Annotated in this window: 43 protein-coding genes and 1 riboswitch (2 of these 44 cut by a window edge); of the genes, 29 read left to right on the top strand and 14 right to left on the bottom strand. The window is 65.9% G+C overall.

Annotated features, from left to right (window positions below):
• The 13 genes from CD928_RS19690 to murJ form a co-directional block, all read left to right on the top strand.
• On the top strand, nucleotides 1–1,153 hold the 3' portion of the coding sequence (locus CD928_RS19690) for an O-antigen ligase (RefSeq protein ID WP_176473646.1). 95 nt of this gene lie to the left of the window's left edge; 1,153 of the gene's 1,248 nt are visible here — the last part of the coding sequence; its start codon lies off the left edge, out of view; its stop codon occupies nucleotides 1,151–1,153.
• Between the two features lie 69 nt (nucleotides 1,154–1,222).
• A complete protein-coding gene (locus CD928_RS19685; RefSeq protein WP_255247264.1) occupies nucleotides 1,223–1,960 on the top strand; it encodes a polysaccharide biosynthesis/export family protein in 738 nt (245 codons plus the stop codon).
• Between the two features lie 19 nt (nucleotides 1,961–1,979).
• Nucleotides 1,980–4,151: a polysaccharide biosynthesis tyrosine autokinase gene (locus tag CD928_RS19680; protein ID WP_095388800.1), complete on the top strand. Its 2,172-nt coding sequence runs from the start codon at nucleotides 1,980–1,982 to the stop codon at nucleotides 4,149–4,151.
• Between the two features lie 66 nt (nucleotides 4,152–4,217).
• Complete coding sequence (locus CD928_RS19675) at nucleotides 4,218–5,453, top strand: hypothetical protein (RefSeq protein WP_141237207.1); 1,236 nt, start codon at nucleotides 4,218–4,220, stop codon at nucleotides 5,451–5,453.
• Between the two features lie 10 nt (nucleotides 5,454–5,463).
• Nucleotides 5,464–6,480, top strand: coding sequence for a GDP-mannose 4,6-dehydratase (locus CD928_RS19670; RefSeq protein ID WP_095388798.1), 1,017 nt, complete (start codon nucleotides 5,464–5,466; stop codon nucleotides 6,478–6,480).
• Nucleotides 6,477–7,784: a Vi polysaccharide biosynthesis UDP-N-acetylglucosamine C-6 dehydrogenase TviB gene (gene tviB, locus CD928_RS19665; RefSeq protein ID WP_095388797.1), complete on the top strand. Its 1,308-nt coding sequence runs from the start codon at nucleotides 6,477–6,479 to the stop codon at nucleotides 7,782–7,784. Before CD928_RS19670 ends, tviB begins: the two co-directional genes overlap by 4 nt.
• Nucleotides 7,785–7,858: 74 nt before the next feature.
• Complete coding sequence (locus CD928_RS19660) at nucleotides 7,859–8,893, top strand: SDR family NAD(P)-dependent oxidoreductase (RefSeq protein ID WP_095388796.1); 1,035 nt, start codon at nucleotides 7,859–7,861, stop codon at nucleotides 8,891–8,893.
• A 48-nt stretch (nucleotides 8,894–8,941) separates the two neighbouring features.
• Nucleotides 8,942–9,817 carry an SDR family oxidoreductase gene (locus CD928_RS19655; protein ID WP_217983791.1) on the top strand — a complete coding sequence of 292 codons (876 nt, stop codon included), beginning with the start codon at nucleotides 8,942–8,944 and terminating at the stop codon, nucleotides 9,815–9,817.
• A gap of 1 nt (nucleotide 9,818) precedes the next feature.
• Nucleotides 9,819–10,946, top strand: coding sequence for a non-hydrolyzing UDP-N-acetylglucosamine 2-epimerase (gene wecB / locus CD928_RS19650; protein WP_095388795.1), 1,128 nt, complete (start codon nucleotides 9,819–9,821; stop codon nucleotides 10,944–10,946).
• 15 nt (nucleotides 10,947–10,961) lie between these two features.
• Entirely contained in the window at nucleotides 10,962–12,191 is a 1,230-nt protein-coding gene (locus CD928_RS19645; RefSeq protein ID WP_095388794.1) for a glycosyltransferase, read from the top strand.
• The gene (locus CD928_RS23990; RefSeq protein ID WP_095388793.1) at nucleotides 12,173–12,715 is read left to right on the top strand and encodes an acyltransferase; all 543 of its coding nucleotides are present in this window, start codon (nucleotides 12,173–12,175) and stop codon (nucleotides 12,713–12,715) included. The genes CD928_RS19645 and CD928_RS23990 overlap by 19 nt, the downstream gene beginning before the upstream one ends.
• Before the next feature lie 2 nt (nucleotides 12,716–12,717).
• Nucleotides 12,718–14,082, top strand: coding sequence for a hypothetical protein (locus tag CD928_RS19635; protein WP_095388792.1), 1,365 nt, complete (start codon nucleotides 12,718–12,720; stop codon nucleotides 14,080–14,082).
• Nucleotides 14,079–15,623 (top strand): murein biosynthesis integral membrane protein MurJ, encoded by a 1,545-nt coding sequence (murJ, locus tag CD928_RS19630; RefSeq protein WP_141237206.1) that lies wholly within the window; start codon nucleotides 14,079–14,081, stop codon nucleotides 15,621–15,623. Before CD928_RS19635 ends, murJ begins: the two co-directional genes overlap by 4 nt.
• Nucleotides 15,624–15,639: 16 nt before the next feature.
• Here murJ and CD928_RS19625 read toward each other — a convergent pair whose 3' ends face one another.
• From CD928_RS19625 to CD928_RS19615, 3 genes are all read right to left on the bottom strand, one after another.
• The gene (locus tag CD928_RS19625) at nucleotides 15,640–16,788 is read right to left on the bottom strand and encodes a glycosyltransferase family 4 protein (RefSeq protein WP_095388790.1); all 1,149 of its coding nucleotides are present in this window, start codon (nucleotides 16,786–16,788) and stop codon (nucleotides 15,640–15,642) included.
• A 16-nt stretch (nucleotides 16,789–16,804) separates the two neighbouring features.
• Nucleotides 16,805–18,007, bottom strand: coding sequence for a sugar transferase (locus tag CD928_RS19620; RefSeq protein ID WP_217983790.1), 1,203 nt, complete (start codon nucleotides 18,005–18,007; stop codon nucleotides 16,805–16,807).
• 134 nt (nucleotides 18,008–18,141) lie between these two features.
• Nucleotides 18,142–20,082 (bottom strand): nucleoside-diphosphate sugar epimerase/dehydratase, encoded by a 1,941-nt coding sequence (locus CD928_RS19615; protein ID WP_255247263.1) that lies wholly within the window; start codon nucleotides 20,080–20,082, stop codon nucleotides 18,142–18,144.
• A gap of 439 nt (nucleotides 20,083–20,521) precedes the next feature.
• On the opposite strand from CD928_RS19615, the gene CD928_RS19610 reads away from it, so the two are divergent.
• Nucleotides 20,522–21,802, top strand: a complete 1,281-nt coding sequence (locus tag CD928_RS19610) for a glycosyltransferase (RefSeq protein ID WP_095388788.1) — start codon at nucleotides 20,522–20,524, stop codon at nucleotides 21,800–21,802.
• A gap of 11 nt (nucleotides 21,803–21,813) precedes the next feature.
• On the opposite strand, the gene CD928_RS19605 is transcribed toward CD928_RS19610, so the two are convergent.
• The 6 genes from CD928_RS19605 to CD928_RS19580 all read right to left on the bottom strand — a co-directional run bounded on the left by CD928_RS19605 (nucleotide 21,814) and on the right by CD928_RS19580 (nucleotide 28,112).
• Nucleotides 21,814–22,614: a TylF/MycF/NovP-related O-methyltransferase gene (locus tag CD928_RS19605; protein WP_095388787.1), complete on the bottom strand. Its 801-nt coding sequence runs from the start codon at nucleotides 22,612–22,614 to the stop codon at nucleotides 21,814–21,816.
• Between the two features lie 48 nt (nucleotides 22,615–22,662).
• On the bottom strand, nucleotides 22,663–23,439 hold the full coding sequence (locus tag CD928_RS19600) for a 2OG-Fe(II) oxygenase (RefSeq protein ID WP_095388786.1): 777 nt from the start codon (nucleotides 23,437–23,439) through the stop codon (nucleotides 22,663–22,665).
• 141 nt (nucleotides 23,440–23,580) lie between these two features.
• Nucleotides 23,581–24,354 carry an ABC transporter ATP-binding protein gene (locus tag CD928_RS19595; protein WP_176473645.1) on the bottom strand — a complete coding sequence of 258 codons (774 nt, stop codon included), beginning with the start codon at nucleotides 24,352–24,354 and terminating at the stop codon, nucleotides 23,581–23,583.
• Nucleotides 24,347–25,330: an iron ABC transporter permease gene (locus CD928_RS19590; protein WP_095388784.1), complete on the bottom strand. Its 984-nt coding sequence runs from the start codon at nucleotides 25,328–25,330 to the stop codon at nucleotides 24,347–24,349. The genes CD928_RS19595 and CD928_RS19590 overlap by 8 nt, the downstream gene beginning before the upstream one ends.
• A complete protein-coding gene (locus tag CD928_RS19585; protein WP_095388783.1) occupies nucleotides 25,327–26,133 on the bottom strand; it encodes an ABC transporter substrate-binding protein in 807 nt (268 codons plus the stop codon). The genes CD928_RS19590 and CD928_RS19585 overlap by 4 nt, the downstream gene beginning before the upstream one ends.
• The gene (locus tag CD928_RS19580; protein WP_095388782.1) at nucleotides 26,133–28,112 is read right to left on the bottom strand and encodes a TonB-dependent siderophore receptor; all 1,980 of its coding nucleotides are present in this window, start codon (nucleotides 28,110–28,112) and stop codon (nucleotides 26,133–26,135) included. Before CD928_RS19580 ends, CD928_RS19585 begins: the two co-directional genes overlap by 1 nt.
• Nucleotides 28,113–28,188: 76 nt before the next feature.
• A riboswitch (cobalamin riboswitch) is annotated at nucleotides 28,189–28,379 on the bottom strand.
• A gap of 92 nt (nucleotides 28,380–28,471) precedes the next feature.
• Here CD928_RS19580 and CD928_RS19575 point away from each other — a divergent pair.
• The 5 genes from CD928_RS19575 (at nucleotide 28,472) to CD928_RS19555 (ending at nucleotide 37,732) form a co-directional block, all read left to right on the top strand.
• Entirely contained in the window at nucleotides 28,472–29,935 is a 1,464-nt protein-coding gene (locus CD928_RS19575) for a YdiU family protein (protein ID WP_095388781.1), read from the top strand.
• 177 nt (nucleotides 29,936–30,112) lie between these two features.
• Nucleotides 30,113–32,473 carry an autotransporter assembly complex family protein gene (locus CD928_RS19570; RefSeq protein ID WP_255247262.1) on the top strand — a complete coding sequence of 787 codons (2,361 nt, stop codon included), beginning with the start codon at nucleotides 30,113–30,115 and terminating at the stop codon, nucleotides 32,471–32,473.
• Entirely contained in the window at nucleotides 32,473–36,699 is a 4,227-nt protein-coding gene (locus CD928_RS19565; RefSeq protein ID WP_095388779.1) for a translocation/assembly module TamB domain-containing protein, read from the top strand. The genes CD928_RS19570 and CD928_RS19565 overlap by 1 nt, the downstream gene beginning before the upstream one ends.
• Nucleotides 36,699–36,920, top strand: a complete 222-nt coding sequence (locus CD928_RS19560; protein WP_095388778.1) for a hypothetical protein — start codon at nucleotides 36,699–36,701, stop codon at nucleotides 36,918–36,920. Before CD928_RS19565 ends, CD928_RS19560 begins: the two co-directional genes overlap by 1 nt.
• A gap of 242 nt (nucleotides 36,921–37,162) precedes the next feature.
• Entirely contained in the window at nucleotides 37,163–37,732 is a 570-nt protein-coding gene (locus CD928_RS19555; protein ID WP_095388777.1) for a TMEM165/GDT1 family protein, read from the top strand.
• A 1-nt stretch (nucleotide 37,733) separates the two neighbouring features.
• Here CD928_RS19555 and CD928_RS19550 read toward each other — a convergent pair whose 3' ends face one another.
• Nucleotides 37,734–38,549, bottom strand: a complete 816-nt coding sequence (locus CD928_RS19550) for a ferredoxin--NADP reductase (RefSeq protein ID WP_095388776.1) — start codon at nucleotides 38,547–38,549, stop codon at nucleotides 37,734–37,736.
• Nucleotides 38,546–39,067: a hypothetical protein gene (locus tag CD928_RS19545; protein WP_255247261.1), complete on the bottom strand. Its 522-nt coding sequence runs from the start codon at nucleotides 39,065–39,067 to the stop codon at nucleotides 38,546–38,548. Before CD928_RS19545 ends, CD928_RS19550 begins: the two co-directional genes overlap by 4 nt.
• 63 nt (nucleotides 39,068–39,130) lie before the next feature.
• Between CD928_RS19545 and CD928_RS19540 the strand changes: the two genes are divergently transcribed.
• The 8 genes from CD928_RS19540 (at nucleotide 39,131) to CD928_RS19505 (ending at nucleotide 49,893) form a co-directional block, all read left to right on the top strand.
• Nucleotides 39,131–40,135: a pyridoxamine 5'-phosphate oxidase family protein gene (locus tag CD928_RS19540; RefSeq protein ID WP_095388775.1), complete on the top strand. Its 1,005-nt coding sequence runs from the start codon at nucleotides 39,131–39,133 to the stop codon at nucleotides 40,133–40,135.
• 110 nt (nucleotides 40,136–40,245) lie between these two features.
• On the top strand, nucleotides 40,246–42,645 hold the full coding sequence (locus CD928_RS19535; protein WP_095388774.1) for a membrane-bound PQQ-dependent dehydrogenase, glucose/quinate/shikimate family: 2,400 nt from the start codon (nucleotides 40,246–40,248) through the stop codon (nucleotides 42,643–42,645).
• Nucleotides 42,646–42,723: 78 nt separating this feature from the next.
• Nucleotides 42,724–43,215, top strand: a complete 492-nt coding sequence (locus tag CD928_RS19530; RefSeq protein WP_176473644.1) for a MarR family winged helix-turn-helix transcriptional regulator — start codon at nucleotides 42,724–42,726, stop codon at nucleotides 43,213–43,215.
• A 190-nt stretch (nucleotides 43,216–43,405) separates the two neighbouring features.
• Nucleotides 43,406–44,680: a hypothetical protein gene (locus tag CD928_RS19525; protein WP_095388772.1), complete on the top strand. Its 1,275-nt coding sequence runs from the start codon at nucleotides 43,406–43,408 to the stop codon at nucleotides 44,678–44,680.
• Between the two features lie 107 nt (nucleotides 44,681–44,787).
• On the top strand, nucleotides 44,788–46,512 hold the full coding sequence (locus tag CD928_RS19520; protein ID WP_095388771.1) for a sulfatase-like hydrolase/transferase: 1,725 nt from the start codon (nucleotides 44,788–44,790) through the stop codon (nucleotides 46,510–46,512).
• Nucleotides 46,513–46,536: 24 nt separating this feature from the next.
• Nucleotides 46,537–48,777 carry a TonB-dependent receptor gene (locus CD928_RS19515; protein WP_095388770.1) on the top strand — a complete coding sequence of 747 codons (2,241 nt, stop codon included), beginning with the start codon at nucleotides 46,537–46,539 and terminating at the stop codon, nucleotides 48,775–48,777.
• 24 nt (nucleotides 48,778–48,801) lie between these two features.
• The gene (locus tag CD928_RS19510; protein WP_095388769.1) at nucleotides 48,802–49,374 is read left to right on the top strand and encodes an NADPH-dependent FMN reductase; all 573 of its coding nucleotides are present in this window, start codon (nucleotides 48,802–48,804) and stop codon (nucleotides 49,372–49,374) included.
• A 9-nt stretch (nucleotides 49,375–49,383) separates the two neighbouring features.
• Nucleotides 49,384–49,893 (top strand): MarR family winged helix-turn-helix transcriptional regulator, encoded by a 510-nt coding sequence (locus CD928_RS19505; RefSeq protein WP_095388768.1) that lies wholly within the window; start codon nucleotides 49,384–49,386, stop codon nucleotides 49,891–49,893.
• Here CD928_RS19505 and CD928_RS19500 read toward each other — a convergent pair.
• Entirely contained in the window at nucleotides 49,886–50,356 is a 471-nt protein-coding gene (locus CD928_RS19500; RefSeq protein ID WP_095388767.1) for a DUF3237 domain-containing protein, read from the bottom strand. The two genes, CD928_RS19505 and CD928_RS19500, sit on opposite strands and share 8 nt — an antisense overlap.
• Nucleotides 50,357–50,415: 59 nt before the next feature.
• Nucleotides 50,416–52,608, bottom strand: coding sequence for a TonB-dependent receptor (locus tag CD928_RS19495; protein ID WP_095388766.1), 2,193 nt, complete (start codon nucleotides 52,606–52,608; stop codon nucleotides 50,416–50,418).
• A gap of 161 nt (nucleotides 52,609–52,769) precedes the next feature.
• Between CD928_RS19495 and CD928_RS19490 the strand changes: the two genes are divergently transcribed.
• Nucleotides 52,770–54,155: an MFS transporter gene (locus tag CD928_RS19490; protein WP_176473643.1), complete on the top strand. Its 1,386-nt coding sequence runs from the start codon at nucleotides 52,770–52,772 to the stop codon at nucleotides 54,153–54,155.
• Between the two features lie 13 nt (nucleotides 54,156–54,168).
• Here the strand turns inward: CD928_RS19490 and CD928_RS19485 are convergent, their stop codons facing one another.
• The gene (locus CD928_RS19485; protein WP_095388764.1) at nucleotides 54,169–55,119 is read right to left on the bottom strand and encodes an AraC family transcriptional regulator; all 951 of its coding nucleotides are present in this window, start codon (nucleotides 55,117–55,119) and stop codon (nucleotides 54,169–54,171) included.
• A gap of 215 nt (nucleotides 55,120–55,334) precedes the next feature.
• Here CD928_RS19485 and CD928_RS19480 point away from each other — a divergent pair, with 215 nt between their 5' ends.
• On the top strand, nucleotides 55,335–57,671 hold the 5' portion of the coding sequence (locus tag CD928_RS19480) for an S-layer family protein (RefSeq protein ID WP_095388763.1). It continues 1,020 nt past the right edge of the window; the window shows 2,337 of its 3,357 coding nt (coding positions 1–2,337); the start codon lies at nucleotides 55,335–55,337; its stop codon lies off the right edge, out of view.

The raw sequence follows: 57,671 nt of genomic DNA, 5'->3' as shown, positions 1-57,671 counted from the left end.
GCCGCCGGCGATCTGGCACGCGCTTCCGGGGCGCGAAACCATCGTGGCGATCGATGGCCTGCTGGGCCAGCCCGACCTTTGGAGGCCGATCTCGCTGGCGCCGTCGCAGACGTGGAACGGGCTGCTTGCCATGTCGGTCCCCTTCGCCGCGCTCTTTCTGGCGGCACGCCTCGATCCCGAGGATTATCCGCGATTTATGCTGGCGATCATCGGGGTCGCCGCGGCAAGCGCGCTGCTGGGCTTCTTCCAACTGCTGTCGGGGGCGGGGAGCGCGGCCTATCTCTACCGGATCACCAATTCCGATGCGATGGTCGGCCTGTTCGCCAACCGCAATCACGAAGCGGTGTTTCTCGCCTGTGCCACGATCATCGCCGCGATGCTGCTCCGCGACGAGCGGATGCGCAACCGGCAAAACCGGCCGATGCAACTCGCGCTCATCTTCGCCGGGCTGACCTTTACCGCGCTGACTGCGCTGATCGGTTCGCGCGCGGGGTTCGTTGCCGGCGTTGTGGCGTTCGCGGTCGGCTATGCGATGGTCGTTTCGGCCTGGCATGCGAAGCCTGCGGGTCGGCGCGGGGCCACGGCTCCCTCCGGTGCGCCGGGAATCTGGCGCTATCTCGTCTATTCGCCGCCGATCCTGCTCGCGATGTTGCTCGGAACCGCGATCTGGCTCTCGGACCGGACGACCGCGCTCAGCCGGATGGCGGATCAAGGCGTGGGTGACGATATGCGCGTCCAGGCGTGGCCCACCGTGCTCTCGATGATCGAAAAATATTGGGTGGCCGGGAGCGGGATCGGCTCTTTCCCGGACGTCTACAAGATGTTCGAGCCCGACGCTTTGCTCAGCCCTTCCTATTTCAATCACGCCCATAATGACTGGGCGGAGATTCTGCTCTCGGGCGGGCTGCCGATGGCTCTGATCCTGATCGCGGCCATCGTCTGGTTCGCCCGCCGGTTCCTGGCACTCGGTCTGCGCAATCTGGTCAAGGGTCACCGCGGCGATCTGCGGCTGCCCGTGCTCATGGTGGTCGTCATTCTCGCGGCGGCGAGCCTCGTCGATTACCCGCTTCGCGTGCCCTCGTTGCAGGCCATGGCCATCATGTTGATAACATTGCTCTGTTGCCCGGCGCCGGCGCATGCGCGGCGGGATTAAACTTGCGAGCATGCCCCAAGCCTTTATAGCGTCCCTGTCCTCGAAGCATCTGGATATCCTATCAGTCTCATGACCCAAATCCGCATCATCTTCGCCCTGGGCGTCATGGCTCTTGCCGGATGCGTCAAGAATGCGCCTCCGGTCGCGAGCGTCCCGAACAGTCCGGTGACCAAGCTCGCCGAACTGCCGAAGCCCGAGGCCGCCGACGTCGTGCATTCGAGCCGGACGTCCTTCGTCGGACCCTTCACCGAATTGCGCGTCGAGGTGTTCGGCGTCGAAGACATGCAGCGCGACATCATGACCGATGGCGAAGGCAATTTCGCTTTCCCGCTGGTCGGAACCGTCGCCGCGGCAGGCAAGACCCCCGACATCATCGCGAGCGAGATCCGCAGCAAGCTGATCGGCCGTTACGTGCGCGACCCCCAGGTCACGGTCAATTTCAAGTCGCCGACGAGCCAGCTCGCCATCCAGTCGATGTCGGTCACGGTCGATGGTCAGGTCAACAAGGCGGGGTCCTATCCGGTTGTTGGCCGGATGACGCTGATGCGCGCGGTTGCGCTGGCGGGCGGCACGACCGAATTCGCCAAGCTGGAGGACGTCGTTGTCTTTCGCGATGTCGGCAACAAGAAATATGTCGGCATCTACAATCTTGAGGGTATCCGCCGCGGCAACTACGCCGATCCGGAGATTTTCCCGAATGATATCGTGATCGTCGGTGACTCTCCGCAGCGGCGCATGTTCAAGGATATTCTCCAGACATTCCCCGCGCTGCTGTCGCCGATAATCCTGCTGGCCCGCGAAGTTTAAGTCGAGAACGGATCGCAACATGAATGATTTGGCCACCACGCGCGATTCCCTGTCATCGCTCGACGGCGTAGACCACTATGCGGCCTATGACGATGACGGCGGGCTGCCGATCCTCGAACGGGTCTTCGCCGCCATCGTCAACCATCGCAACTGGGTGATCGGTGTTGTCGCGGCCTGCCTTCTCCTGGGGCTGCTCGCGACCTTCCTCGCCACGCCGCAATATACGTCGACCGCGCGGATCGAGATTCTGCCCGACGCGCCTGTCGCGACGTCGGTCGAAGGCGAACGCGACAGCGCGCCGGTCAACGAGATCGCCTTTTACAACACGCAATATTCGCTGTTGCAGTCGCGGTCGCTGGCCGACCGCGTTGTGCGGGCGGGCAATCTGACCGCGGACAAGGCGTTCACCGCCGCTTTCAAGCTCGATACGCCCGAAGCTGGCATGACGAGCGCGCAGCGCCGCGACCTCAGCAAGCGAGCCGCCGAAATCCTGCTCGAACAGTTGCAGGTGGCGCCGGTTCGGACCTCGAGCCTCGTCGATGTCGGTTTCGCTACTCCGTCGCCGCAATTGTCGGCGAAGCTCGCGGACCTGTGGGTCACGCAGTTCGTGCAAGCCAGCATCGATCGCCGGTTCGCGGCGACGTCGGACGCGCGCAAATATCTCGAGGCGCGCCTGACGACGCTGCGCCAGAATCTCGAAACCTCCGAGCGCGCGCTCATCAATTACACGATGGGTAAGGGCATCGTGACCATTTCGTCGGAAACCGACCCCAACGGACAGACGAAGACGCAGACGTTGGTGGGGTCGGATATCGAGGCCGTCAGCAAGGCGCTGGCCGAAGCGCGGCAACTGCGCATTGCCGCCGAAGCCGAGCTGTCCAATACGCAGACGGGCGTGGCCCAGATCAACGCGCCCGCGATCGGCAATATGCGGCAAAAGCGCGCCGAGGCGGCCGCCGAGCTTGCCCGCCTGCGCACCATATTCGAAGAGGATTATCCCGCCGTCGTGTCGCTGCGCGCTCAGGTTGACAATCTTGACCGCAGCATCGCCACTGAAACCGCGCGTTCAACGCAGGGCAATCGCGAAGCCTATAATGCCGCGGTCAAGCGCGAGCGCGACCTCGAAGGCGAACTCGATCGCCTGACCCGCGATTACAACACCCAGCAGCGCGAATCGATTCAGATGGCGATCCTGCAGCGCGAGGTGGATTCGAACCGCCAACTCTATGACGGGTTGCTGCAACGCTACAAGGAAATCGGCGCGTCGGGCGTGGGCACGAACAATATTGCGGTCGTCGACCACGCCAAGGTCGCCGACAAGCCGTCGAGCCCTTCGCTGTTCACCAATCTGCTGCTGGCGTTGCTGGCCGGGACGGTGATCGCCGCCGCTCTCGTGTTCCTGCTCGAAAAGATGGACAGCTCGGTTCGCGATCCGCAGGACGTCGTGGGACGCTTCGGTCTACCGCTGCTCGGCACGATCCCCGAAGTGCTCGATCAGAATGTCGCGGACGCGATCCTCGACAAGAAATCGGCGATTTACGAAGCCTATTTCTCGTTGATGACGAACCTGACGTTCCTGACCGAACATGGCGCGCCGCGCTCGATCATGCTGACCTCGTCGCGGCCGAAGGAAGGCAAGAGCAACTCGTCGCTCAGCCTCGCCACGGTACTCGCGGCGACGGGCAAGTCGGTGATCCTGATCGACGCCGACGTCCGCAACCCGTCGCTCAACCGCTATCTCGACATGCCCAACAAGCGCGGGCTCAGCCATTATCTGTCGGGGGACGAGGATCTGAACGGCATGATCGTCGAACTCCCCAAATTCGGGTTTTCGGTCATCACGGCGGGCCAGATGCCGCCGAACGCCGCCGAATTGCTGGGCAGCGATCGCCTGCCGATGCTGATCAGCACATTGCTGGCGCGCTACGATCATGTGCTGATCGACTCGCCGCCGCTCCTCGGCTTGGCCGACGCGCCGCTGATCGCGCGCCGCGTCGAAGGCGTCGTGTTCACTATCGAGGCCAATGCGACCAAGAACCGGGCGATTTCGACGGCGCTGACGCGCCTGCGCATGTCGGGCGCCAAGCTGTTCGGCGCGATCGTCACCAATGTCGGCGCGCGTAATCAGGTTTACGGCTACGGCTATGGCTACGGCTACGGCTATAGCTACGGCGACGAGAAAAAGACCTGACGCGGGCGTGCGTCGACTGAGCGTTTGGGACGAACGGTGAAACCATATCGTACAGCGGGATGGCTGGTGGCGAGCGTACTCGCCGTTTGTGTAGGCGTGTCGACCTATGTCACCTCGAACGAGGTGAAGGCCCCTGCGGCTGCCTATGCCGTGGGTTTTCCGCCGACCGGCACCGCGCGCGCCAATTCCGCCATGATGACTTATGGTATCCGGACCCTCAAGGATCCGAAGGCGGCCGCGACGAAGAGTGAGGTCGCTCTGGCGCGCGCCGCCTATCGCGCCGAGCCGCTGTCGTCGACGGCGCTCAGCCTGATCATTCCGACGATGCCCGAAGGCAAGGCGCGCCAATCGCTGCTCGCGCGGACAGGAGAATTGACGCGGCGTAATTCGCTGATCAACGAAGAACAGATCAGGACGGCCGCGCTGCGTGGTGACGACACGGCCTTCTTCCGCTGGCTGTCGCGTTCGTTGCTGACAAACAATGATTTGCGCGCGGCCTATGTCGGCGCGATGGCCGATGCGACGGCGAGGGAAGGGGCCGTCGCCGCATTGACTCCGGTCATCGGTCCCGCGCCAAGCTGGTCCGACGCCTACTGGCAGCAAGTCATCCAGCGCCCCGCCAGCCTTCTCAATGCGGCCAAATTGCGCGCGGCGGTCGCACGGGCACCGTGGCGGCAAGCCACGATCAGCCGGTGGGATCGCTATTTGTCGATCGGCCTGACGAACCGTGGCCAGTTCGACGCCGCCCATGCCTTGTACAAGGGGTTGGGTCTCGCGCGCGAACGGAACTCCGGCAACCTGTTGTCGGACGGGGACTTCGAACGGCAGCCGCAATTGCCGCCGTTCGACTGGCAGCTTGCCGTATCGGGGACGCTGGGCGCGTCGATCGACGAAAAGGACAAGAACCTTCTCGTGTCCGCGATCGGCGGCGCGCGCGGCTTTGCGGCGCGCCAACTCGTTTCGTTGTCGCCGGGGAACTATAGGCTGGGCTGGTCGTTGTCGGCGTCGATGCCGATCGATCCAGCTACCCTGATGGCGCGAGTCACCTGCGCCGAGCCGGGGATGAAAATCGCAAAAATCCAACCCATATCGCTCGCGACGGGCAAGCATGCCGCGCCGTTCGCGATTCCCGAGAGCGCGTGCCGCTGGTACTGGCTGTCGATCGACGTCGCCCTGCTCGACGATTCCGCGGGCGTCGATGCATATTTCCGCAACATCTCGCTGGCACCCGCCGGCGGAGGAGGGGCGAATGCTCGCCCCGTTCCTGCCGCTGAAGGAGTGAACGGCATTGCCCCCAACTGAGGACCTTTTCGTGCAGCGCAAGATATTCGTGACCGGTACCGCCGGCTTCATCGGTTTTCATCTGGCGAAGCTGCTGCTCGCCGAAGGCTTCACGGTCGCCGGCTATGACGGCATGACCGATTATTACGACGTCCGGCTGAAGCAGGCGCGCCACCAGCACCTGCTCCAGAATCCGAATTTCTCCGCGACCGAGGGGATGCTCGAGGATCAGGCGCTGCTCGACACGACGATCGATGCCTTCCAGCCCGATGTCATCGTCCACCTCGCCGCGCAGGCGGGTGTGCGCTACAGCCTCGAAAACCCGCGCGCCTTCATCGACAGCAATGTCGTGGGGACTTTCAACGTGATGGAAGCGGCCAGGCGCTTGTCCGTTGCGCATCTTTTGATGGCATCGACCTCGTCGGTTTACGGGGTCAACGAGGATATGCCGTTTCGGGAAACCGACAAGGCCGACACACAGATCACGATCTATTCGGCCACAAAGAAGGCGAATGAAGCGATGGCGCATTCCTATGCCCATCTGTGGAATCTGCCGACGACGATGTTCCGTTTCTTCACCGTTTACGGCCCCTGGGGACGCCCCGACCTGGCGCTCTACAAATTCGTCGACGCGATGCTCGATGGCCGGCCGATCGACATTTACAACCACGGCGACATGTACCGCGACTTCACCTATGTCGACGACCTCGTCCGTGCGATCCGCCTGCTGATCGACGCCGTGCCGGAGCGCCCGGCCTCGCGCGCCGATATCGTCGAGGGGGATTCGCTGAGCCCGGTCGCGCCGTTCCGCATCGTCAACATCGGCAACAACGACAAGGTGCGCCTGCTCGACTTCATCGAGGCGATCGAGACGAGTCTGGGGCTCGAGGCGATCCGCAATTACATGCCGATGCAGGCGGGCGACGTCCCGGTTACCTGGGCCGATGCCTCGCTGCTCGAACGGCTGACCGGCTATCGGCCTGCGACCGATTTTCGCGAAGGCGTTGCCAACTTCGTTGCCTGGTTCCGGGAGTATAAGGGGAAATGAGCCTGGACAACGCAGATCGGGCGGTGCCCCCCGCGCTGGAGGACCTCAAGATTGCGGTCGTCGGCCTCGGCTATGTCGGGTTGCCGCTCGCGGTCGAGTTCGGCCGCATCCGCGATGTCGTGGGCTTCGACATCAACCAGCCGCGCATCGATGCACTGCGCCGCGGCGAGGATACGACGCTCGAGACCGACGCCGAGGAACTGGCGGCGGCGAAGCAGCTTGGCTTCTCGACCGATCCCGCCGACATCGCCGGCTGTAATCTCTATATCGTGACGGTGCCGACCCCCATCGACGCGCATCGCCGCCCCGACCTGACGCCGCTGATCAAGGCGTCGGAAACCGTCGGCAAGGTGCTGAAGCGCGGCGATATCGTCGTTTATGAATCGACCGTCTATCCCGGCGCGACCGAGGAGGATTGCGTCCCCGTGCTCGAACGGCTGTCGGGGCTCACCTACAATCGCGATTTCTTTTGCGGCTACAGTCCCGAGCGCATCAATCCGGGCGACAAGGAGCATCGCCTGCCGTCGATCCGTAAGGTGACGTCGGGTTCGACGCCCGAGGTCGCGTCGCTCGTCGACAGCCTCTATGCCTCGATCATCACCGCGGGCACATACAAGGCGGAATCGATCCGCGTCGCCGAGGCGGCGAAGGTGATCGAGAACACCCAGCGTGACCTCAACATCGCGCTGATCAACGAACTCGCGATCATTTTCAACCGCATGGGCATCGATACCGAGGCGGTGCTGAAGGCAGCGGGGACGAAGTGGAACTTTCTGCCCTTCCGCCCCGGCCTCGTCGGCGGGCACTGCATCGGGGTCGATCCCTATTATCTGACGCACAAGGCGGAGGCGATCGGCTACCGGCCGGAGATCATCCTCGCGGGCCGCCGCCTCAACGATGGAATGGGCGCCTATGTCGCCGAGCAACTCGTCAAGGCGATGCTGAAGCAGCGGATTCAGGTCAATGGCGCGCGCGTCCTGGTGATGGGACTGACCTTCAAGGAAAACTGCCCCGACCTTCGCAATACGCGCGTGGTCGACGTGATCGCCGAGCTGCAATCCTATGGCGTCGCGGTCGATATCTACGACCCCTGGGCCGATGCGGCCGAGGCGCAGCACGAATATGGGTTGGCGCTGGTCGATCGGCCGCAAGCCGGTGCCTATGACGGCGTGATGATCGCGGTGGCGCACGACGAGTTTCGCGAGGACGCCGAGGGGCTTGTCGCAGGGTGCGTCAAAGCCGATCACGTCGTTTATGACCTCAAGAACGTCCTGCCGCGGGAGGCGAACGCAATACGCCTGTAACTGCGGCGCGTTTGCGGTCGCCACGCCTTTGAAGACACGGGTCTTCCAGTAGCTGTTGGGAAGGTTTTTCGACGATGAGCGCAAGAGAGATTAAGCGCGTCCTGATCACCGGCGGCACCGGTTCGTTCGGCAAGACGATGGTGAACGAACTGCTCGCCGGCGATATCGAAGAGGTTCGCATCCTCAGCCGCGACGAGGAGAAGCAGGATGCGCTGCGCAATATTCTTGGCGATACGCGCGCGCGCTTCTTCGTCGGCGACGTCCGCGACCGTGAGAGCGTCTCGCGTGCGGTGAAGGGCGTCGACGCGGTCTTCCATGCCGCCGCGCTCAAGCAGGTGCCGAGCTGCGAATTCTTTCCGATGGAGGCGGTGCGGACCAACATCGTCGGATCGGAGAATGTCATTCGTGCGTCGATCGAGCATGACGTCGGCAGCCTCGTCTGCCTGTCGACCGACAAGGCGGTGCAGCCGATCAACGCGATGGGCATGTCGAAGGCGATGATGGAGAAGATGGCGCAGGCCGCCTCGCGCGAAATCGGCGCCAATGCCGCCACGACGATCAGCTGCGTGCGCTATGGCAACGTCATGTGCTCGCGCGGATCGGTGATCCCGCTCTTCATCCGCCAGATCAAGAACGGCCAGCCGATCACGGTGACCGAGCCCAATATGACGCGCTTTCTGATGCCGCTGCGCGACAGCGTCGCGCTGGTGCGTTTCGCCTTCCTGCACGCACGGCAGGGCGATCTGTTCATCAAGAAGGCTGCGGCGTCGACGATCGCCGATCTTGCGACCGCGCTGGTCGAGATGTTCGGGTCGCCCGACCATCCGGTGCAGGCGATCGGCTGGCGCCACGCCGAGAAGCTCTACGAAACGCTCGCGAGCGCACAGGAACTGGGCACCGCGGAGGATATGGGCGATTATTGGCGACTGCGGCTCGACGACCGCGATCTCAACTATGCCGCCTATTTCAGCGAGGGCGAGACGACGACCGCGACGATGGACGACTATCATTCGCACAACACCGAGCGGCTCGACGTCGAAGGAGTGAAGCGGCTGCTGCTCAGCCTTCCCGAGGTGCAGGCGGAGCTCGAGGGCTGGCCGCGCGGTTGAATTTCGGCCTCGGGCGATCCGGGGCGAACGGGTTGAAGGAGACGGTTCTTGGCTGAACCAGTTCGGGTCCTGGTGCTGGGCGCCAGCGGGATGCTGGGTACCGCGATGCTGCGGACCTTCGCGCAGTCGGAGGGCTATGCGGCGATCGGTGCGGTGCGTTCGGTCAGTCCGCGGCTCGAAAAGATCGCCGGCGAAGCGAGCTTCGTTGTCGGCCTGGATGCCGAGAGCAGCGATAGCCTGGCGCGCGTCTTTGCCGAAGCGCGGCCCGATGTCGTGATCAACGCGGTCGGGCTGATCAAGCAGCTCGCGAGCGGCAATGCGGTGACGTCGGCGGTGCCGATCAACACGCTGCTGCCGCACCGGCTGCAAAAGCTCGCCGAGATCGCGGGCGCGCGGTTGGTCCATGTCAGCACCGACTGCGTCTTTTCGGGCGCGAAAGGTGGCTATCTGGAAACCGATAAGGCCGACGCCACCGACGTCTATGGGCTCAGCAAATATCTGGGCGAGGTCGCGGCGCCGAACGCGGTGACGCTGCGCACGTCGATCATCGGGCACGAACTCGCGTCGGCGAACGGGCTGGTCGAATGGTTCCTGGCGCAGAAGCAGGGGATCAAGGGCTTCACCAAGGCGATCTTCTCGGGCCTGCCGACGGTCGAGCTGGCGCGCGTCGTGCGCGACTTCGTGCTGCCGCGCCCCGAACTGACCGGCCTCTACCATGTCTCGGTCGACCCGATCGCCAAATATGACCTGCTGCGCCTCGTCGGCGCCGCCTATGGCCATGACATCGCGATCGAGCCCGATGCCTCGCTGGTCATCGACCGCTCGCTCAACTCGGACCGCTTCCGCGCGGCCACCGGATACACCCCGCCTTCGTGGCCCGACCTGGTCGAGACCATGAAGCGCAGCAGGATCGAAAGCCGATAATATGATGAAGGTGATGACGATCGTCGGGACGCGCCCCGAAATCATCAAGATGTGCCGCGTGATCGCAGAGTTCGAGGCGCATGTGAACCATGTGCTGGTCCACACCGGCCAGAATTACGACTATGAGCTCAACCAGGTTTTCTTCGACAATCTGGGCATCCGCAAGCCCGACCACTTCCTGAACGCCGCAGGCGCCAACGCCGCGAAGACGATCGCCGAGGTGATCTCGAAGGTCGACGACGTGCTCGAGCTCGAAAAGCCCGACGCGGTGCTCCTCTATGGCGATACCAACAGCTGCCTCGCGGTGATCCCCGCGAAGCGCCGCCAGATCCCGGTATTCCACATGGAGGCGGGCAACCGCTGCTTCGACCAGCGCGTCCCCGAGGAACTCAACCGCAAGGTGCTCGACCATTTGAGCGACATCAATTTCGTGCTGACCGAGCATGGCCGCCGCTACCTGATCGCCGAGGGCATCCGCCCCGAGACGATCATCAAGTCGGGCAGTCATATGCGCGAGGTGCTCGACCATTTCGCCGCCGAGATCGACGCGTCGGACGTGCTGGCGCGCGAGGGGCTGGAGGCCGGAAAATATTTCATCGCGAGCGTCCACCGCGAGGAGAATGTCGACGATCCGCGCAACCTGGAGCAGCTGATGCAGGGCCTGTCGGCCGCGGCCGAGGAGTTCGACATGCCGGTGATCGTGTCGACCCATCCGCGCACGCAGAAGCGCATCGCCGATCTGGCCAATGCGCCGGTCGATCCGCGCGTGCGCTATCAGGCGCCGATGGGTTTCTTCGACTATGTGAAGCTGCAGAAATCTGCGTTCTGCGTCCTGTCGGACAGCGGCACCATCTCCGAAGAGGCGAGCCTGCTCAACCTTCCCGCGATCACGCTGCGCAACGCGCACGAGCGGCCCGAGGGGATGGACGTCGGCACGCTGATCATGACCGGCCTGAAGCGCGACGACATCCTCGATTCGATCCGCGTCGTCACCGCGCAGCACAACGCGGAGGAACGGCAGTTCGAGGTGGTGGCCGATTACAATGTACCCAACGTGTCGCGAAAGATCCTGCGCGCGGTCATGAGCTACACCGGCTACGTCAATCGCACCGTGTGGAAAAAGGGCTGAGGCGGAGCGCGGCGCGTGAAGACGATCGTCTATATCGGCGGCTTCGAGCTTCCCGACCGCAACGCCGCGGCGCAGCGCGTGCGCAACAATGCGCGCGTGCTCCGCTCGCTCGGCTATCGCGTCATACTCGTCGGGGCGAGCCGCGCGCGCGCCTATGACCGGGCTGTCCATCCGGCGGACCCGGGGGACATCGACGCCCAGGCATGGGAGATCGGTTATCCCAGGAGCCGCGGTCAGTGGTTCGACATGATCGGCGCCGACTGGCCGCTGCGCCGCCTTGCCGAGCGCGGCGCGCTTCGCCCCGAGGATGTCGCGGCGGTGATCTGCTATAATTATCCCGCGGTCGCGCAGATGAAGGTCGCGCGGCTCGCGCGCCGCTGGGGTGCCGCGATCCTCGCCGACTGCACCGAATGGTACGGCACGCGCCCGTGGACGAGCCCGTCGAACATCGTCAAGAATCTCGATGTGCCGCTGCGCATGCACTGGGTGAACCGGCGCATCGACGGCATCGTGACGACCTCGCCCTATATGACCGATTTTTATCGTTCGACCGGGCTGCCGATCGTCGAGATTCCGACCTTGATGGAAAAGCCCGAGGGTGAGGTGCCGGTCGCCGAGGCGGTTCAGACACCGATGCCGCTGTTCGCGGTCGCGTCGGGCTTTGCCGAGGGGACGCGTGCCGAGGACGTCCATGACCGCATCGACTGGATATTGGAACTGCTGGACGGCGCGGCGGCGCGCGGACGCGATTTCGTGCTGCGCATCGCCGGGGTCGATCGCGAGCGCTATCTTTCGGTCTTTCCGGGTCATGCCGCGCTGCTCGATCGGATGGGGGAGCGCGTGATCTTCATGGGCCGTCAGCCGCGCGCGGAGCTTTTGCGCCGCCTTCAGGCTTCGGCCTTCGCTTTCGTGCTGCGGCACGAAAGCCGCGTCACGCTCGCCGGCTTTCCGTCGAAATATTCCGAGGCCGTCACCTATGGCACGCCGGTGATCATCAACGCGCTGCCCAGCGTGCGCGCCTATCATGTCGAGGGGCGCACGGGGTTCAGTCTTGACCCCGACGACCGCGAGGGCGCAGTAAAGGCGCTGTGCGACGTCCTGGCGATGGATCCTCAGGCGGTGATAGCGATGAAGCGATATTGCAGGAATTACGGGGCCTTTACCGCCCAGGCGTTCAAGGCGCCGGTATCCGATTTCCTCTCGGCCGTCATTGGAAAGGGGAACGCATGTCCTTCTATCGCCTGAGAAAAATGATCGTTTGGCCCTTTTATTACATTTATGCCAGACTGCGCCCCGTTGCCTATGCCAAGATGATCGGCGTGAACGTGAAGGGCAAGGTTGCCATTTACGGCAGCAGCTACGACATGTTCAGTTCCGAACCCTTTCTCGTCACCTTGCACGACAATGTGTTCATCAGCCTTGGCGCCCAGTTCATCTGTCACGACGGTGGCGTGCTTCCTTTCAGGCGGCAGTTCCCCACGCTTGATCTGGCCGCCCCGATCGTCGTCAAATCCAATTGCTTCATCGGCGCGGGAGCCTTGATTCTGAAGGGCGTGACGATTGGCGAAAACTGTGTGGTCGCCGCGAATGCCGTCGTTACCAAGGATGTGCCGGACGGCTCGATAGTTGGCGGAAATCCGGCCAGGATACTCAAGACGACCGAAGAGTATCTCGAGGGTGCCCATAAGAAGTCGCTTGGGATCGGTCACCTGCTCGGCGACGAAAAGCTCGCGGCCTACAAGCATATGTTCAAAGAGACGATGCAGTGAATATGGCGAGACCTGCCCGGCGGCCGGCGGCGCTCTTCGCGACCTACGCGCCGCTGAAATTTTTCCTGATCTATCTTGCGGTCACGCTCGCGCTCGCGGTGTGGGGGCCGACGAAATATTACATGTTCCCGATCGGCAAGACGGTCCTGTTCATGACGGCCGTGATGGTGGCGATCACCTTCGGCTATCTGTACGGCGCTGCGACCCAATTGCCGATGCCGTATAAGAACCGACCAGGAAGCAGCATTTTCGTTCGCCAGCTTTTCGATCTCTCGTTGGCCATCTCGCTGCTCTCGCTGATCGCGTCCATCGCCAGTGCGGCGTCTTCTGGCCAGTTGAACACCGATTTTTCCGCCATCGGCGATGCCTATATGGCGGGCTATGAAGGATATGAGCGAAATACTGGAAACTACTCTATAGTATTTATTATATATTCCTTCTCCCTTCCTTTCAATTTCATTGCCTTAATCTTGGGATTTTATTATTTCTCTGTATTCGGAAACGTTCGGAGATTTTTGGTTGCTGCATTTGCAATCGTAAGTCTGCTTTTCTATGTTCTCGGTTCCGGAAAGCAGAAGCAGCTCGGCGACATCCTGATCTATTTGCTTACTGTTGCCGCGCTGAAATATGGGGTGCGCCGTAAGCCGATCCAGCTGAAATGGGTGGTCAGCATCGTCGGACTGGGCATTGTGGGCCTGCTGGCCTTCGTAGCGGTGCTGGGCCAGCGCTACAGCGCGCTGGGAGTCGACGTCGCCAACGTGAATCAGCGGGTTCTGGACCGTGTTTTCATCGACACCAGCCATCCCATCTTCGCCATATTCGGGCAGGATTACGGGCTGAATTTATCGATGTTCCTCAGCTATCTTTCCCAGGGCTATTACGGGCTCGGGTTGGCTCTCGATATGCCTTGGCATTGGACTTATTTTCAGGGCTTTTCCTATTCGATTTCGGTCCTCGCCAACCGCGTGCTCGGGGTGGAGTGGGAATGGCCCAACACGCTCGTCCATCAGGTTGGGGTAACGACGGGGTGGGGTGAATCGAAATGGCATACGGTCTTCACCCATTTCGCGACCGACTTCACCTTTCCCGGCACGGTCGTGCTGTTCGGCTTTTTCGCATATGTCTACGCCCGTGCATGGCGCGCGGCGATCCGCTTTGAAAATCCTTTCGCCATTCTGCTGTTCGCCCAGTTGACGATGGGCGCATTCTTCATGCCGGCGAACAACCAGCTGCTCCATTCGCCGGGCGGGCTGTTCACCATGATCGTGATTACGACCCTCTATCTGTCGATCGGGCGCCGTTACAACAGGACGGGGATTTCGTGGGCGGAGCCCGCGCGACGACGGGTGGCGCCGCGCGCCATATGACCGTTGTCATCCTGATCCTGCTGACTATCGCCGGAAAAATCGCTGCGCTGGTCAAGGATGTCGTCTTCGCATCGCTCTTTGGCGTCAGTCCGGTTACGGACGCCTACTTCATCGCCAATCAATTGCCGGGAGTGATCTGGCTCGCGATCTACGGGACGATCGGATCGGTTTTCGCCCCGATGTATGTTCGGGTGATGGCAGATCGGGGGGCGGGGCAGCAATTCGTCAACGAGGCGATCCGCTATTATGCCTATGTCGCCATTCTGCTGACGGCCCTCTGCTGGGCCTTGGCCGGACCCCTCGTGTCGATCGTAGCGCCATCCATCGACGCCTATACGCATGATCTGGCGGTCAAACTCACGCGCATCATGGCGCTGGGCTTTCTGCTTACCGGTTACGTCGGCGTCCAGAGCGCCTTGCAACAGGCGAACCGTTATTTCATCCCGCCGCTCGCTGTACCCGTAATCAACAATCTGATCGCGGTCGGGGCGATCGTTGCCGCCTATTTCATGAACGATGTGACGATCGCTATCGTCGGCGCGGTCGGTGCCTATCTGGTCCAAGCGGTGATCCAGCGCGGTCAGACGCGCCGGATTTATGATAGCCAATGGGGCTGGGCGGTCCGCCCCGAGACGTGGCGGCGGCTGTCGCTCTTGTCGGCGCCGATGATCTTCGCGGTGATCCTCGACCAGTTCAACCTGTTCATCGGCACCGCGATCGCGTCCGATTTCGGCGCGGGGGCGATTTCGCATCTCAATTACGCCAACCGGCTGACGCTGCTGATCTCGGGCACCTTCTCGTGGCTGGTCGCCTACATGTTCTTTCCCGACCTCGCGCACAATGCCGCGCGCGACGATGACGCGGCGAACGCGCAGACGCTGACGCGCGCGATCGGGCTGATCCTGGTCACCACGGCGCCGGCGGCGGCGGCGGCGCTGGCGCTGCGCACCGACGTCGTCGCGCTGATCTATCACCGCGGCGCCTTTGAATGGGACGATGTGCACGCCACGGCGGCGCTGTTCGGGATCCTCGGCTTCGGGATCATCTTTGCCGCGGTGCGCGAATTGCTGAACCGCGTATTCTTCTCCTATCAAAAGACGATGGCGCCGCTCCTGATCGGGATCGCCGCGACCGCGATCAATCTGGTCAGCAGCCTCTGGCTGTCGCGAACCTATGGGATAGAGGGGATCGCGGCCGGCGCGTCGATCGGCGCGCTATCCTTCTGCATCGGGCAGATCGGGGTGCTACTGGTGTGGAAACGGCGATTGCTGACGCGCCATCTGGCCGCTTATTTCGTCGCCGCGATCCTTGCCGGCGCCGCGGCATTCGGCGCCACGGCCCTGGGCTATGACCTGATCGCTGGCTGGCCGCTGTTCCCGCGCCTGATCGCGGCGGGGGCCTTGACGATGGCGGTCTATGTCCCGCTGCTGATCGGCCTGCTCTGGCTGGGCGGGGTGACCCCCGCGACCCTCTATTCGCATTTGCGCGGCGCGCACGCGAAGCCCGAAGAGGGGATCGATCCGTCGATGCCGGTGGCCTGAAGGGCGCTGCCGCGCCTCAGGCCGCGGCGGCGTCGATGCGTTCGCGATAGATTTCGATATGGCGCCGCGTGACATCGTCGATGTCGAAATTCTCTTCGGCATAGGCGCGCGCCGCGATGCCCATGCGAACGCACAGATCGCGGTCCACGATCAGCCGGTCGAGCGTGTCGGCGAGGGCGAGGGCATTGCGCACCGGGCATAGCAGGCCCGTCACGCCCTCCGCGATCGCATCGCGGCATCCCGGCACGTCGCTGGTCACCGCCGCGCGGCCGGCGGCGGCCGCGTCGATCAGCGTCTTCGGAAACCCCTCGCGGTCGGCGGGCAGGGCGACGATGTGCAGCGTCGCGAGGACGGAGGCGACATCGGGGGTGTGCGGCACCCATTCGACCACCCCCTCGGCGGTCCAGGCTTCGATCTCGGCGGGCGTGATCGACGAAGGGTTGGAAAGATCGGGATCGCCGATCAGCAGGAATTTGGCGTCGCGTCCGCGCCGTCCGCGAAGTTCGCGCGCGGCCTCGACGAATTCATAAACGCCCTTCACCCGCAGCAGCCGCGCGGGAAGGCCGACGCGCGTTTCGGGGCCCGGTGGATGCGGTTGCATCGTGATCCGGTTCAGGTCGACGCCCGATCCGCCGATGCGGTGGACCGACACCCGGTCGAGCCCGGCGAATTCGATCATTCGCGCATCGTCTCCATTCTGGAAAATGAAGCTGACGTCGCGCCGGTTGAGTCCGAAGTTCATGACCGCATTGATCACGCGGCGCAGCACGCCCTTCATGCCGCCGCCGTCGCCGATGTAGACATAGCCGAGGCCCGAAACCGCTCCGACGATCGGGACGCGCAGGAATTTCGACGCAAGGCCGGCATGGAGAATACATTTGATCGAGATCGCGTGGATCACCGTCGGGGCGACGCGCCGGACGATCGAAAAGGCGCGCAGCAGTGACAGCAATTCCCCGAAGATCGCCGTGCCGCCGCGATCGACCTTCCATTCGACCCAGTCCGCGCCGTTCGCGCGGATCGTGTCCACCGCTGCCGAACGGGGGCAGGCGACGGTGACGCGGTAGCCGTCCCGCAGCGCCCCCGCGACGAGGTTCAGCCGGTGCGAGACGAAGAAGCCCGCGTCGCCGACGAAAAATAGGATGCTCTTTTGCCTGTCCTGCATGAAATCCCTGTTGTTCCTACGGTTGCCCGGGCGCCGCGACCCGGTCGCCCCCGCCGCGGCCGAAGGCGGTCAGCAGGATGATCTTGAAGTTGAGCGTCAGCGATTGCAGTTTCATGTAGATATGATCGCTGTTCGCCAGTTCTTGCGGACGGCTCATGTCGATCTCGCGGATCTGCGCATAACCGGTGATGCCCGGTTTCATCGCATAGACGCCGAGCGCCGCGCGCGCGTTCACGAGCTCCTCCTGCACCGGCAGGCACGGACGGGGGCCGACGAGCGTCATTTCGCCGCGCAGCAGATTGATCGCCTGCGGCAATTCATCGAGCTTGGTGCCGCGCAGGAACTTGCCGATCTTGGTCACCGCGCTGACGCTTACCTCGTGCGTCCCGGCGGCGACGGTGTCGCGCTTCATCGTGCGGAACTTGTAGAGGGTGAAGGGGACCTGTCCCTTGCCCACGCGCGTCTGCGCGAAGATGGCCGGACCCGGGCTGTCGAGCCGGATCAGCGCCCACAGGACGACGAGGATGGGAAACAGCACGACCAGGATGCCGAGCGCGACCGCGATGTCGAGCGCGCGCGTCGCCGAGCGATAGACCCATGATCGCGACAGGTCGTCGGTCAGGATGGCGGGGGTCGGCAACGCGCGGGCGGGACCCGCAACATAATCGGCGAGGCTCTTGGCCGAGGTGGCGGGCTTCAGCGTCTTGAACAGGCCGAAGAGGGCGCCGCCGAAGGCTCCAAGGCGGTTCAGGAAGGCCAGCCTTTCCCCGAAATAGCGCGCATCGTGGAAATAGCCGATGTGAACATCGTCGAGCCGGTCGCCGACCAGCTCGGCGATCCGGCGCCGCGCCAGATCCTTGCTCACCGCATAGGGGGAGGCATTGTCGTCGTCGAGCGACTGGATCGACGAGATATTGACGAAACGCCGTCCGCCCATGCGGTTGAACTCGCCGCAGATTTCCGTGGCGAAATCGACGTTGACGCGCGTGAAGTCGTCGAGCGATCCCGGCTGGTTGTTGTTGCGAACCGCGAGATGAACCAAGGTGTCGCACGCCGGCTGGCCCGCGAGCTCGTCGTAGCTGGCGGCATCGACGCCGGCGATGCCGGCATAGCGTGCCCGCAGCGGCGCGGCATCGCGGCCCACCGCCAGGATCCGGCTGCCGCGGCTTGCGAGCAGGGGAACGAGGTGGCGGCCCACGTTGCCCGATGCGCCGGTCACGATGAAGTCATAGTGATGGGATCGCTCAGAAGTCATGGGGTCGTTTCAGATATGTGGTCGCGGCGTTGCTTGGGGTCGCGCGCGACCAACCAGCAGGGCGGAATGGTGTCAACGTGAATATCGGCTTCGGATCGCTAGCCGTTACCGGCATTCAGTCGCTCGGCCCACCCCGCATCGGGGACGAATTCGGGAACCAGCCGGGTGACGATCGCCACCGCCGCGGCGCTGTCGCCGCTGACGCGGATAGTTGCGTCCAATTCCTGCAATTCGCGGTCGAGATCGTCCCAATGCCAGAGTCCTTCGCGCGCGCGCATGATCCGCGGATGCTTGGTTTCTTCTGGATTATCGCCGATCAGCAGCTCCTCATAGAGCTTCTCGCCGGGACGAAGCCCCGTCTCGACAATCTGAATATCCCCATCGGGATTCTCGGCCGAGCGCACGCTCAGCCCCGACAGGTGGATCATGCTGGTCGCGAGGTCGAAGATTTTCACGGGTTGGCCCATGTCGAGCACGAATACTTCGCCGCCCTTCGCCATCGCGCTCGCCTGGATCACGAGCTGCGCGGCTTCGGGGATGGTCATGAAATATCGCGTGATCTCGCGGTGGGTCAGCGTGACGGGACCGCCGGCCTCGATCTGCGCCTTGAAGCGCGGGACGACCGAGCCGCTCGATCCCAGAACATTGCCAAAACGGACCATGCTGAAGACCGTCTTCACGTCGGGCCGTTCGGCGCGCGCCTGCAGGATCAGCTCGCACACGCGCTTCGAGGCGCCCATGACGTTGGTCGGGCGCACGGCCTTGTCGGTGCTGATCAGGATGAAGTTGGCGACGCCCACCGCCTCTGCGGCGGCAACGCTGTGGAGCGTGCTCATGATGTTGTTGCGAAGGCCCGAGATGGGGTTCGCCTCGACCAGCGGCACATGCTTGTAAGCGGCCGCGTGGAACACCGTCTCCGGCCGATGATGATGATAGATGCGGTTCATCGACGAGCGCTCCGACGCGCTCGCCAGTTCGAGGACGAGTGGCACCTCGACCTCGAGCTCGCGCATAAGCTCGGTCAGTTCCTGCTCGATCGCGTAAAGCGCATATTCGGATTGTTCGAGAAGGACGAGGCGCGCCGGTCGGCACCGGACGATCTGGCGGCACAACTCGCTGCCGATGGAACCGCCGGCGCCCGAGACGAGGACGATCTTTCCGGCGGTCGTCTTGCTCATCAGCAACTCGTTCGCCGCGACGGTTTCGCGGCCGAGCAGCTCTTCGATCTGGATTTCGCGCAGATCGTTGACCGTGACCGACCCCTCGATGATGCCGGTCAGATTGGGGAGCGAGCGGACGAAGACTTCCTCGTCCTGCAACGTTTCGATGATTTCGCGCCGACGGGCACGGGATGCGCTGGGGATTGCGAGCAGCACCTCGTCGATGTCGGTATCGGCGAGTATCTCCTCCAGGCGATTGGCGCCGAAGACCGGCACGCCGTCGAGGCGCTGGCCGTCGAGCCGCAGATCGTCATCGACGAAACCGACCAGCAACACTTGCGGTTCGTGTCGGAGCGACAGCGCGAGTTGCTGCCCTGCGCGGCCGGCGCCGTAAACGAGCACCCGGCGCACGTCCACCGATACGACCTTGAAAAGGTCGAGCAGTACGAACCGGATCGCGATACGGCTCGCCCCCAGCAGCAGAAGGAAAATGATGGGGTGCAGAACGCAGAGGGTTCGCGGAACCGAGGGGAGGCGGAAACCGACGCAAACGACGAAGAGGGGCACCGACAGGATCGCGCATGCGACCGCCAGATCGGCGATCGTCCGCGCGCCGGAAAAGCGGATCAGCGAGCGATAGACGCCGGTCTTCCAAGCGATGGGGTACCAGCAGAGCAACGCCACGGCCGCAAAGGTCACGATCGGCGGCGACAGGAGCTCCCAAACGCCGAGGCGAAGCGAAAAGGCGATCCACACGGCGGCGATGCAGAGAAAGGCATCGATCGCCACGGCCGCGAGCTGGCGTTGGATGCGCGGCCGATCGACCACGAAGGCCAGCATCTGTGCGCGCAGGTCGCGCCAACGGTCATCATTCGTCATTATCATTCTATCGCCAACCGCTTTCTATGACCCTCGCCGCGCGCAGCAAGGGTTGAAACAGCAGATTACAGGGGTGTTTCCCTGCGGCGACCCGGCGTTCGATCGGCCGAAGCATGCGACGAACGTCGTCGGTTCCATAAACGGGGCCGCAAGATTGTTCAATGCGTATCAGTGACCGCCCCATGCTGTAAGAAACTCCCTGCGGCCAGTACAACTCGCCGAGACGCAAATTGATCCCGAGGGTTGTACGGCTGGGCAAAAAAATCTCTGGACCCTCCCTTGCCATGGCTTGCGTAGAAGAAATCGGTCGCGGCGCTGTGATTGAGCGCACAGCGGCGCGCGCGTCTTGACCGGATCGGCGCGGGCCCCGTATCACCGCGGCGGCGACAGCATCCCGTTTCGCCTTCGATCGCGATGATCGGTGCCTGTTAGGATTGTCATGTTGAACGCATCGAGCATCAGCGAATTCCCGGGAAATGGCGAGCAGAACTCCGCGAAGGCGACGCTGGGGACCATCCTCTACGTCGGCGGGTTCGAACTGCCCGACCGCAATGCGGCGGCGCAGCGCGTGACGGCCAATGCGAAGATATTTCGCGCCCTCGGCTACCGGGTCCTGCTGCTGGGCGTCACCCATCAGCGATCGTGGCCCGGCGGCGCGCCGCAGCCGGTCGACGCCGGGGACGAAGGGATGATAGGGTTCGAAGTGCCTTATCCCGCGGGGATGAAGGCATGGCTGCATCGGATCAGCTCGCCCGGCCCGGCGGCGGAGGTGCTGCGTCGGGCCGGCGTCACCGACCTGGTCGGCGTCATTTGCTATAATCATCCCGCGGTCGCGCAGGCGCGGATCGCCGCGTTGGCGCATTCGCATGGAGCCTGGGCTGCGGCGGACTGCACCGAATGGTACGCGCCGTCACGGACGCGCGGCGTCGCCAGCCTGATCCGCAACCTCGATATTCCGCTCCGCATGCGCTTCGTGAACAAGCGCATGGATGCGCTGATCACGACATCGCCCTTCATATCCGACTATTATCGCCGCGCGGGACAGCCGATCGTCGAGATTCCGACGCTGATGGATCCGCCCGTGCTCGCGCCCGCGGACCTGATGGTAAAACGCACAGGGGGCGTTACGAAATTATTCTTTGCGGGCAGCGGTTTTGATCCGGCGCAGGTGCGAAACTCGACCGACGGACTGAAAGACCGGCTCGACTGGGTATTCGAGGCGCTCGATGCGACGCATATGCGCGGCGCGAAGTTCGACCTCAATCTCTATGGTCTCGACCGAGACCAATATCTTGCGCTGTTTCCCGAGCACGAGCCGCTGCTCGCACGGCTCGACGGCATGTATCATTTTCACGGGCGTCGTCCGCGCGCCGAACTGCTGTCCGAACTGACCGCCGCGCATTTCTCGATCTTTTTCCGCAGCCGCACCCGTACGACATTGGCGGGATTTCCCGGTAAATTCTCTGAATCGATTGCCTTCGGGACGCCGGTGATCACCAACGCGATGCCGAGCGTTGCGGGCTTTATCGAGGAAGGGCGGTCGGGTTTCGCGCTCGATACCGCCGACCTTGCGGCAGCTGGCGCCCGGATTGCCGAAGTTTTCGCGATGGACGACCGGGCGATCGCCGACATGAAATCCTGGTGCGCGCAGTCGCAACTGTTCGATTACGGCCGCTATATCGAACCGGTCCGGACCTGGCTTGCCGCGATCCGGACCTGATTCCTTCGCGGTCAGCCGAGCGCCCGATAGGCGCGGCGGATCGCCGGGCCGATGACCGGAATCGAATTGACCCAGATCTTCACCGAAGTGAGCGCCGATTCCCCTGCCTTGCGCTTGCGCAATTCGGGCGGGTTGCGCTCGAGTTCAGCCGCCCTCTTTTCGATCTCAGCCAAGCTGGGGAGGGGGGCGGCAAGGGTGGCGCCGTGTGCGGCGGTGACGACCATCACCTGCTGCAGATACTCGTTCGTGCCGACCGTCGCGACTTCGATTCCCGGATGTTTCGCCCGCCAGTCGTCCCACGCGGCATGTTCGCCCCACGGCTTGTCATGGCTGTCGCGCGGGTCCTTCCAGTCGTCCCAATAGAGGATCACGCCCGGACGCAGCAGCGGCTCGATGAAGTCGAGCAATTCGATCGTCGAGCTGTAGATATCGACGTCGATATTGACGAAGATCAGCGAATCGATGCTGCTTCGCACGTCGGGCGTCAGGCTGTCCGAATAGAATCCGTCGACCAGACGCAGGCGCGGATCGTCGATCGACAGATTGGCCTCGGCGAGTTTGCGCAGCACTTCATCCTTTGGCGCGGCATATTCGCCCTTGGCGTGACGCTCCGGGATCCAGATGCCCGGCGTTTCCTCCGGCAAGCCCTGCCAGCTGTCGAAACCGATCAGCCGCGATTTGGGGTAGTGTTTGTTGATCTGATCGGCCTGGTAGGCGAAGGTCCCGCCCCGAAAAACGCCGAACTCAAGGCACGAGCCCCCTTCGGGAAAGATATAGTGGGCAAGGTGAAACGAACGTTCAAGCAACGACATGCACTGATCCTCGAATTGGAATGGAGAGACTGAAAGGGGCGGTGCTTCTCAGGTATATTGCCGAGTCTTGTTCCCGCGCTTGTCCATCAGTCCGCGCTTCACCCACAGCGCGCTATGCGGTTCGGTGACGACGGTCTGCGATTCGGGACGGGCTTCCTTGGTGTAATAATAGAGAATGATCGATCGCCGCGCCGCGCCGGCCGGAAAGTTGAGCGGATCGGGCAGGCCGTGGAAACTGTGGTCATGGGTGTCGAAGATCACCAGCCGATTGTGCACAGGCGCGATGCGCTTCAGGCATTCCTGGCCCTTATCGTCGTAAAGGCCGAGTTCGCCACCCCACCCGGGCTGCCAGTCGGGGTTGAGATAGATGAGCGCGTTGAGCCGGCGGTTGAGGCCGGTCGCGTCGTGATAATTGCCATCGACATGAACGTCGAGCAGCCCGCCCGATACCGTGACGTTGAGCCCGCCGCCGGCGAAATAGGGGTCGGGAACGATCTTCGGAATCTCGAACCGTTCGGCCATCGCGCGAAGGATCGGCGCCGAATTCATGATACGCACCGCGTCGACGATATGCTCGGGAATATCAAACTCCGACGTCCAGTTCGATCGCCGCTTCACTTCGATATCGCTGTCGTTGGCCTCGTCCCATCCGTCGGAATCGACCGGAGGGAAGGCGTTCAGGCATTGGTCCGCGAGTTCGCGCGGAAGAAAATCATCGAGAACGACATGCTTGAAAGGCGCGTCGAAATATTCCGACCCTGGAGCCGCAGTTCGAATGGCCTCACTGCAACGATCAGTCAATTCCTTCAACTCGGCCTGTAGCATCACGGACTCCCCAATTCCCTTAGGCGGGGTGCTAACACCGGGTATCGGGCTGATCAACCTATCAAATCTTCGGAAAGTTGCGCATTCCAGGTCATATCGACGACATGGAACTTGCGTAATTCGGCAATGTTTGGAGCGCGATTATTCTGACCGAGAGGGGCGATCCTGCTGAACTGCCAGCGTTTGTACGCGGCCGTCGCTGCCGGATTCGATGCGAACCGACACCTCGAATATCGCGGCGGCATTCGCCGCGACTGCGACGGCGTCAGAGGTGCTCTCGGCCACGATCCGGGTGTCCCGCATCCACAGGATCCGGTCGGCGAACTGCGCCGCGAGGTTGAGGTCGTGGAGGATGACGGCGATGCCCTGACCGGCGCGGCTGCGGGCGAGGAGGCGCGTCATGACGTCGATCTGACGGCGCGGGTCGAGTGCGGCGGTGGGCTCGTCGAGCAGTAGCAGCGGGGTTTCGGCGGCGAAAGCGCGCGCGAGCGCGACGAGTGCGAGTTCGCCGCCCGAGAGGGTCGCGGTCGAACGGCGGGCGAGAGGGGCGCAGCCGACTTCGTCGAGCCATTGCCCCGCGTCGCCGGCCCCGCGCGTTACTTCGGCGCCGCCGAACGCGAAGCGACCGAGCGCGACCATGTCGGCGACGGCGATCGGCCAGGCGACTTCGGCGCGCTGGGGCAGATAGGCGATGCGGCGCGCGCGCGCGCGCGGGTCGAAACCCGCGATCTCGTTTCCATCGAGGCGAACCGACCCGGAGTCGGGATGTCCTTGTCCCGCGAGCAGCCGCATCAGGCTGCTCTTTCCCGAACCATTGGGGCCGACGATGACGACCAGCTCGCCCGGCGAAAGGCGGAAATCGGCATCGGCGAGCCGGCCCGCAAGCGTGAGCCCGGTGGCTGCGAGCTCAGTCATGGCGGACATTCCCCCGGCGCAGCGCGATCAGGAGGAAGATCGGCGCGCCGGCAAGCGCGGCGACGACGCCAAGACGGAGCTCGGTATCGGTCGGCAGCAGGCGGACGAGCATGTCGGCGACGATCAGCATCGTCGCGCCGGCGAGCGCCGCGGGGACGAGCGTGCGCCCCGGATCATGCCCGACCCAGGGCCGCACGACATGCGGCGCGACGATGCCGACGAAGCCCACGGCGCCCGCGAGCGCGACCGACGCGCCGGTCGCGAGCCCGGTGCCGACGACGACCGCGATCTGGGTCCGCCGGAAATCGAGCCCGTGCGCGCTCGCCGCCTCCTCGCCGATCGCGAGCAGCGACAGGCTTCGACGCTGGGTGAGCAGCAGCACCGCGCCTGCCGCCATGAACGGGGCGGTGAGGCCAAGATCCGCGAGCGAGCGGTTGGCGACCGACCCCAGCGTCCAGTTGACGAGATCGGAGAGCGAGAAGGGATTGGGTGCGAAATTGAGGATCAGCGCCATCGCCGCGCCCGCGAGGCTCGACAGGCCGACCCCGATCAGGATCAGCGTCGCCATGCCGCGCGTCCGAACCGCTGCCGAGGCGAGCAGCGCCGTCACCAACCCCGCGCCGCCGATCGCGCCCAGCGGCAGGGCCCAGGACCAGGCCGCGGCGAGCCCGAAATAGAGCGTCAGCGTCGCGCCCAGCGTCGCCGCCGCCGAAACGCCGAGGATGCCGGGCTCGGCGAGCGGGTTGCGCGTCAGCGCTTGCAAGCCCGCGCCGCAGAGGCCGAGCGCCGCGCCGACCGCGGCGGCAGCGAGGATGCGCGGCAAGCGGATGTCGAACAGGATGATCGCCGCCGCGGGATCGCGTCCGCCGAGCCAGTCGGTAAGCAGCGCGGGCGAAAGACCGTGCGCGCCCGCCATGGCTGCGAGCATCGCGGCGAGCAGCAGCAGCGCCGCCAATATGGCGTTGACCCGGATCATCGCGCTTTCGCCAATTCGGTCACGGCGTGCCCCATCAGCCAATTGCCGCACGCGAGCCACGCGCCCGGCACCTCGACATCGCGCGCCCCATGCGTCGCGCGGGCGACGACCGGGTGGCGCGAGGATGTCCAATAATCCTGCCGGTAGCGCGGGCTGTCGAAAAAGGCGCGAAAAACCGCATCGGGCGGCCGCCGCACCATATCCTCGACCGGCAGGCTGCCCCAGCCCGGCGCGGCGCGATAGGGCGAATAGCCCGCGGCGCCCATCACCTCGGCAACCAGCGATCCCGGGCCCGTGGTGACATCGCCGGGGGTGATGTAGAGCGCGGTGCCTTTGGCCGGGGCGCGGCGCGCCTCCGCCAGTTCGCGATCGAAGCCCGCGACCAAGGCGCGCGCCTCCGCGTCGGCGCCCAGTTCTCCCCCGACGCGCAGCATGTCGGCGCGGGCGTCGGCGAGCGAGGCCGGGAAGCCGAGCTGCACGATTTTGATTCCCATCGCGGCAAGCTGCCGGTCGAGCCGTCCGTCGCCGCCATAGCTGCGCACCACCACCGCGGGCCGCAGCGCGACGATATCCTCGAGCTGCGGCCGCAGGCGCGCGAGCCCCTTGGCGCGGGGTACCGCGAAGCTGACATCGCTATCGGCCTCGAACGACACCGCGCGGATTCGGCTTTTCGGCAGCAATCCGAGCACCATCTGGTCGGCGCAGAAGTCGATGCTCGCGATGCCGTGCAGCGCGGGCAGCGGCGCGCGGTCCTGGCAGCCCGTAAGGACCGCCAGCACCGCCAAGGCCGCCGCCCGCCGCATCAGAAGCCCCAGCGCACCCCGACATAGGCCGAGCGGCCTGCCGTGTTGTAGGTCGCGACGGTTTGATACTGTTCGTCGAACAGATTCTCGATGCGGCCGAAGAGGTCGATCCCCGCGACGAGCGGATAGGAAGCGCGCAGGTCGACCAGGACATAATCGTCGAGGGGCACATTGTTCGCCCGATCATCGAAGCTCTTGCCCGCATAGCGCACCGCGACCGACAGGTCGGCGCCTTCGAGCGCGCCGGCGGGCGTCCAGGCGAGCTCGGCGTTCGCGAGATGCCGGGGGCGCCGCGCGAGGCGATTATGTTCGAGCGGCGAGCCGGGGGTGCGGTCGGTGGCGACCGTCAGGCTGTAGTTGGCGCGGATCGCGAAACTGTCGCTGAGCTGCGCACCCGCCTCGACCTCGACGCCCTGCGCCCGGGCGCGATTGATATTGTCATAGGTGCCGAACGGGCGGTTCCCGGTCGCGCAGATCGCGGGCAGGGGATCGGGGCCCGGCGGGCAGGACACGAAGTCGATGAGATTACGGCTGTCGCGGCGATACCAGGCGATGTCGACGAACCGCCGCGCGTCGCCCAGCCGGACGCCGACCTCATAGGATTTCGCGCGTTCCGGGAGCAAGTCGGGGTTGCCATAGGCGCCGGCCGAGGCCGAAAGCTGGAACAAGGTCGGAGCCTTGAAGCCTTCGCGGTAACTCGCGCGCAGCGTGACATGGTCGCCGAGCTTTTGCCCGACGTCGGCGGCAAAGCTCGTCGCGCCGCCGAAGTCGCGGTGATCGTCGCGGCGCACGCCGGCGGTCAGCGAGAATGTATCGGTCGGCCGCGCGACCAGCATCGCCCAGCCGCCCGTGGTGGCTGTCCGGCCCTGGTCGGGCGCGAAGCCGTCGTCGGTCAGCGAGCGCGTCCATTCGCGCTCGGCGCCCGCGAGCAGGCGCAGGCTGTCGCCGGTCCCGCTGCCGAACACATCGCCGAGGCCCCAGTCGATTCTGTAGCTCAGCCGTTCGCTGCGGCCGCGGGCGCGGAAGGTCGGGTCGTCCCCGAAATCGGGGTTGAAATTGTCGCGGTTGACATCGGCGAACCCGAATTGCAGCCGGTGCGCGAAGCCGCCCCTGCTGTCGTTGCCGCCGGGACGGTGCTCGAGCGTCGCGGCGGCATAATGTTCCCGCGTCTTCTGAAACTCGTTGGTGTCGCCGAAGCTGTAGGTCGGCGGCGGGAAGCCGTCGAGATCGACGCGGCTGTCGGCGTAGAGGCCGAAAGCGCGGAAGACGAGCGTGCTGCCGATCTCGGTTCGGTTGGTCAGGTTCACCGAATATTGGCGATAGCCGTCGCGCTCGGTTCCGGCCGCGGCGTTGCTGAAGCCGTCGGTACGGACATAGCCGCCGCCGATCCCGAACTGCGACGCGCCGAGCGCGGCCGTGCGCAGCTGGCCGTTCACCCGCACCGTGTCGCGCGCGCCATATTCGGCGCCGATCCGGCCCGAAGTGCCGCCGTCCGCCGCGAGCTCCGGGTCGGTGGTGGTGATCGACACAACCCCGCCGATCGCCTGGCTGCCCCACGGCAGGCTGTTCGCGCCCCGCAGCACCTCGATCCGGTCGATGCTGCCGAGCATCAGATTGGCGAAGTCGAAGCCGCCGCCCGGCGACGAGGGATCGCCGACGCGGACGCCGTCGATGACGACGAGCGTCTGCGAATCCTCGGCGCCGCGGATGCGCAGGCTCGCCACCCCGCCCAGCGCACCATTCTGCGTTACATTGACCCCGGGCAGGCGCGCGATCAGGTCGGCGGCGGCGCCATTCTGGGCGCGGTCGATCGCTTCCTTGTCGATGACCGACACCGACGCGTTGCTTTCGGCAAGCGCGAGCGGCGCGCCGATCACGGTGATCGACTGATCGTCCAGCGGCGCTTCGTCGGCGAGAGCGGGCGATGCTGCGGCGAGCGCGAGCAGCGACAGGGTGGTTCGGCGGGTAATGGTCTTCATGCGGGTCCTCCAAGCGTCACGGTCTTGCCGTCACGCGAGGATCCTCGCCTGCTCCCGGTGCACCCCGCCCGCGCGCAGATAACGGCGACGCCCTGGCAGGTCTCCTGGCTTCCGGGTCATCGGTGGATCGCGGCCTTCCCGGAGCAGGGCCCCAGTGGCATAGTCGCATCCACCTCGCCGGTTACAGTTGCGGGGGCAGCGCCGGATTGGATACCGGACTTCCCTTTTCATGCCCGATGAAGGGCAACCCGAGGTCACGAGGCGGGCCGCTAGCAAAAGCAGGCGGCGGCCGCAATCGCCAAACTTGCAATCGCGGGGGCGAGGCTCGACATAGGCGCCGAACCGGGAGCCCGCCGCGCATGAACATCGCCTTCGACAATAGTTTCCATTCGACGATGGAAGGCTTCTACGCGCCGGCCGAGGCCGCGCCGCCCTCCGCGCCGCGAATGCTGATGTTCAACCATGCGCTCGCCGTGCGACTGGGGCTCGACGTCGCGGGCACAGACAATGCGGAATTGGCGCGCCTATTCTCGGGTGCCGAGCTGCCCGCGGGCGCCGATCCGCTCGCGCTTGCCTATGCGGGACATCAATTCGGCCATTTCTCGCCGCAGCTCGGCGATGGCCGCGCGCTGCTGCTGGGAGAGGTCGTCGCGCCTGATGGCGCGCGCTTCGATATCCAGCTCAAGGGTTCGGGGCCGACCGCCTTTTCGCGCAACGGCGACGGCAAGGCGGCGATCGGCCCCGTGCTGCGCGAATATCTGGTGTCCGAGGCGATGGCGGCGCTGGGGGTGCCGACGACGCGTTCGCTCGCGGCGGTCGCGACCGGCGATCGCGTCCAACGCGAGCGCGCGCATCCGGGCGCGGTGCTGACGCGCGTCGCGAGCAGCCATATCCGGGTCGGGACCTTTCAGTTCTTCGCGGCGCATTTCGGCGCCGAGCATGTTGTCCAGCTTTCCGACTATGCGATCCGGCGTCACTTTCCTGAGCTGGCCGACGCGCCCAATCCACATCTCGCGCTGCTCGACCGGGTGATCGGCCTGCAATGCGCGCTGATCGCGCATTGGGCGGGCGTGGGCTTCATCCACGGGGTGATGAATACCGACAATGTCGCGATCAGCGGCGAGACGATCGACTATGGCCCCTGTGCCTTCATGGACCGTTTTTCGGTCAACACCGTGTTCAGTTCGATCGACGCCAACGGCCGCTATTCCTATGGCCGCCAGCCACAGATCATGCACTGGAACATGGCGCGCCTTGCCGAGGCGCTGCTGCCCGCGATCCATGCGGTCGATCCCGCCGGGGTCGAGGGCGCGAAGGAACTGGTCGAGGGGGTTCCCGACCGCTTCCGGCTCGCCTGGTTCGCGCGGATGGGCGCGAAACTCGGGCTCGCGAAGGCCGACCAGGCCGATTCCGAACTGATCGACAGCCTGTTCGTCGAACTCGAGCGCCATGGCGTCGATTTCACCGGATTCTTCCGCGCGCTCGCCATGCTGCTGCGCGGCGACGGGGCGCCGATGGACGCGCTGCTGCCCCAGCCCGACGCGATGGCGCCGTGGATCGCCGGCTGGTGGGCGCGGCTCGAAAGCGAACCCGTGGGGCCGATCGAGCGCGCGGCGGCGATGGACGCGGTGAACCCGCTCTATATCCCGCGCAACCATCAGGTCGAGGCGGCGCTCGCCGCGGCCGAGGCGGGCGACATGGCGCCGTGGCTCCGGCTGCTCGACGTCGTGCAGCACCCCTATGTCGAGCGCCCCGGCTGGGAGGAGTTCGCCGGTCCCGCCCCCGACGACTTCGGCCCCTACACGACCTTCTGCGGAACCTGACGCCGACCGGCTCGTTGCCCCCTTGAGTGATTGCACGGTCCTGTCAGGGGGATTTCATCGCAAATGCCGGTTTCGTGCGACCCTTCCCCGGCAAAATCGCCTTGCACGCCGCCGCGGCGCAAGCCACAAGTGCGCATCGGCTGTTCACAGATGCAAAATTCTGAAAATCCTCGCTTATTGAAACGCGGGCGGGCGTGGCGCCCGCACCCTCGGCTGATTCTGTCCGCCTCGCTTTTCGCGATCGGCTGGGCGGGGCCCGCGCTGGCGCTGCAGACGACGCCACCCCCGACGCCGCCGCCTGCCGCCGAAAGCCAGGAGGAAAAGCCCGCCGCGGACGCGCAGGAAGGCATCGCCGTGCCCACCCCGCCGCCGCCCGACGTGCAACTGCCCGAGGTCGCGCCGATCATCGGCGACGACGAGTTCAAGGATGCGATCCCGTCGATCAGCGCCGAGGACGACCCCGAACTCGACCGTCCGCTCGAATCGATCGCCGAGTTCGAGCGGCGCCAGGCGGCCGCCCGTGCCGCGGATGCGAAGGCCGGCACCGATGGCCACGCCGAAGGCGCGCAGCCGCCGACGGTCGATGGCGCCCCCGTCCCCGCGCTTGCCGACGGCGATGCCGCCGAACCGATCGGCGACGCGCCGATCACCGACAGCGAGCTCGCCGCGCCGCTCCCGGCGCTCGAAAATTTCAACGTCGAGCCGGTCGAGTTCGCCGAGCCCGAGGATGCCGACGCGCATCGGACCATCGAATATACGGTCCAGGTCAACGGCCTCGAAGGAGCGGATGCGACCACCGACGTCGACCTAGCCGATCTGTTCGGCGACCTTTCGGCGCTTTACGACGGCGACGGCAAGGCCGAAAACGGGGCGATGGTCCGCGCACGGCTGTCGGCCGATGCCGAGCTGATGCAGCGCATCCTGGCATCCGAAGGCTATTATGACGCCAAGGTCGAAACGCGGATCGACCGGACGCCGCGCGTCGAGGACGCCGCCCCGGCAACGGGCAGCGAGAGCGGGTCGCGACGGCGGCGCGGTCCCATCATCGCGATCATCGACGTGACGCCGGGCCAGCGCTACACCTTCTCGAGTATCGCCATCGACGCGCAGCCGACCGTCCCGCCGAAACTGATCGAAGACAATTTTCCGCTCAGCGTCGGCGAGCCGATCGTCGCCGAGCGCGTGCAGGGCGCCGAGGCGGCGATCGCGCTCAAGCTGCCCGAAGAGGGCTATCCCTTCGCCAAGATCGGCCAGCGCGACATATTGCTCGACGGCGCGACCGGCGGCGGCGATTACACGCTGCCCGTCGATATCGGCCCGCGCGCGCGCTTTGGCGGGTTCGAGACGACCGGCGACCTGGCCTTCGACGTCGAGCATGCCGAAGTCCTGTCGCGCTTCAAGCGCGGCGAGCTCTACGACAGCCGCAAGGTCGACGACCTGCGCCAGGCGCTCGTCGCGACGGGGCTGTTTTCGACCGTCGCGGTCGAGCCGCAGAAGACCGGGGAAAGCGCCGGCGACGACACCGAATATGTCACGATGCTGGTGACGCAGGACGCCGGCCCGCCGCGCACGATCGCCGCGAGCGCCGGCTATGGCACCGGCGAAGGCATCCGGCTCGAAGGGAGCTGGACCCACCGCAACCTGTTCCCCCCCGAAGGCGCGCTGATCATCCGCGGCGTCGCGGGCACGCAGGAGCAGGGAGTCGGCGCGACCTTCCGCCGCTCGAACGCGGGCAAGCGCGACCGCACCTTCGAACTGGTGGCCGAGGCGTCGCGCAGCAACTACAACGCCTTCGAGGCGCTGACCGGCCGCCTCGCCGCGCGCGTCAGCTATGATTCGACGCCGATCTGGCAGAAGAAATTCACCTATGCCTATGGCGTCGAAATGATCGCGACGAGCGAGGATGATTACGACTTCACGCGCGGGGTGCGCGACCGCGATCTTTATTATATCCTCGGGTTGACGGGTCAGGTCGGGATGGACCGCACCGACAGCCTGCTCGATCCGACCAAGGGGTTCCGGATCACCGCGCTCGTCCAGCCCGAAGGCTCGCTGAGCGGCAAATTCACCCCCTATGCGCGCACCCGGCTCGACGTCAGCGGCTATTATCCCGTCACCGACAGTATCGTGCTGGCGGGGCGCGTCCGCGTCGGGTCGATCCTCGGCGCGTCGCGCGAGCGGCTGGCGCCGTCGCGGCGATTCTATGCCGGCGGCGGCGGTTCGGTGCGCGGCTTCGGCTATCAGCAACTTGGGCCCAAGGATCCCAATCTCGACCCGATCGGCGGGCGCAGCATCAACGAGGCGGCGGTCGAGGCGCGCTATCGCTTCGGCAATTTCGGCGTCGTCGGCTTCGTCGATGCGGGCCAGGTCTATCGCGGTTCGACCCCGACCTTCTCCGACCTGCGCTTCGGCGCGGGGATCGGCGCGCGCTACTACACCAATTTCGGCCCGATGCGCCTCGACGTCGCGACGCCGATCGACCGCCAGCCCGGCGAGGCGAAGATCAGCGTCTATGTCTCGATCGGGCAGGCCTTCTGATGGCGGACGACGCGCCCTTCGAGGCCGAGGACGGCGCCCTCGCCGTCAATCCCTGGCCGCGCCGCATCGCGCGCTGGGTCGGCATCACGCTGCTCGGGCTGGTCGCGCTCGTCGCGCTGTTCCTGATCGGGCTCAACAGCGATGCCGGGCGGCGCTTCGTCGTCACCCAGATCGAGAAATATGAATTCGAAAACGGGATGAAGATCGGCATCGGCCGGCTCGACGGGTCGCTGTACGGCGAGATGATCGTCCGCGATTTTTCGCTGTCCGACCCCAAGGGGCGTTTCCTGACCTCGCCCGAGTTGCGCATAGACTGGCGCCCCTTCGCCTTTCTGTCGAACCATGTCGATGTCCGATCGGCGACGTCCAAGCTGATCAACGTCCAGCGCCTGCCCGAATTGAAGCCGGTCCCCGACACCGGCGAGCCGCTGCTGCCCGATATCGACATCGACGTCGCGAAGCTGCAGGTCGACCGGATCGTCTTTGCCCCCGCCGTTGCCGGCGAGCGCCAGGAAGCGCGCCTCAACGGCAAGATCGCGATCGCCGACCGCCGCGCGCAGGTGACCGCCGATGCCGAAACGATCGGCGCGAACGCCAAGGGCGATACGCTGAAGCTGCTGCTCGACGCGGTGCCCGAGAAGAACCGGCTTGCGATGACGCTCGACCTGCGCGCGCCCGAAGGCGGCGTGCTCGCGGCGATGGGCGGCTTCAAGGAGCCGCTGACCGCGAAGCTCGACGGGCGCGGCGACTGGACGGCCTGGAACGGCAATCTCACCGCGAACCTCGGCACGAGCCCGCTGGCGCGGCTCGCATTGACCGCGCGCGACGGAAATTTCGCGGTCAAGGGGCAGGCGCAGCCGTCGCGGCTGCTCACCGGCGCGACCGCGGCGCTGCTCGGGCCGCAGACCGACATCGACCTCAAGGCGCGCCTTGCCGAGCGCAAGGCCGATCTCGACGGGCGCATCTCATCCGAGGCGTTCCGGCTCGGGATCAGCGGCGGCGTCGATCTCGGCACCAACCGCTACGAGGATCTCCAGCTCGCTTTCGTGTTGCTGCGCCCAGGCGCCGTCGCTCCTGCGGTGCGCGGCAACGGCGTGCGCGCGAGCGCCAAGCTCAACGGCGCGTTCGGACTTCCGACGGCCGAATATCAGGCGAACGCGAGCACGCTCGCGGTCAACGACATCGTCGTCGAGGCGCTGAGCCTTTCGGGCAAGGCGCGCGTCGATGCCGACCAGATCCTGATCCCCGTGGCGGGCCGCGCGGCGCGTATTCGCGGGCTCGATACGGTTGCGGGCGGCACGCTGACCGCGGTGCGGCTCGACGGCGATCTCGCCTATGCCGACGGCCGCATCCTCAGCGACAATTTGCGCCTGCGCTCGCCGCGCATCGACGCCAAGGCGATCATCGTCGCCGATCTGGGCAAGGGCTTCTACACCGGCGCGATCGACGGGCGCGTCAACAATTACCGGATCGAGAGCGTCGGCCTGTTCAACATCGACACGAAGATGGATCTGAAGACCGAGCCGCGAGGCGGCTGGGCGATCGCCGGGCGGGTTCGCGCGCGCTCGACGCAGCTTTTCAACTCGGGGGTGCGCGACCTGCTCGGCGGCAATGCGGTGACGAGCGCCGACGTGCGCTATGGCACCGACGGCATCGTCCGCTTCTCGAACCTCCGGCTCAGCGCGCCACTGCTTCGCGTCACCGGCGGGCAGGGGAGCTATGCGCCCGACGGCCGCATCCGGCTCGCCGCGCGCGCGCATTCGACCGACTATGGCCCGCTCGGCGTCGAGGTCGCGGGGACGATCAGCGATCCGCGCGCGGTGCTGCGCGCCGAGCGGCCGGGACTCGGCATCGGGCTCGCCAATCTCGAGGCGCGGATCAATGGCGCGCCGAACGGCTATCGGCTCGCCGCGACGGGCGACACCGATTACGGTCCGCTCTCCGCCGACGTCGTGCTGCTCACCGCGAGCGGGCCGCTGACGATCGACGTCGAGCGCGCCGATCTATCGGGCATCGTGATGCAGGGGCGGCTGGTCCAGAGCCAGGCGGGGCCCTTCGTCGGGAGGCTCGACGCGACGGGGCAGGGGCTCGGCGGGCTCGTTCGCCTCAGCGCCGACGGACAATATCAGGCGGCGGCGATCAACGTGCGGGCCAACAATGTCACACTGCCCGGTCCCGCGCAGCTCCAGATCGGGTCGGCGGTCGTCGATGCCGATGTCACCCTCTATGACCGGCCGCGCGTGATCGCCGACATCCAGCTCGCCTCGACGCGCATCCGCGAGGTCGACATCGCGGTCGGGCGCGTGAAGGTCGATTATCAGGACGGGCGCGGCAAGGCGCAGGCGCTGGTCGAGGGGGTGAGCGGCGTGCCGTTCCGCGTCGCGGTGAACGCCGACCTCCAGCCCGAGCTCTGGCGCGCTTCGGTGCAGGGCCGCGCGACGGGCATCTCGTTCAAGACGACCTCGCCGGCGCGGATCATCCCCGGCGCCGACGGCTATGAGCTGCTGCCGACGACGGTCGATCTCGGTCGCGGCAGCAGCGCGCGCCTCGCGGGGCGGTTCGGCGACGGGATCATGCTCCAGAGCCGGCTCGACCGCGTCAACATGGCGCTGCTCAACGCGGTCTATCCCGACATGGGGCTCGGCGGCCGCGCGACCGGCAGCCTCGACTTCGAGCAGGCGAGCGCCGACGCCTTTCCGCGCGCCGACGCGCGGCTGACGATCGACAATTTCACCCGCACCACCGCGGCGACGGTCAGCGAGCCGGTCGACATCAATTTCGCGGGCAAGCTGCTCACCGACGGCGGCGAGGCGCGCGCGGTGATCCGCAAGCGCGGCAGCGTGATCGGGCGCCTGCAGGCCTCGCTCCGCCCACTCGGGCCCGGCGCGGGGTCGTGGACGACGCGCCTCAACGCGGCACCGCTGTCGGGCGGCATCCGCTACAACGGCCCCGCCGAAACGCTCTTCTCCTTCGTCGGCACCGGCGAGCAGCGCGTGTCGGGGCCGATCGCGGTCGCCGCCGATTTCAGCTGCCGCGTCGCCGACCCCTGTCTCAACGGCGTCGTGCGCGGCAACGGCATGACCTATGAGAATCTGACTTATGGAACGCGGCTCACCAATATCGTGACGAACGGCCGCTTCACCGGCAACCGGCTCGAGATCGAACAGCTCACCGCGACCGCGGGCGACGGGACGATCAAGGCGAACGGCTATGTCAGCCTTGCCGCCGCCGACGGCTATCCGATGAACATCGCGGCGACGCTCGACAATGCGCGGCTCGCGCGCAGCGACAATATCGGCGCGCGCGCCACGGGCAATCTGACGCTCGAAAAGGTCGCGGGGCAGGCCGCGCTGCTCTCGGGCAGCCTGCGGCTTCCCGAAACGCGCTATCGCATCGTGCGCGAAGGCGCGGCGCAGGTGCCGGTGCTCACCGGCGTCCGGCGCAAGCCGCCGGCGGGACGCCAGCGGATCAGCGGCGACGGGCTGGCGGCGGTCGGCGGCAGCCTGTTCGACCTCATCCGCCTCGACATCCGCCTGCGCGCGCCCGACCAGATCTATGTCAGCGGCATGGGGCTCGAGTCCGAATGGCAGGCCGACGTCACGCTGAAGGGCACGACCGAGGCGCCGCGCGTGACCGGCGAGATCGACCTCGTCCGCGGGACGCTCGGCTTCGCCGGGCGCTCGTTCGACCTCGAGGACGGCAAGGTGACCTTCCCGACCGGCGATGCCTATGACCCCTCGATCCGCCTGCTCGCGAGCGACACGATCGAGGAGGTGACGGTCAACGTCTCGGTCTCCGGCCGCGCGATGAACCCGCAGATCGCCTTCTCGAGCGTGCCCGGCCTGCCGCAGGACGAAATCGTCTCGCGCATCCTGTTCGGCGATTCGATCACGACGCTGTCGCCGCTGCAGGCGGTGCAGCTCGCTTCGTCGCTCAATGCGCTGCGCGGCGGGGGCGGGGGGCTCAGCCCCCTGGGCGCGCTCCAGTCGGCGACCGGCATCGACCGGCTGCGCATCCTGGGGCCCGACGACACGCAGGGCCGCGGCACCGCGCTCGCGGCGGGGCAGTATATTTCGGACGACATCTATCTCGAGGTGATCACCGACGCGCGCGGCTATACCGCGACCCAGCTCGAGATCAGCTTGTCGCGCGCGCTGTCCTTGCTCAGCCAGGCGGGCGGATCGGGCCAGTCGAACCTCTCGATCCGCTATCGCAAGGATTATTGATGCGCGCGGCGGCTCTCCTGCTTCCGCTGCTGCTGCTCGGCGCGTGCAAGGACGAACCCGATTTCGACACGCGCTACGACAAGGCGGCGAAGGAGATCGAGGCGCGCGCGAAGGCGATGGACGCCGACATCGCCGAGGCCGACCGCGCGGCCAAGGCGGCGGGCGCGGATCCGGCCGACCCTCCCGCGCTCAGCGAACCACCCGAGCCCGGCACCGAATAATCCCGTTCGCCGGGCTTGCCTTGGGGCGACCCGCCGTCTAACGCATCCCCGTCATCTGGGGAGTAGCCAGCCGCCCGTTTCGGGGCGGGCCGCCGCGTCAACATGCTCGGTCGAGAGGCCGTGGTGCGGTGGAAGCGGGTCACCGCTTGGGCGAGACCAATGGCATCGATCCTCCGTCCGGGCCGGGCGGCGGGTTCGATGACCGTTGGAATCGCGCTGCCGCCCGGCCCCGGAGTCTGCTCATGGAAGCCATATTGACGTCGACCGCGGTCGTCGCCCTCGCCGAGATCGGCGACAAGACGCAGCTGCTCGCGATATTGCTCGCGACGCGCTTCAACCGTCCGGTCCCGATCATCCTCGGCATATTGGTCGCGACGCTTGCCAACCACGCGCTCGCCGCGCTGCTCGGGTCGCAGGCGGCCGCTTTCCTCGACAGTGACATCTTCCGCTACGCGATCGCCGCCTCGTTCCTCGCGATGGCGGCGTGGACACTCGTTCCCGACAAGCTCAACGACGAAGAAGCGCCCAAGCCGCGCTTCGGCGCTTTCCTGACGACGCTGGTCGCCTTTTTTCTCGTCGAGATGGGCGACAAGACGCAGGTGGCGACGATCGCGCTCGGCGCGCAATATCACAGCGTCCTCGCGGTCACGACCGGGACCACGCTCGGCATGATGATCGCCAATGTGCCCGCGATCTTCCTCGGGAACGAACTGCTCAAACGGGTCGATCTCGCGAAGGTGCGGATGATCGCCGCGGCGCTGTTCCTGGTGATCGGGCTCTGGGTGCTCGCGCAGACCGCGGGGTTGATCTGACCTAGCCCACGAAGGCGCGTTCGATGACGAAATCGCCCGGCGCGGCGTTGGAGCCCTCCTGGAAGCCGCGCCGTTCGAATTCGCCTTGGAGGTCGCGGATCATCGCCATGCTGCCGCACATCATGATGCGGTCGATCGCCGGGTCGAAATGGTCGGGCCCGGCGAGCGGGTGGCCGAACAGCCGCCCGCTTTCGATCAGCGCGCCGATCCGCCCTTCGGTGCGAAAGGCTTCGCGGGTGACGGTCGGGAGATAGTGGAACTGGAGGAGCGCCTGATCCTGCACCAGCGGGTCGCCGGCGAGCTGGCTTTCGAGCTCTTCGCGAAAGGCGAGATCGCTGACCTTGCGCCCGCAGTGGACGAGCAGGATCTGGCCGAAGCGGTCGTAGATGTCGGGATCGCGCGCGAGGCTGAGGAAGGGGGCGAGACCGGTCCCGGTCGACAGCAGGAACAGCCGCTTGCCCGGCAGCAGCGCGTCGGCGACGAGCGTGCCGGTCGGCTTGCGCCCGAGATAGATGGGGTCGCCCGGCGCGATCCTCTGCAGCCGCGAGGTTAGCGGACCGTCGGGGACCTTGATCGAGAGGAATTCGAGTTCGTCGGCATAGGCGGGGCTGGCGATCGAATAGGCGCGGAGCAGCGGGCGTCCCTCGCCGGGCAGGCCGATCATCACGAACTCGCCCGAGCGGAAGCGGAAGGAGGGCGGGCGGCTGATCGAGAAGCTGAACAGATTCTCGTTCCAGTGGCGCACGCGGAGCACCTCCTCGACGGTCAGCGAGGCGGAAGGCGCAAGGCGGGAGGCGGCGGCGATACGGTCGCTCATGATGATCGATTGTCCTGATGTCTGGTGGTCTGGAGGGAGAGATGGGCGAGTTCGAGGCCCGCAGCGGTCAGTTCGGCCGACGCCTCGGTCATGGCGGCGGCGATGGGTGCGACCGATCGGGGCTCGACGATCAACGCCAGCGTCGATCGCGCGCGCGACCCGCGATCCGAGGCGACGTCGTGCCACAGCCCGATCAGGATCGCCTCGTCCTCGCCGATTCGCGGGCAGCCGACGGGAGCGAGCGCGAGGCGCTCGATTCCGCCGGCGTTGAGCAGCGCCATCGCGACATGGAAATGGGGAAGCGCGGCCAGCGCGTCCATGCTCGCGAAGCCGCGGCGCAGCGCCTGCGGCGGGCAGGTTCGCCGTTCGGCGGCGTGGGTCCAGCCGCGCATCGCCCACAGCAGGAAACGGCCGCTGTTGCCGAGCAGGGCGATAGGGCGATCGACGAGATGATAGATGGTCTTGCCTTTCCGATCCGCGGTACGGGGTCGGCAGTTTAATATGTTAATGCGAGTCATTTGCAAATATGAAATCGAGGCATTAGACTTGTGCAGCGATTTCGGGACGGAGAGGATGAAGACATGGCAGGACTGATCGAATCCGTCGCCGCGCTCGAAGCGGTCATCGGCCGGACGCCCCCGGCGGTGAACCTGAAGGTCATCGACCATATCGACGCCGGCGCGCGCCGCTGGCTCGCCGCCTCTCCGCTGATGTTCGCGGGCTGCGATGCGGAGGGCGGCATGGCGATCACGCTGGGCGGGGGAACGCGGGGTTTCGCCGAAGCGGAGGAAAACCGCCTCGCGGTGCCGCTGGACAACCTCGACGATCCCCACATCGTCCGGCCCGGCGCCGGCATTTCCTCGCTGTTCCTCGTGCCCGGCATCGGCGAGACGCTGCGGATCAACGGCCGCGTCGCCGATTGCGCCGGCGGCGTGCTGAGCGTCGCGGTCGAGGAATGCTATGCCCACTGCGCGAAGGCGCTGATCCGCTCCGAATTCTGGAAGGCGGAGCCCCCCGCGGCCCGCGCGGCTGATGCCCGGGCTTTCGTCGCCGCGACGCGCTTCGTCGCGCTCGCGACCGCCGATGCCGCAGGGAACGCCGATCTCAGCCCGAAGGGCGATCCGGCGGGGGCGATGGTGCGCATGGATCGGGACCGCCTTTGCTTCGCCGAGCGCCCCGGCAACCGGCGCGCCGACGGGTTCCGCAACATCCTGACCCAGCCGCGGATCGCGGCGGTCCTGCTCGTGCCCGGATCGAGCGAGGTCGCACTGGTGCAGGGGACCGCGAGCCTGACGACCGACGAGGCGATGCTCGCCGGCTTCGCGGTCCAGGGCAAGGTGCCGCTGCTCGCGACGTACATCGAAGCCCCGCGCATCGAATTGCGGGCCAGTCCGGCGCTCGAACGCGCGCAATTGTGGCCCGCCGCCGAAGCGCCGGCGGACATCCGTCCGGCAAAGATGTTCGCCGATCACGTCAGGCTCAACAAGGCAAAGGGCCTCGGCGCGCGCGTCGCGGCGGCTTTCGTCTCGGTTCCCGGATTCATGCAGAAGGGGCTCGACAAGGATTATAAGGACAATCTCTACTGATCGGCGGTGTCGATCGGAGGTCGGCCTGCCAGGAATGCGGAACATTTTAAGGCGCCGGAGCATTATCCGGTCAAAGGACCATTTCTTTCAACCGAAGAAGGGGAATGGTAATGGCCAGATTGCGCGAGATTTTTCCGGCGCCGCTCCTTGCTCTCGCCGTCGGGTTCGTCGTCGCGCTGATCGCGGCCGTGCTGCTGATCGGCGGCATCTGGCTCGCCGCTCTCGGCGGATCCTCCTATTATTGGCTCGCGGGCGCGGCGATGCTCGCGGCGGGTTTTCTGCTGATGCGCGGACGGCTGCTCGGCGGCTGGATCTATGTCGCGGTCTTCTTCCTCACGCTCATCTGGGCGCTGTGGGAAGTGGGCGGCAACGGCTGGGCGCTGGTGCCGCGTGTCGTCGCACCGCTCGTCCTGCTCGTCGCGGTGCTCTTCGCGATGGCGTCGCTTTCCGCGCGCGCTCACCGCTGGCGGCTCGCCGCCGGAAGCAGCGCGGTGTTGATACTCCTCTTCGTGGTGGCGGGGGTGACGCTCGGCTGGCTCAACAGTCCGCGCCCGCTGCAATCGCTCCCCGCCGCGCGCCTCGCGATGACCGATCCCGCGCTGATGCAGGCGGGAAGCGACTGGCCCGCCTATGGCGGCACCTACAGCGCACGGCGCTATTCGCCGCTCGACCAGATCACCCCGGCCAATGTCGGCAAGCTCGAGCAGGCGTGGTTGATCCACACCGGCGACCTTCCGTCGTCGCCGCAGATCCGCAAGACCTATGGCGCCGAGAATACGCCGCTGAAGGTCGGTGACAGCCTTTATGTCTGCACGCCGAAGAACATCATCCTCGCGCTCGACCCCGCGACCGGAAAGCGCAAATGGCGTTTCGATCCCGGCGTGCCCGACACCGCCATTCCCTATACCGCCGCCTGCCGTGGGGTCGCTTATTATGCGGTGCCGAACGCGCCCGCGGCGCAGGCGTGCGCCGCGCGCATCATCTTCGGGACGCTCGATGCGCGGCTTTTCGCGATCGACGCGGCGACCGGCCGGCCGTGCGCCGATTTCGGGTCGAACGGTCAGGTCGACACCAAGATCGGGATGGGCGAGACGCCGGCGGGCTATGTCTCGATCAACTCGCCGCCGACGATCGTGCGCGGCGTCGTCGTCACCGGGCATCAGGTGCTCGACGGGCAGGATCGCTGGGCGCCCTCGGGCGTGATCCGCGGTTTCGACGCGGTCACCGGTAAGCTCCGCTGGGCATGGGACATGATGCACCCCGACTGGAACGGCTATCCGCCGCCGGGCGAGACCTGGGCACGGGGCACGCCGAACATGTGGACGATCGCATCGGGCGACGAGGCGCTCGGGCTCGTCTATCTGCCGATGGGCAATGCGGCGGCCGACTATTATTCGTCGCTGCGCCGCCCGCAGGAAGATTTCTACGCGACCTCGCTCGTCGCGCTCGACGTCACGACCGGCAAGCCGCGCTGGCGCTTCCAGGCGGTCAGGAAGGATGTCTGGGACTATGATTTCGGCGCGCAGGCGACGCTCGTCGACTTCCCCACCGCGGCCGGCGCGGTTCCGGCGCTCGTCCTCCCCTCGAAGCAGGGCGACATCTATGTCCTCGACCGGCGGACCGGGCAGCCGCTGACCCCGGTCGGCACGATCCGGGTTCCCGGCGGCGGGGTCGAACCCAAGGAACGGGCGAAGACGCAGATCGTCTCGCTCTGGCACGATCTGCGCAAACCCGACCTTACCGAGCGCGACATGTGGGGCATGTCGCCGATCGACCAGATGATCTGCCGCATCCAGTTCCGGAAGGCGAGCTACAAGGGCTTCTTCACCCCGCCGACCAGCGACCGACGCTCGATCGAATATCCGGGCTATAACGGCGGAACCGACTGGGGCGGCATCGCCGTCGACCCGGTCCGCGGCGTCATCGTCGCCAACTATAACGACATGCCCAACTATGTCCGCCTCGTGCCCCGCGCCGAAGCCGACAAGAAGGGCTGGGCCCCCCGGCACCAGGCGCGCGGCGAGATCGGCGGCGCCGAAGGGGCAGGGGATCCGCAGGCGGGCACGCCCTATGCGATCGACGTCAACGCCGGCTGGCGGCTGCCCTTCACCGGGCTGCTGTGCAAGCAGCCGCCCTATGGCGGCATCCGCGCGATCGACCTCGCGACGGGCAAGACCATCTGGGACCGGCCCTTCGGCACCGCGCGCGCCAATGGGCCCTTCGGCATCCCCTCGATGCTGCCGGTCGCCATCGGCACGCCCAATAACGGGGGTGCGGTTGTAACCAAGAGCGGGCTGATCTTCATCGCGGCGGCGACCGACAATCTGATCCGCGCGATCGACCTCAAGACTGGGAAGACGCTGTGGCAGCGGGTTCTGCCCGCGGGCGGGCAGGCGACGCCGATGGTCTATGAAGCGAACGGCAAGCAGTATCTCGTCATCTATGCCGGTGGCCATCATTTCATGGAGACGCCGATCGGCGACGAGGTGATCGCCTACGCGCTTCCGTAGGGGCGGGGCCGCACAGGTTGCGCCCGCATCGCGATGCGGTTTATGGCAGAGCCCCGACGCGCGTCCGAAGGTGGTTCGATGCACAGCCCGTATCTGATGATGAATTTGCTGAGCGCCGTCTATTGGTTCGACGAGGCGCTTCAGGCCGCGCTCAAGGAAGCAGGAATCCCGAACGTCAGCCGCGCGCAGTCGATGCTGATCGCCAACATCTCGGCGGGCGAGCATCGCGCGACGCGCATTGCCCGCAATCTCGGCGTGACGCGCCAGGCGATCAGCCTGATGCTGAGCGAACTCGAGGCGCGCGGCATCGTCGAACTCGTGCCCGATCCCGACGACCGGCGCGCGCGGATCGTCCGCTTCGCCGGACAGGCGAACGACACGCGCCGTGCCGCCGCGAAGGCCCTGCATTATCTGGAACTCAAGCTCGTCGAGCGGATCGGTCTGCCCGCCTATCATGGTCTGCGCGACGCGATGCGGATGGACTGGGGCGATCCGCCGCGCGTGCCGCCCGAGGCGCTGGAAGAGGCGGATTCCGAGGCGGCGGCTAGCAGGCTTGCTTCGATTGAGTGATGGCGCAGGTTGAAGAAGGGGCGTGACTTTCCTTATTTCGTCACCCCGGATCAAGTCCGGGGTGACGAGGAGGTTTAGGGGATATTCTCCCTTCATGCCATCATCATTTAGTTAAGTTTCTTGACAATATTCCTCCCTGGCCTATTCTGGCCGCAACAGCCGATTCAGGCTCGCCGGGAGGAAGGATGTCATGAATATCGCCGTTCAGACGCGCAAGGCAGAGGAAGAGGCTTACGCCGATCGCCGGATTCCGAAGGGAGGCGACTGGCTGTCGCGCGAGGAACTCGAGGCGCTGACGCCCGAGGAACTGGTGCGCCGGACGACCGCGCTCAAGCCGCTCGTCGCCGAGCATGCGCTCGAATGCGAACGGCTGCGCCGCCCCGTCGATGCGGTGTGGGACGCGATCCGCAAGACCGGCGTCTTCTATCATTTCGTGCCCAAGCGCTACGGCGGGCTCGAATTCGACATCGACAGCTTCATCGACGCGATGCTGCCGATCGCCGAAGGCTGCGGGTCGACCGGCTGGGTCACCGCCTTCTGCGTCGAGCACAACTGGATGCTCGCGCAATTTCCCGAAAAGCTGCAGGACGAGACCTTCGGCGGCGATTTTCCCTATATCATCGCGCCGGGCGCCACCAACCCGCCGGGCGTCGCGCAGCCGGTCGAGGGCGGCTACCGCCTGTCGGGCCGCTGGAAATGGGGCACGGGCGTCATGCACGCCGACTGGGTGATGATCACCGGCATGATTCCGGGCGAAAACCCGCCGCGGCAGCTTTTCCTCGCGCTCCCGGCGGAGGATATCGAGGTTCTCGACACCTGGCATGTCGACGGGATGATCGGGACGGGCAGCAACGACATCCGCTGCGACGACGTCTTCGTTCCCGAGCATCGGGTGATGGACATGGGCGAGATGCGCATGGGCTGCGCGCCCGGCGCGGCAATCCACGCGCACAATCCGATCTACCGGATGCCGATGACGCCCTTCCTCGCGATCACCGCGGCGATCGGCGCGGTGGGCGTCGCGCGCTCGGCGGTCGATCATTTCCGCGAGCGCATCGGGGTGCGCACGATGCTGGGCACGACGGTCAAGCAGAACGAGAAGGCCTCGGCGCACATGCGGCTCGGCGAAGCGGCGGCAAAGACCGAGACGGCCGAGATGATCCTGCGCGAGGTCGGGCGGCGCAACGTCGCGCTGACCGAGGCGGCGGGGAGCGGGTTGGTCAGCAACGAGGACCGCATCGCGCTCCGCGCGCAGGTCGCGCTCGCGATGGATCTGTGCCGCGACGCGATCCGCCTGCTCGTCGAGGGGGCGGGGTCGAGCGCGCATATGACGAGCAGCCCGCTCCAGCGCGCGCTGCGCGACGTCAATGTGATGGCGAGCCATGTCGTTTATGATTTCGACGCCGCGACCGAGTTGCTCGGCCGCTCGCTGATCGGCCTTTCGCCCAACACCCCCATCTATTGACAAAATGCCCGCTTCTAAAATTTGCGCAAGCAACTTGACAAAATTTGGGAAGCGGGCATTATCTTAGCATACTAAGAAACAAGCTGACCGGCGTCGGGAGGTACGGGATGCGCGACAAAGCAGAGATCGATCGGCGGACCTTGCTGGCCGGCGGCGCGGCGGCGCTGGTGGCGGCCAACGGCACCAAGGCGGCCGGGGTCGAGGCTCCGGCGCGGGCGCCCGGAAAGCGGCGTGGCGGGCGGCCCAATATCCTCTTCATGGTCAACGATCAGGAGCGCGCGCTCGCCGACATTCCCGAGGGACTACCGCTCCCCGCGCACGACTGGCTGCGCGAGCGGGGCATCTCGTTCGACCGCTTCCATGTCAACACGACGCCCTGCGGCCCCTCGCGCTCGAGCATCTACACCGGGCTGCACACGCAGCATACCGGCGTCTACGCGAACCCCAATTCGCCGCCGCATCCCGAGCTCAAGCCCGATATTCCGACGATCGGGACGATGCTGCGCGAGGCAGGCTATCGCACCGTCTACAAGGGCAAATGGCACGTCTCGAACCTCAACGCGGGGCTGAATTTCCGGGGCGTCGCGGGCGGGATATTTCCGAACACCAGCGACATTCTCGAACCCTTCGGCTTTTCGAGCTATAATTTCGACGGCGAGCGCGTCGGCCTGTCGTGGGAAGGCTTCATGAATGACGGCGTCACCGCGGCCGAGGCGGTGACCCGGCTCCGCGCCTTTGCAGACGACGATGACGAGGCGCCCTGGTTCATGGCGGTCAACTTCGTCAATCCGCACGACATCATGTTCTATGATGCGACGGGGGAAGGGGAGGCGACGCGCCTGCGCCCCAATCTCGTCTCGCCGCTGCTGCCGGCGCCCGGCGACCCCCTTTACGACCGCGACTGGGGCTTTCCGCTGCCGCGCAGCTTCTATGCCGACGACCTGTCGCGAAAGCCGCGCGCGCACGCCGCGATCAACGCGAGCGAGGGCGCCTTCTACGGCCGCATGCCGCACGGCGACGAAGCGGTGTGGATGCGCAATCTCAACTATTATCTCAACTGCATCCGCGACGCCGACCGCCACATGAAGACGGTGCTCGACGCGCTCGCCGCCTCGGGACAGCTCGATAACACGATCATCGTCTTCACCTCTGACCATGGCGAGCGCGCGGGCGCGCACGGGATGCGGCAGAAGGGCGGCACCATCTACAAGGAGGATGTCGGCGTGCCGCTGATCGTCGTGCATCCCGATCTCCCCGGGGGCCGCACCACCCATGCGCTGGGCAGCGCGGTCGATCTCGTGCCCACCATGCTGGCGTTCGCCGGCGTCGACGACGCGGCGCGGCGCGCGATGCAGCCGAAGCTGGCGGGCCACGACCTGTCGGCAGCGGTCGCCTCGCCCGCCGCGCGGACGAGCCGCGACGAGGCGGGTATCCTGTTCAACTATGCGGTGCGCTACGGATGGAACGCCCCCGACGTGCCGCCCGGCGTCACTGAGACCAAGCCGCTGCCCGAAAACGACCTGATGCTGCGCCGCCTGCACCGCGGCGTCCACGACGGCCGCTACAAGTTCGCGCGCTATTTCGCGCCCGCGCAGCATCATGTTCCGAAGCGCTGGGACGACCTGGTCGCCTACAACGACCTCGAACTCTACGACACGGTGGCCGACCCCGACGAGATCGACAATCTCGCCTGGCGCCCGGACGCCCACAAATCGCTCATCGAACGCCTGAACGCCCAGACCAACGCGCTGATCGAAGCCGAGGTCGGTGAAGACAAGGGCGCCGAATATCCGGGACCGGCCGCACAATATAGCACGCTGCACCTGGCCTGACCCGTTCACCTTGGGAGAGGGACTATGAAAATCGGGATATTGCTTTGCGGGAGCGCGGTCGCGCTCGCGATGGGGACGCCGGCGCTTGCGCAGGAGGCGGCGTCCGATGGCGCGAGCGAGCGCGACGATCAGTCGATCATCGTCACCGCCACGCGCCGCGAACAGACGCTGCAGGAGGTGCCGATCTCGGTTGCGGTGGTCAGCGGCGACCAGATCGAGAAGCAGGGCATCCTGCTGTTCGACGATGTCCAGGATAATGTCCCCAACCTCCAGATCGACCGCACCAACGGCAATTTCGCGATCACGATGCGCGGGCTTGGCGCCGGCACCGGCAATCTGTCGTTCGAGCAATCGGTCGGCCTGTTCATCGACGGCGTCTATCTGAGCCGGTCGCGGGCGTTCCAGAATCCGCTGCTCGACGTGCAGCGCGTCGAGGTCGTGCGCGGGCCGCAGGGAGCGCTGTTCGGCAAGAACACCAATGCGGGCGCGATCAGCGTCGTCACCCGGCGTCCGACGCGCGAGCTCGAAGGCTTCATCCGCGCGAGCGGTGAGGTCGAGCACGGCGGCTGGAACCTCGAAGGCGCGATGTCGGGCCCGATCTCGGACACGCTCAGCGTCCGGCTGACCGGTCGCGCGGGGTCGATCGGCGATTATATGGAGAACACGATTACCGGCCGGAAGGAAAACGGGTCGCAATATGAGGCGATCCGCGGCCAGCTCTTGTGGGAGCCCACCGACAATTTCGAGGCGCTGGTCAAGGTCGAGCATTCGTCGAACCGGATCGATGGCGGCACGACGGTGTTCAACAATATCGGGAGCGCGAGCTGCGCGCTGTGCAATGCGGTGCGCAACTCGGGCGAGGATGTGCCCGAATATCCCTCGTTCCGCCGCGCCGCGCGGACGATCAATCCCGAATATGACAACACCAAGACGACGATGGCGCAGCTGACGATGAACCTCGACGTCGGCGACTGGACCGTCACCTCGGTCACCGCGTGGCAGGAACTCGATGGCGGGGTGAACTCCGACTATGACGGGCCGCTGACCTTCCTCGAATCCGACATCACCGAAAAATCCAACTCGCTGTTCCAGGAAGTGCGCGCGCAGCGCGAGATCGGCGATGGCGGCTCGTTCATCGCGGGGCTCACCTATATCGACACGAATCTGCACATCCAGCAGGCCTCGCTGTTCGACGCGGCGAGCGCGGGCGTCGCGCTGCCGCTCAACGGGCTGTCGACGCGCCAGTTCGATCAGTCGGGCAATAGCTGGTCGCCCTTCGTCTCGCTCGAGGTGCCGGTGACCGAGCAGATCATGCTCAGCGGCAGCCTGCGCTATTCGCACGAAAAGCGCGAGGGCCGTGCGCGCTCGTTCAGCGACGGGGTGTTCCCGCCGACCTATCTGCCCTACGACCTCACCGAGACGCGCAAGGAAAATCTGTGGGATTATTCGCTCCGCGCCCGTTATGAATTCACGCCCGACGCCTATGTCTATCTGAGCTACGCGACAGGGACCAAGGGCGGGGGTTTCGTGTCGAACGATGCGTTGCTTCTCTATAATATCCAGAACGGCCTCGCGACCTTCCAGTTCGATTCCGAGCGCGCGAGGTCATGGGAAATCGGCGGCAAGTTCCGCTTCCTCGATGGCAAGGGTCAGCTCAACATCGCGCTGTTCCGCACCAATTTCAGCGATCTGCAGGTGTCCGAATACAACGGTACCGCCTTCATCACCGGCAACGCCGCCTCGGCGATTTCGCAGGGGGTGGAGATCGACACCGACATCGGGATCGGCGACAATTGGCGGATCGGCGGCAGCCTTGGCTATCTCGACGCGCACTACAAGGATTATCCGGGCGGCGCTTGCCTCTACGATGCGCCCGCGACCTGCACGCCGCAGACCAACAACCTTGCCGGAACGCGGCTCGTCCGCGCGCCCGAATGGACCGCGAACGGCTTTATCGAGGCCAAATATCCGGTGTCGAGCAGCCTCTATGCGCTCGCCCGCGTCTCGGCCAATTATCAGTCGCGCTCCTTCTTCCAGCCCGACATGAACCCGCTCAACTCGCAGCCCGCCTTCACCAAATATGATGCGCGCCTCGCGGTGGGGCGCGAGGACGGGAAGTGGGAGCTCGCGCTCGTCGGCCGCAACCTGACCGACAAGGTGACGACCACCCAGGGGTTCAGCACGCCGACCTTCGGCGGCGACAGCCACATGGCGATGGTGGCGGCACCGCGGACGGTGACGGTGCAGCTGTCGCTCGATTTCTGATGACGGAGGAGCAGGGGAGCCACGATGGCGCAGCCGGACCTGTTGCTGCTGGCCGGAGGAATCCGCAGCGGCTCGCTCAATGAAAAGCTGATCGGCTGCGCGTCGCAAGCGGCGCGCAGCCTGGGGCTCGGCGCGACGCGGCTGTCGCTCTCCGACTATCGGCTGCCGCTGTTCGGTGCCGAAACGCTGTCGGTCGACGAGGTGCCCGAGGCGCTGGCGCTCAAGACGATGTTCGAGCGGCACGGCGCGGTGATCATCGCCAGCCCCGAGCACAACGGATCGGTGACGGCGATGCTGAAGAACGCGCTCGACTGGATTTCCTGCCCGAGCGCCGGAGAGGCGCCGCAGGCCTATATCGCCTTCCGCCGCAAGGCGTTCGGCCTCGTGTCGGCGTCGTCGAGCCCCTTTGGCGGCATGCGCGGCCTGTCGCAGCTTCGGCATATCTTGACGACGGTGCAGGCGCTCGTCGTGCCCGAACAGCTCAGCGTGCCGCACGCTCATCGCGCCTTCGACGAGGAAGGGCGGCTCTCGGATCCGTTTCTGGGCGGGTTGCTTGCCGACCTGGTGCGGTCGGTGGCGGACGTGGCACGGCGTTAGGGGGAAGGATTGTCGAAGGCGCAACCGGGTCGGAAAGGCGATTACTGGGCGTTCGAGGACAGCCTCGGCTATCTTGCCCGCCTGATATTCCGGTCCTTTTCGCAGGTCCGCGAAACGCGCACTCTCGACCACGGCATTTCGGCGGGTCAGTGGACCTTCCTGCGCCAGCTCTGGCGCGGCGACGGGATCAGCCAGCATGAACTGAGCCGGCGGCTCGCGATGCGCGATGCGACCACCGCGGTCGCGCTGCGCGGGCTTGAGGAGGCCTCGTTGGTGCGCCGCTGCGTCAACCCGCGCGATCGGCGCGAGACATTGGTGTTCCTGACGCCGCATGCCCGGCGGCTGCGGGGGCTCCTGTTTCCGGTGACCGAAGAGGTGCAGTCGCTCGCGACACGCGGCTTTTCCGACGAGGAGGCTGCGACGCTGCGCGACCTGATGCAACGCATGATCGCGAATCTGGCGCGCGAAGACCCCGATATCGGGGAAGCGGGCCGATGCCGGTGGCGGGGGCTCAGGTGATCTCGAACACGTCGTAGCGCACCGCGCCGCCGACGCTCGCGCCCAGCCCGACCGCGACGATATCGTTGAGCCACAGATAGCGCTCGTCGCCCGTCTCGAACATCGGCGTGGTGCGGAAATAGATTTCGCGTTTTTCGGCGTCGGTCTTCGGGCCGCCGTTGCGGGCATGCTTGTGCGCGACGGTCAGCGGCCGTAGCACGCCGCGGTAGGAGACATAGATCAGCGCGCCGTCGTGCGTTTCGAAGGTGATCCGCGCGTCGAGGCGAAGCGTGTCATTGTCGTCGATCGTCGCCCAGTCGCCGCCGCTCGGCATCACGCGGCCGCGGAGGCGTTCGCCCTCGACCTCGCCTCCGGTCAGCGCGGCGATCATCCGGCGGCCGAAATGCGCCTTGCCGATCTGTTGCTGCGGCTCGGTGAAAGCCGCGCGATAGGAACAGAGATAGCGAAAACCGGGCTCGATCATGTTGGACTCTCCGTCGTGCCGATAGTGCGGCGGCGGGCGTCGATCCCGCCGCCGGCAAGTCAGATCTTGAACGCGATGGTCGCGCCATAGGTGCGCGGTGGCGCATAAGGGGTCAGGATCTGGCGGAAGGCGCCGAAATAGGTGACATAGGTCGGCGTCAGCTCGTCAGTCAGATTCTTGCCCCACAGCGACAGTTCCCAGCGATCATCGGGACCCGAGAGCGACAGGCGCGCGTCGAGGTTTTCGTGCGCGGGCCAAAGCTGCTGCGGAATGTTCGACGCCTCGAAATAGGCGTCGTCGACCCAGCTGTAATCGACCCTGAGCTTCGCCGAGAGGTCGCCGAGCGGGGTTTCATACTGGCCGCCGATGTTGAACTTGTTCTTCGGCGAGCGCGGGAGCCGGTTGCCCGTGTAATTCTGGCCCGGGATCGAATATTCGGTGAACTTGGCGTCGAGCCAGGCGTAGCTGCCGTCGATCTGGAAGCCCTCGAATGGCCGGACGACCGCCTCGACCTCGACGCCCTTGATCCGCGCCTTCGCCGCGTTGCTGACGACGACGCAGCACAGCGGGATGAGCTGCGAGATCTGGAGGTCCGAATAGTCGGTGCGGAACGCCGCGATGTTGAGCCGCAGGCGGCGGTCGAACCAGTCGGTCTTCGCGCCCACCTCATAGCCCCAGGCGAATTCGGGATCATAGGGGGTCGAGGCGCCCTCCGCGGTGCCCGACAGCCCCTGGAAGCCGCCGCTCTTGTAGCCGCGCGCGACCGAGGCATAGAGCAGCACGTCGTCGGTCGCCTTCCAGTTGAGCGCGAAGCGCGGGGTGAACGCCTTCCAGCTCTTCTTGCCGGTCACGTCATAGCCGTCGAGCGATCCCAGCGGCGGCGGCAGGCCCGGACCGTCGTCGGCCTTGAAGCCGGCGAAGCGGCCGCTCTTGCGCTCCCAGGTCATGCGCGCGCCGAGGGTCGCGGTCAGCGACGGCACGATCTCGACATCGACCTGGCCGAAGACCGCGAAGCTGCGGGCGTTGACCGACTGCGGATAGATGCCGGTGCCCGAACCCGCGGGGGTCGGGAAATCCTGAATCTGCCCTTCGATGCGGTCGTTATTCTCCTTGAGGAAATAAAGGCCGGTCTGGCCCTTCAGCCGGCCGCCCCAGGCGTCGAAGGACAGGCGCAGTTCCTGGCTGAACTGGCTGTTGTTCTCTTCGCCGAAGCTCGTCGATTCGATCTGCGCGGGCGGGTTGATCGGGTTGCTGAAGAAGGGGGTGACGAAGTTGAACTTCACCTTGCGCAGCGCGGTGAGCGAGGTCAGCGTGCCGAACGGCAGCTCGAGATTGACCTCGCCCGAATAGGTCTGGATCGTCCGCTTCACCTCGCCATCGATATAGGCGTTCACCACGCGCGGATCGGGATTGATGCCGACGCAGTGGATGCCGCCCTGAAAACTCGTGTCGCAATTATTGTGACGCGGATTGCCCTTCTGGTCCTGGTGCGAGACGTCGGCGCGCAGGATGATGTCGAGCGTATCGGTCGGCACGAAGCGGAGCGCCACGCGGCCCGTCGTCAGGTTGAGGTCGTTGACGCGGTTGCCCGTCGTTTCGTTATACTCGAAGCCGTCGCGCTGCTTGTGCGAGAGGCCGGCCGACAGATACAGCTTGTCGGTCAGCGGCATATTGCCGCGCGCGATCACTCCGACGCGATCGTAATTGCCGTAGGTGCCCTCGAACGTGAAGCTTTCCTCGTCGGTCGGCTTGCGGCTGATGAACTGGACGAGGCCGCCGATCGCATTCTTGCCGAACAGCGTGCCTTGGGGGCCGCGCAGCACCTCGACGCGTTCGAGGTCGAGCGCGTCGAGGTCGGGGGTGCCGCCGCGCCCCGCATAGACACCATCGACGAAGACGACGACCGAGGGGTCGCCGCCGGCGTTCTGGCTGATCCCCGGCGCGCTGCCGATGCCGCGCATCGAGAAGTTGGTGTTGATCGGGTCGACCGCGCTGACCGCAAGGCCGGGGGTGCGGATCGCGATGTCCTGCACCGTCTCGATGCTGTTGTCGCGAAGCTGCTCGGCACCGAAGGCGGTGACCGAGACCGGGACGTCCTGAAGCCGTTGCTCCTGGCGCTGCGCGGTGACGATGATGTCGCCGCTGTCGGCGGCGTCTTCGGGCGCGTTCTGGGCGAGCGCCACGCCGGGCATGGCGGCGAGGGCGGAACCCGCCAGCAAGAGGACGGACGGCGTGCGTGTTTTCCTGACCATTTTCACTCTCCCAGACTGTTGTTCTTGTTGCTTGGCGCCCGCGATCGCATAAGATCGCCGGTAGATATTTACTTAGCTTTCTAAGTATATTAAGCATTGTATATGGCGAGAGGCTGGCCCGCGCAAGGGGCTGTCCGCCGAAAAAGAGAATGGGAGAGACGATGGCGACCGCGGTTGACGAGAAGGAGGCCATGGGCTCCGAGGGCAGAGAAATCGGGGGAAACCCGCCCTGGCCGCGTCCCGCCTATAGCTGGTATGTCGTCGGCGTCCTGCTTCTCGCCTATACGCTGTCCTTCGTCGATCGCATGATCCTGACGCTGCTCGTCGCCCCGATTCGCGCCGCGCTCGACATCTCCGACACCCAGGTCAGCCTGCTCATCGGCCTCGCCTTCGCGCTCTTCTATACGCTGCTCGGGCTGCCGCTCGCGTGGATCGCCGATCGCTACAGCCGTCGCAACCTGATCGCCGTCGGGGTGGCGGTGTGGAGCGTGATGACCGCCGGATGCGGCTTCGCGGGTAGCTATGCCACGCTTTTCCTTGCGCGCGTCGGGGTCGGAGTAGGCGAGGCGACGCTGTCGCCCGCCGCCTATTCGATGCTGAGCGATTATTTCCCGCGCGACCGGCTGGCGCGCGCGATGGCGGTCTATTCGATCGGCGTGCCGCTCGGATCGGGCATCGCGCTGATCCTCGGCGCCTTCGTCGTGCAGGCGGTGCTGGCCCAGCCGATGGTCGAACTGCCCTTCTGGGGACCGATCGAGGCGTGGCGGCTGATCTTCGTCTGGGTCGGCGCGCCGGGGCTGCTGCTCTGCCTGCTGCTGCTGACGGTGCGCGAGCCCTTTCGCCGCGGGCGCGGGGTAGCGGTGGCGACCGCCGAACCAGGGCAGGGAAGGGGGCTCGTCGCGCATCTCGGGGCCCATCGCGCCGCCTTTGCCGCGCTGTTCGGCGGCATGTCGCTGATCGGGATCGTGATGTATGGCGCGATCGCCTGGATTCCCACCTTCTTCGCGCGCAGCTATGGGATGGCGATCACCGATGCGGGGCTGTGGTTCGGGCTGATCATGGCGATCGGCGGCGCGGCGGGACTCGTCATGGGCGGATCGCTCACCGACCGCTTGTTCGGCCGCGGCGTCGCCGATGCCCATCTGCGCGTGATGCGCCTGTCGATGCTGCTTGGCGGGCCGCTGCTGCTCGCGACGACATTGATGCCCACCCCGGGCTGGGCGTTCGTGATGCTGGCGCTCGCCTTTCCGCTGCTCACCATGCACGGGGTCGGAACCGTCGCGCTGCAGCTGATCACGCCGAACGAATATCGCGCGCGGATGACCGCGATCTATTTCTTCATCGTCAATCTGACGGGGCTCGGTTTCGGGCCGATGCTGATGGCGCTGCTGACCGACCATCTGTTCGCGAACGACGCGATGCTGCGCTATTCGATGGCGCTCGTCATGGCGGTGGCGCTGCCGCTGGCGGCCATAATTCTGACGCTGGGGTTCCGCGGATATGCGCGAAGCCTAGCCGAAGTTTCGGGGCCCCCGGCGACGAGCTGAAATCGTCCGAGGGCTATCGCTGGCCGGCGCTCTCCAACGGCAGCACGGTCATCCGCCAGTCGCGCGGCGTCATGCCGAAGCGGCGGCGAAACGCCTTGCCGAAGGCGGACAGATCGTCATAGCCGCAGCGCAGGGCGATATCGCCGATGCCGAGCCGGGGATCGCGCAGCAGCGCGCGGCCATGATTGAGGCGGACGGCGCGAACATGCTCGGCGACCGACAGGCCGCGCTGGTCGAACAGCCGGTAGAGGCTGGCGCGCGAGCAGCCGACTGCCCGCGCGACGGCCTCTGCGGTCAGCCCCGCATCGCCGCACCGCGCCTCGATCAGCCGGCAGGCGCTGGCGAATTGCGCCTCGCCGAGGCGCTTTCCGACATCGGGGGCGGCGATGCTGAAACCCTGGAGATAGGTGAGGGCGAGGCCGCTGAGCAGTTTCATCGCCGCCGCCGCTTCGGTGGGACTCATGGCGGGGCCATGGCGAGCGAGCGCGCCGAGCTGATCCTTGAGCAGCAAGGCGAGCGGCGTGTCGGGCAGGGTGCGCAGCGCGCCGGTTCCGGCGATCGGATCGCCGCCCATCGCGCGATAGACGGCGGCGCGCGGCAGCGTGATGTGATAGGCGCGGTAACTGGCTTCGGAATGGGTCTGCGCCGCGCGGTGGCAATCGAGCAGTTGCAGCCCGCCGCCGGGACCGAGCCACACGCGCTCGTCCTTCCCATGCGCGACCCCGAACTGGCCCTCCGCGACGGCGCAAAGCTGCATATGGTCGACCCGGCCGTCGAAAAAGCGCGAGGCGGTGGGCGCGCAGACCAGGTCGGTAAAGGCGATGCCGTCGTCGCCGGCGCAAGCGAGCGCCGCGGCGCCATAGCCCCCTTCGCCGGTGGTGCGCCGCATCTCGATGTGCGGGAACAGCGAATGCCAGAAGTCGAAGCGTTCGCTGGCCCGCGCGGCTTCGGTCGTCACGCGCATGAAGCGCGTCCCGTGCCAGTGCGAGTGGCGTTCCTCCCCCACGAACTATCCCCCTCGGCGTGGTAAGCTAATGCCGTTCGCTGGACGGGTCAATTGATCGTGAGACGTCTGGCCGAACGGGTGAGACAGCCCGCCTAACCCCTTGGCTTTATGTCGTGGCATGCCGTCATTCCAAGCGCGCCTTGAGGCAGGAGCGCGGACAAAAGGGGGACGATATGACCATGATGGTAACGGCAATCGGGCAGTCGGCCGGGCTGAAGGCCGGCACCCGCGCACTCTTGCTTCGCAGATGCGCGGCGAGCGCGCTTGCCATTGGCTCGCTGGCTGCGCCCTCGATCGCTCAGGCTCAAAGCGGGCTGGCATTGGAAAAGCTAAACGCCGAGAATGCGGCAGATGCAGCGCGCGATATTTCGGTGCCCGACATCGGGCCGGAAGATTTCGTCATATGCAATGGCGACATCCTTACAAAGGGGGCGGAATGCCCGACGCCGACGCCCACGCCGGCGCCCACGGATTTCAGCAGCAATCCGGCCGATTGCCACGTCCTGCTGCCCGCGCCGGCACCCGCTCCGACACCGACGCCCACACCAACGCCCACACCCCCGCCGGGCGGTGGTGGCCCCGGCCACGTCCTCGAATTTGCACCAAAGCTGTTCGCCGCCGGCGCCGCGACCGTCGATGACTCGCTGGCCTGCGGGACGGGCGCCACCACCGGCAACGCGCTCCGCGCCACCGCGATCGGCACATCGAGCAGCGCCACCGGCAATGACAGCACCGCCATCGGCTCGCAAAGCGTCGCCAGCGGTGACGGCGGCACCGCCATCGGCACAGGCAACAACGCCTCGGGCCAATATAGTTCGGCGGTCGGAACGCGCAATTCGGCCAACGGCGATCTGGCTGTTGCGGTCGGATCGAGCAACATGGTCGATGGGGAATCGAGTTCCTCGTTCGGCGTCAACAATGAAGTCACCGTCGAACGCAGCGTCGCGGTTGGGATCAATAATCAGGTCATCGAAGGCAGCATTATCTCGGGTGCGTCCAATGCGTTTGGCAAGGACAACAAGATTACGAGCGGACTGGCCAGTGCAATCGGTTACCAGAACCTCGTGACCGGGGTCGGGGGCTCTGCTGTTGGTTACCGGAACAGTGTCCTGAACGATGGCGGCAGCGCGTTCGGATACCAGAATACGGCAAGCGGCGAAGCCAGCAATGCCTTCGGGCGGTTGAACATAGCGAGCGGCACCTTAAGCAGCGCGTTTGGATTTCGTTCGGCGGCATCCGCATTGAATAGTTCGGCGATGGGCTTTGGGGCCGCTGCGACGGGCGACGGCAGCCTTGCCATCGGCGGCTGGTATGACAACAACCGGAACAACACACCGATCGACCTGGTTGCCGGTTTCGAGGCCGGGGAAACGACGATTGCGACGGGCGAGTCGGCGGTCGCCGTCGGGAACGGCGTTATCGCGACGGGTCAATACAGCGCCGCATTCGGCGTGGATGCGGCTGCGATCGCAAGGGGTGCCACGGCGATCGGTTTCGGCGCGGTTGGAGACCGGGACTATGCGGTATCGGTCGGATCGGCCGACACGCCGCGTCAGATTATCCATGTCGCCAACGGCACCGAAGGAAACGATGCGGTCAATCTCGGTCAATTGAACGAGGTGGCCGGCATTGCCGACCAGGCGCTGACAACGGCGAACGGGGCGCAGACGACGGCCGATGTCGCGGTGCAAAATGCGCAGACGGCGCAGAATACCGCCGACCTGGCGCTTGGCAATGCAGCGACGGCGCAGGGCATCGCAGGACAGGCGCTGACCGCGGCGGGCGGCGCGCAGACGACGGCCGATACCGCGATTCAGAATGCGCAGGCTGCGCAAGGCACGGCGGACCTGGCGCTCCAGAACGCGGCGACCGCGCAGGGCACCGCCGACACGGCAATCCAGAACGCACAGACTGCGCAGAATACCGCCGACTTGGCCCTCGGCCATGCGGCAACGGCGCAGGGCACCGCTGACCAGGCGCTGACCGCAGCGAGCGGGGCGCAGCAGACCGCCGACACGGCGATCCAGACCGCGCAGACGGCGCAGAATACGGCCGACCTGGCGCTGGGCAATGCCGCGACGGCGCAGGATACCGCCGATCAGGCACTGACCGCAGCCGGAGGGGCGCAGCAGACTGCGGATGCAGCGGTGCAGAGCGCGCAGGCGGCACAAGATACCGCCGACACGGCGCTCGGTCATGCGGCAACGGCGCAAGATACGGCCGACCAGGCGTTGACGGCGGCGAGCGGGGCGCAGCAGACCGCCGATACGGCGATCCAGACCGCGCAGACGGCGCAGAATAGCGCCGATCAGGCGCTCGACGATGCGGCGGCGGCACAGGATACCGCCGATCAGGCACTGACCGCAGCCGGAGGGGCGCAGCAGACTGCGGATGCAGCGGCCCAGAGCGCGCAGGCTGCGCAGGATACCGCCGACACGGCGCGCAGCGAAGCGGCGACGGCGCAGGTGACCGCCGATACGGCGGTCCAGAGCGCCCAGACGGCGCAGGAC

Source organism: Sphingopyxis sp. GW247-27LB, assembly GCF_002277025.1.
Classification (GTDB): domain Bacteria; phylum Pseudomonadota; class Alphaproteobacteria; order Sphingomonadales; family Sphingomonadaceae; genus Sphingopyxis.
This window is presented reverse-complemented; position numbering and strand designations above follow the sequence as displayed.

Bases quoted from the DNA above. Each gene is read 5' to 3' on its own strand.
- CD928_RS19540 (WP_095388775.1), top strand. From the start codon at position 39,131: ATGGCAGGACTGATCGAATCCGTCGCCGCGCTCGAAGCGGTCATCGGC.
- CD928_RS19635 (WP_095388792.1), top strand. From the start codon at position 12,718: ATGGCGAGACCTGCCCGGCGGCCGGCGGCGCTCTTCGCGACCTACGCG.
- CD928_RS19500 (WP_095388767.1), bottom strand. From the start codon at position 50,356: ATGATCGAGCCCGGTTTTCGCTATCTCTGTTCCTATCGCGCGGCTTTC.
- CD928_RS19530 (WP_176473644.1), top strand. From the start codon at position 42,724: ATGCACAGCCCGTATCTGATGATGAATTTGCTGAGCGCCGTCTATTGG.
- CD928_RS19495 (WP_095388766.1), bottom strand. From the start codon at position 52,608: ATGGTCAGGAAAACACGCACGCCGTCCGTCCTCTTGCTGGCGGGTTCC.
- CD928_RS19685 (WP_255247264.1), top strand. From the start codon at position 1,223: ATGACCCAAATCCGCATCATCTTCGCCCTGGGCGTCATGGCTCTTGCC.
- murJ (WP_141237206.1), top strand. From the start codon at position 14,079: ATGACCGTTGTCATCCTGATCCTGCTGACTATCGCCGGAAAAATCGCT.
- CD928_RS19680 (WP_095388800.1), top strand. From the start codon at position 1,980: ATGAATGATTTGGCCACCACGCGCGATTCCCTGTCATCGCTCGACGGC.
- CD928_RS19490 (WP_176473643.1), top strand. From the start codon at position 52,770: ATGGCGACCGCGGTTGACGAGAAGGAGGCCATGGGCTCCGAGGGCAGA.
- CD928_RS19625 (WP_095388790.1), bottom strand. From the start codon at position 16,788: ATGCAGGACAGGCAAAAGAGCATCCTATTTTTCGTCGGCGACGCGGGC.
- CD928_RS19575 (WP_095388781.1), top strand. From the start codon at position 28,472: ATGAACATCGCCTTCGACAATAGTTTCCATTCGACGATGGAAGGCTTC.
- CD928_RS19525 (WP_095388772.1), top strand. From the start codon at position 43,406: ATGAATATCGCCGTTCAGACGCGCAAGGCAGAGGAAGAGGCTTACGCC.
- CD928_RS19580 (WP_095388782.1), bottom strand. From the start codon at position 28,112: ATGAAGACCATTACCCGCCGAACCACCCTGTCGCTGCTCGCGCTCGCC.
- CD928_RS19555 (WP_095388777.1), top strand. From the start codon at position 37,163: ATGGAAGCCATATTGACGTCGACCGCGGTCGTCGCCCTCGCCGAGATC.
- CD928_RS19565 (WP_095388779.1), top strand. From the start codon at position 32,473: ATGGCGGACGACGCGCCCTTCGAGGCCGAGGACGGCGCCCTCGCCGTC.
- CD928_RS19615 (WP_255247263.1), bottom strand. From the start codon at position 20,082: ATGACGAATGATGACCGTTGGCGCGACCTGCGCGCACAGATGCTGGCC.
- CD928_RS19585 (WP_095388783.1), bottom strand. From the start codon at position 26,133: ATGCGGCGGGCGGCGGCCTTGGCGGTGCTGGCGGTCCTTACGGGCTGC.
- CD928_RS19660 (WP_095388796.1), top strand. From the start codon at position 7,859: ATGAGCGCAAGAGAGATTAAGCGCGTCCTGATCACCGGCGGCACCGGT.
- CD928_RS19610 (WP_095388788.1), top strand. From the start codon at position 20,522: ATGTTGAACGCATCGAGCATCAGCGAATTCCCGGGAAATGGCGAGCAG.
- CD928_RS19590 (WP_095388784.1), bottom strand. From the start codon at position 25,330: ATGATCCGGGTCAACGCCATATTGGCGGCGCTGCTGCTGCTCGCCGCG.
- wecB (WP_095388795.1), top strand. From the start codon at position 9,819: ATGATGAAGGTGATGACGATCGTCGGGACGCGCCCCGAAATCATCAAG.
- CD928_RS19510 (WP_095388769.1), top strand. From the start codon at position 48,802: ATGGCGCAGCCGGACCTGTTGCTGCTGGCCGGAGGAATCCGCAGCGGC.
- CD928_RS19605 (WP_095388787.1), bottom strand. From the start codon at position 22,614: ATGTCGTTGCTTGAACGTTCGTTTCACCTTGCCCACTATATCTTTCCC.
- CD928_RS19485 (WP_095388764.1), bottom strand. From the start codon at position 55,119: ATGCGCGTGACGACCGAAGCCGCGCGGGCCAGCGAACGCTTCGACTTC.
- CD928_RS19550 (WP_095388776.1), bottom strand. From the start codon at position 38,549: ATGAGCGACCGTATCGCCGCCGCCTCCCGCCTTGCGCCTTCCGCCTCG.
- CD928_RS19520 (WP_095388771.1), top strand. From the start codon at position 44,788: ATGCGCGACAAAGCAGAGATCGATCGGCGGACCTTGCTGGCCGGCGGC.
- CD928_RS19560 (WP_095388778.1), top strand. From the start codon at position 36,699: ATGCGCGCGGCGGCTCTCCTGCTTCCGCTGCTGCTGCTCGGCGCGTGC.
- CD928_RS19535 (WP_095388774.1), top strand. From the start codon at position 40,246: ATGGCCAGATTGCGCGAGATTTTTCCGGCGCCGCTCCTTGCTCTCGCC.
- CD928_RS19545 (WP_255247261.1), bottom strand. From the start codon at position 39,067: ATGACTCGCATTAACATATTAAACTGCCGACCCCGTACCGCGGATCGG.
- CD928_RS23990 (WP_095388793.1), top strand. From the start codon at position 12,173: ATGTCCTTCTATCGCCTGAGAAAAATGATCGTTTGGCCCTTTTATTAC.
- CD928_RS19595 (WP_176473645.1), bottom strand. From the start codon at position 24,354: ATGACTGAGCTCGCAGCCACCGGGCTCACGCTTGCGGGCCGGCTCGCC.
- CD928_RS19515 (WP_095388770.1), top strand. From the start codon at position 46,537: ATGAAAATCGGGATATTGCTTTGCGGGAGCGCGGTCGCGCTCGCGATG.
- CD928_RS19600 (WP_095388786.1), bottom strand. From the start codon at position 23,439: ATGCTACAGGCCGAGTTGAAGGAATTGACTGATCGTTGCAGTGAGGCC.
- tviB (WP_095388797.1), top strand. From the start codon at position 6,477: ATGAGCCTGGACAACGCAGATCGGGCGGTGCCCCCCGCGCTGGAGGAC.